Annotated in this window: 47 protein-coding genes and 1 riboswitch (2 of these 48 cut by a window edge); of the genes, 28 read left to right on the top strand and 19 right to left on the bottom strand. The window is 46.9% G+C overall.

Annotated elements, in window-relative coordinates:
• From GKS34_RS18300 to GKS34_RS18270, 7 genes are all read left to right on the top strand, one after another.
• Positions 1–2,711, top strand: partial view of a SusC/RagA family TonB-linked outer membrane protein gene (locus GKS34_RS18300; RefSeq protein ID WP_163386434.1) — the 3' portion only. It extends 508 nt beyond the left edge of the window; 2,711 of the gene's 3,219 nt are visible here — the last part of the coding sequence; the start codon falls outside the window, past its left edge; it ends in the stop codon at positions 2,709–2,711.
• Positions 2,712–2,728: 17 nt separating this feature from the next.
• On the top strand, positions 2,729–4,201 hold the full coding sequence (locus GKS34_RS18295) for a RagB/SusD family nutrient uptake outer membrane protein (RefSeq protein ID WP_163386433.1): 1,473 nt from the start codon (positions 2,729–2,731) through the stop codon (positions 4,199–4,201).
• A 33-nt stretch (positions 4,202–4,234) separates the two neighbouring features.
• Positions 4,235–5,365 (top strand): sialidase family protein, encoded by a 1,131-nt coding sequence (locus GKS34_RS18290; protein WP_163386432.1) that lies wholly within the window; start codon positions 4,235–4,237, stop codon positions 5,363–5,365.
• 144 nt (positions 5,366–5,509) lie between these two features.
• Entirely contained in the window at positions 5,510–6,445 is a 936-nt protein-coding gene (locus tag GKS34_RS18285) for a dihydrodipicolinate synthase family protein (RefSeq protein ID WP_163386431.1), read from the top strand.
• 22 nt (positions 6,446–6,467) lie between these two features.
• Entirely contained in the window at positions 6,468–7,472 is a 1,005-nt protein-coding gene (locus GKS34_RS18280; RefSeq protein ID WP_163386430.1) for a hypothetical protein, read from the top strand.
• 137 nt (positions 7,473–7,609) lie between these two features.
• Complete coding sequence (locus GKS34_RS18275; protein ID WP_163386429.1) at positions 7,610–8,791, top strand: sialidase family protein; 1,182 nt, start codon at positions 7,610–7,612, stop codon at positions 8,789–8,791.
• Between the two features lie 92 nt (positions 8,792–8,883).
• The gene (locus GKS34_RS18270; protein WP_163386428.1) at positions 8,884–10,335 is read left to right on the top strand and encodes a hypothetical protein; all 1,452 of its coding nucleotides are present in this window, start codon (positions 8,884–8,886) and stop codon (positions 10,333–10,335) included.
• Between the two features lie 27 nt (positions 10,336–10,362).
• Here GKS34_RS18270 and GKS34_RS18265 read toward each other — a convergent pair whose 3' ends face one another.
• On the bottom strand, positions 10,363–11,526 hold the full coding sequence (locus GKS34_RS18265) for a hypothetical protein (protein WP_163386427.1): 1,164 nt from the start codon (positions 11,524–11,526) through the stop codon (positions 10,363–10,365).
• Between the two features lie 1,046 nt (positions 11,527–12,572).
• On the opposite strand from GKS34_RS18265, the gene GKS34_RS18260 reads away from it, so the two are divergent.
• Complete coding sequence (locus tag GKS34_RS18260) at positions 12,573–13,715, top strand: DUF4221 family protein (protein ID WP_163386426.1); 1,143 nt, start codon at positions 12,573–12,575, stop codon at positions 13,713–13,715.
• 278 nt (positions 13,716–13,993) lie between these two features.
• On the opposite strand, the gene GKS34_RS18255 is transcribed toward GKS34_RS18260, so the two are convergent.
• Positions 13,994–14,872 (bottom strand): AraC family transcriptional regulator, encoded by an 879-nt coding sequence (locus GKS34_RS18255; RefSeq protein ID WP_163386425.1) that lies wholly within the window; start codon positions 14,870–14,872, stop codon positions 13,994–13,996.
• A 624-nt stretch (positions 14,873–15,496) separates the two neighbouring features.
• On the opposite strand from GKS34_RS18255, the gene GKS34_RS18250 reads away from it, so the two are divergent.
• From GKS34_RS18250 to GKS34_RS18220, 7 genes are read left to right on the top strand one after another with little or no spacing between them, the layout of a single operon-like run.
• Positions 15,497–16,465, top strand: a complete 969-nt coding sequence (locus GKS34_RS18250; protein ID WP_163386424.1) for a 3-hydroxyacyl-CoA dehydrogenase family protein — start codon at positions 15,497–15,499, stop codon at positions 16,463–16,465.
• Between the two features lie 3 nt (positions 16,466–16,468).
• Positions 16,469–17,779: an aspartate aminotransferase family protein gene (locus tag GKS34_RS18245; RefSeq protein WP_163386423.1), complete on the top strand. Its 1,311-nt coding sequence runs from the start codon at positions 16,469–16,471 to the stop codon at positions 17,777–17,779.
• Positions 17,776–18,765 carry a 3-hydroxyacyl-CoA dehydrogenase NAD-binding domain-containing protein gene (locus GKS34_RS18240; RefSeq protein WP_163386422.1) on the top strand — a complete coding sequence of 330 codons (990 nt, stop codon included), beginning with the start codon at positions 17,776–17,778 and terminating at the stop codon, positions 18,763–18,765. Before GKS34_RS18245 ends, GKS34_RS18240 begins: the two co-directional genes overlap by 4 nt.
• 9 nt (positions 18,766–18,774) lie before the next feature.
• On the top strand, positions 18,775–19,515 hold the full coding sequence (locus tag GKS34_RS18235; protein WP_163386421.1) for a phytanoyl-CoA dioxygenase family protein: 741 nt from the start codon (positions 18,775–18,777) through the stop codon (positions 19,513–19,515).
• Positions 19,512–22,040, top strand: a complete 2,529-nt coding sequence (locus tag GKS34_RS18230; RefSeq protein ID WP_163386420.1) for a sodium:solute symporter family transporter — start codon at positions 19,512–19,514, stop codon at positions 22,038–22,040. The genes GKS34_RS18235 and GKS34_RS18230 overlap by 4 nt, the downstream gene beginning before the upstream one ends.
• Positions 22,041–22,044: 4 nt before the next feature.
• Positions 22,045–23,166: a sialidase family protein gene (locus GKS34_RS18225; RefSeq protein ID WP_163386419.1), complete on the top strand. Its 1,122-nt coding sequence runs from the start codon at positions 22,045–22,047 to the stop codon at positions 23,164–23,166.
• 32 nt (positions 23,167–23,198) lie between these two features.
• On the top strand, positions 23,199–25,520 hold the full coding sequence (locus GKS34_RS18220) for an aminotransferase class III-fold pyridoxal phosphate-dependent enzyme (RefSeq protein ID WP_163386418.1): 2,322 nt from the start codon (positions 23,199–23,201) through the stop codon (positions 25,518–25,520).
• Between the two features lie 110 nt (positions 25,521–25,630).
• Here GKS34_RS18220 and GKS34_RS18215 read toward each other — a convergent pair whose 3' ends face one another.
• Genes GKS34_RS18215 through proB form a run of 3 tightly spaced genes read right to left on the bottom strand, consistent with a single transcriptional unit; the run spans position 25,631 to position 28,490 of the window.
• Complete coding sequence (locus GKS34_RS18215; protein WP_163386417.1) at positions 25,631–26,104, bottom strand: DUF1905 domain-containing protein; 474 nt, start codon at positions 26,102–26,104, stop codon at positions 25,631–25,633.
• A gap of 22 nt (positions 26,105–26,126) precedes the next feature.
• Positions 26,127–27,377 carry a glutamate-5-semialdehyde dehydrogenase gene (locus GKS34_RS18210; RefSeq protein WP_163386416.1) on the bottom strand — a complete coding sequence of 417 codons (1,251 nt, stop codon included), beginning with the start codon at positions 27,375–27,377 and terminating at the stop codon, positions 26,127–26,129.
• Between the two features lie 27 nt (positions 27,378–27,404).
• Positions 27,405–28,490: a glutamate 5-kinase gene (gene proB, locus GKS34_RS18205; protein ID WP_163386415.1), complete on the bottom strand. Its 1,086-nt coding sequence runs from the start codon at positions 28,488–28,490 to the stop codon at positions 27,405–27,407.
• Positions 28,491–28,651: 161 nt separating this feature from the next.
• Between proB and GKS34_RS18200 the strand changes: the two genes are divergently transcribed.
• On the top strand, positions 28,652–30,010 hold the full coding sequence (locus GKS34_RS18200; protein WP_163386414.1) for an alanine/glycine:cation symporter family protein: 1,359 nt from the start codon (positions 28,652–28,654) through the stop codon (positions 30,008–30,010).
• Positions 30,007–31,101, top strand: a complete 1,095-nt coding sequence (locus GKS34_RS18195) for a glycerate kinase family protein (RefSeq protein ID WP_163386413.1) — start codon at positions 30,007–30,009, stop codon at positions 31,099–31,101. The genes GKS34_RS18200 and GKS34_RS18195 overlap by 4 nt, the downstream gene beginning before the upstream one ends.
• Positions 31,102–31,414: 313 nt before the next feature.
• Here the strand turns inward: GKS34_RS18195 and GKS34_RS18190 are convergent, their stop codons facing one another.
• Both GKS34_RS18190 and GKS34_RS18185 read right to left on the bottom strand, forming a co-directional pair.
• Positions 31,415–32,146, bottom strand: a complete 732-nt coding sequence (locus tag GKS34_RS18190) for a LytR/AlgR family response regulator transcription factor (RefSeq protein ID WP_163386412.1) — start codon at positions 32,144–32,146, stop codon at positions 31,415–31,417.
• 20 nt (positions 32,147–32,166) lie between these two features.
• Positions 32,167–34,098 (bottom strand): histidine kinase dimerization/phosphoacceptor domain -containing protein, encoded by a 1,932-nt coding sequence (locus GKS34_RS18185; RefSeq protein ID WP_163386411.1) that lies wholly within the window; start codon positions 34,096–34,098, stop codon positions 32,167–32,169.
• 471 nt (positions 34,099–34,569) lie between these two features.
• On the opposite strand from GKS34_RS18185, the gene GKS34_RS18180 reads away from it, so the two are divergent.
• Positions 34,570–37,206, top strand: a complete 2,637-nt coding sequence (locus GKS34_RS18180; protein WP_163386410.1) for a histidine kinase N-terminal 7TM domain-containing protein — start codon at positions 34,570–34,572, stop codon at positions 37,204–37,206.
• Between the two features lie 40 nt (positions 37,207–37,246).
• On the opposite strand, the gene GKS34_RS18175 is transcribed toward GKS34_RS18180, so the two are convergent.
• The 3 genes from GKS34_RS18175 to GKS34_RS18165 form a co-directional block, all read right to left on the bottom strand.
• The gene (locus GKS34_RS18175; RefSeq protein ID WP_163386409.1) at positions 37,247–37,567 is read right to left on the bottom strand and encodes a 2Fe-2S iron-sulfur cluster-binding protein; all 321 of its coding nucleotides are present in this window, start codon (positions 37,565–37,567) and stop codon (positions 37,247–37,249) included.
• 15 nt (positions 37,568–37,582) lie between these two features.
• Complete coding sequence (locus GKS34_RS18170) at positions 37,583–38,587, bottom strand: NAD(P)/FAD-dependent oxidoreductase (protein WP_163386408.1); 1,005 nt, start codon at positions 38,585–38,587, stop codon at positions 37,583–37,585.
• Between the two features lie 98 nt (positions 38,588–38,685).
• Positions 38,686–39,120 (bottom strand): MarR family winged helix-turn-helix transcriptional regulator, encoded by a 435-nt coding sequence (locus GKS34_RS18165; RefSeq protein WP_163386407.1) that lies wholly within the window; start codon positions 39,118–39,120, stop codon positions 38,686–38,688.
• Between the two features lie 184 nt (positions 39,121–39,304).
• On the opposite strand from GKS34_RS18165, the gene GKS34_RS18160 reads away from it, so the two are divergent.
• Entirely contained in the window at positions 39,305–40,090 is a 786-nt protein-coding gene (locus GKS34_RS18160) for an SDR family oxidoreductase (protein ID WP_163386406.1), read from the top strand.
• On the opposite strand, the gene GKS34_RS23695 is transcribed toward GKS34_RS18160, so the two are convergent.
• The 5 genes from GKS34_RS23695 to GKS34_RS18140 form a co-directional block, all read right to left on the bottom strand.
• Positions 40,085–40,657 (bottom strand): c-type cytochrome, encoded by a 573-nt coding sequence (locus GKS34_RS23695; protein ID WP_317167986.1) that lies wholly within the window; start codon positions 40,655–40,657, stop codon positions 40,085–40,087. The two genes, GKS34_RS18160 and GKS34_RS23695, sit on opposite strands and share 6 nt — an antisense overlap.
• Positions 40,576–41,031 (bottom strand): hypothetical protein, encoded by a 456-nt coding sequence (locus tag GKS34_RS23690; protein WP_317167985.1) that lies wholly within the window; start codon positions 41,029–41,031, stop codon positions 40,576–40,578. The genes GKS34_RS23695 and GKS34_RS23690 overlap by 82 nt, the downstream gene beginning before the upstream one ends.
• A gap of 225 nt (positions 41,032–41,256) precedes the next feature.
• The gene (locus GKS34_RS18150; RefSeq protein ID WP_163386405.1) at positions 41,257–42,288 is read right to left on the bottom strand and encodes an ABC transporter ATP-binding protein; all 1,032 of its coding nucleotides are present in this window, start codon (positions 42,286–42,288) and stop codon (positions 41,257–41,259) included.
• Positions 42,289–42,298: 10 nt separating this feature from the next.
• Complete coding sequence (locus tag GKS34_RS18145) at positions 42,299–43,327, bottom strand: iron chelate uptake ABC transporter family permease subunit (protein WP_163386404.1); 1,029 nt, start codon at positions 43,325–43,327, stop codon at positions 42,299–42,301.
• Positions 43,320–44,477 carry an ABC transporter substrate-binding protein gene (locus GKS34_RS18140; protein ID WP_163386403.1) on the bottom strand — a complete coding sequence of 386 codons (1,158 nt, stop codon included), beginning with the start codon at positions 44,475–44,477 and terminating at the stop codon, positions 43,320–43,322. Before GKS34_RS18140 ends, GKS34_RS18145 begins: the two co-directional genes overlap by 8 nt.
• 96 nt (positions 44,478–44,573) lie before the next feature.
• Positions 44,574–44,792, top strand: a riboswitch (cobalamin riboswitch).
• A gap of 166 nt (positions 44,793–44,958) precedes the next feature.
• Between GKS34_RS18140 and GKS34_RS18135 the strand changes: the two genes are divergently transcribed.
• The 5 genes from GKS34_RS18135 to GKS34_RS18115 all read left to right on the top strand — a co-directional run bounded on the left by GKS34_RS18135 (position 44,959) and on the right by GKS34_RS18115 (position 51,261).
• Entirely contained in the window at positions 44,959–46,854 is a 1,896-nt protein-coding gene (locus GKS34_RS18135; RefSeq protein WP_163386402.1) for a TonB-dependent receptor, read from the top strand.
• Positions 46,855–46,858: 4 nt separating this feature from the next.
• Positions 46,859–47,896: a YncE family protein gene (locus tag GKS34_RS18130; protein ID WP_163386401.1), complete on the top strand. Its 1,038-nt coding sequence runs from the start codon at positions 46,859–46,861 to the stop codon at positions 47,894–47,896.
• A gap of 526 nt (positions 47,897–48,422) precedes the next feature.
• Positions 48,423–49,283 (top strand): COG1470 family protein, encoded by an 861-nt coding sequence (locus GKS34_RS18125; protein WP_240459359.1) that lies wholly within the window; start codon positions 48,423–48,425, stop codon positions 49,281–49,283.
• A gap of 8 nt (positions 49,284–49,291) precedes the next feature.
• A complete protein-coding gene (locus GKS34_RS18120) occupies positions 49,292–50,245 on the top strand; it encodes an ABC transporter ATP-binding protein (protein ID WP_163386400.1) in 954 nt (317 codons plus the stop codon).
• Between the two features lie 11 nt (positions 50,246–50,256).
• Entirely contained in the window at positions 50,257–51,261 is a 1,005-nt protein-coding gene (locus GKS34_RS18115; RefSeq protein WP_163386399.1) for an ABC transporter permease, read from the top strand.
• A 404-nt stretch (positions 51,262–51,665) separates the two neighbouring features.
• On the opposite strand, the gene GKS34_RS18110 is transcribed toward GKS34_RS18115, so the two are convergent.
• From GKS34_RS18110 to ruvC, 4 genes are all read right to left on the bottom strand, one after another.
• Positions 51,666–52,262: a hypothetical protein gene (locus tag GKS34_RS18110; RefSeq protein WP_163386398.1), complete on the bottom strand. Its 597-nt coding sequence runs from the start codon at positions 52,260–52,262 to the stop codon at positions 51,666–51,668.
• Complete coding sequence (locus GKS34_RS18105; RefSeq protein ID WP_163386397.1) at positions 52,263–53,543, bottom strand: LVIVD repeat-containing protein; 1,281 nt, start codon at positions 53,541–53,543, stop codon at positions 52,263–52,265.
• 116 nt (positions 53,544–53,659) lie between these two features.
• A complete protein-coding gene (locus tag GKS34_RS18100) occupies positions 53,660–54,076 on the bottom strand; it encodes a nucleotidyltransferase substrate binding protein (RefSeq protein WP_163386396.1) in 417 nt (138 codons plus the stop codon).
• A gap of 66 nt (positions 54,077–54,142) precedes the next feature.
• Positions 54,143–54,718, bottom strand: coding sequence for a crossover junction endodeoxyribonuclease RuvC (gene ruvC, locus GKS34_RS18095; protein WP_163386395.1), 576 nt, complete (start codon positions 54,716–54,718; stop codon positions 54,143–54,145).
• A 35-nt stretch (positions 54,719–54,753) separates the two neighbouring features.
• On the opposite strand from ruvC, the gene GKS34_RS18090 reads away from it, so the two are divergent.
• The 4 genes in view from GKS34_RS18090 to GKS34_RS18075 are tightly spaced (at most 43 nt apart) and all read left to right on the top strand, a layout consistent with a single transcriptional unit that may run on beyond the window.
• The gene (locus GKS34_RS18090) at positions 54,754–55,875 is read left to right on the top strand and encodes a glycosyltransferase (protein ID WP_163386394.1); all 1,122 of its coding nucleotides are present in this window, start codon (positions 54,754–54,756) and stop codon (positions 55,873–55,875) included.
• Between the two features lie 43 nt (positions 55,876–55,918).
• Positions 55,919–56,170 carry a hypothetical protein gene (locus GKS34_RS18085; protein ID WP_163386393.1) on the top strand — a complete coding sequence of 84 codons (252 nt, stop codon included), beginning with the start codon at positions 55,919–55,921 and terminating at the stop codon, positions 56,168–56,170.
• 1 nt (position 56,171) lies between these two features.
• Positions 56,172–57,404, top strand: coding sequence for a PP2C family protein-serine/threonine phosphatase (locus GKS34_RS18080; protein ID WP_163386392.1), 1,233 nt, complete (start codon positions 56,172–56,174; stop codon positions 57,402–57,404).
• Positions 57,391–57,671, top strand: the beginning of a protein-coding gene (locus GKS34_RS18075; protein ID WP_163386391.1) for a polysaccharide deacetylase family protein. 346 nt of this gene lie beyond the right edge of the window; the window shows 281 of its 627 coding nt (coding positions 1–281); the start codon lies at positions 57,391–57,393; its stop codon lies beyond the right edge, outside the window. The genes GKS34_RS18080 and GKS34_RS18075 overlap by 14 nt, the downstream gene beginning before the upstream one ends.

Here is a 57,671-nt window from a genome sequence, read left to right as displayed (position 1 = left end):
CTCCCAGAATCATTGTCCGGGGAGGGACATCTATCAATAATCCCAATGGAGCGGCCCCGCTCTTTATTGTGGATGGGGTAATTCGACCGGACATGGATGACATATCTGCCGATGATATTGCGTCCATGCAGGTACTAAAAGACGCTGCTGCCACATCCATCTATGGAGCCAGAGGGTCCAATGGAGTCGTCATAATTACCACCAAATCTGGGAAATCCGGTCAATCTAGGGTGACCTATCGATATGATCTCACCTTATCTGATCCGGGCAAACTCTATGAAATGGCCGATGCCCGGGACTACCTGACCTTATACCGTCTGGGGCATATACGTCCCGAAAAATTCCCGGACGAAACGGCCCGGTTAGGCCTACCAAACGGATTTGGAACCGGGAATGACCTTTCCAATAATACAGCATTTACAACCCAGTACCTTACTCCTGAAAATGAATACAAGCTCAATGAAGGTTGGGAAAGTATGCCTGATCCGATTGACCCCTCCCGAACTCTGATATTTCAGGACAATGATATCCAATCCTTGATTTACCAAACTGGGGTATCCCAGAATCACCATGTTGGAGTACAGGGAGGAACCGAAAAAGCTACTTTCAATGCAGGGCTCGGATACCTTTCCAACGAAGGCACCGTCATTACCACCAATTACGATCGGTTGACCTTTAACTTGAACGGAGACATTCAGGTGAAGGACAACCTAAGTTTTTTTGGCAGGGTCTTATATACATACAATACTACCAATACTACCGGACAATCCACAGCCGTCACTTTTTATCGCTCGGCAGGTCTGGCGCCTACAGCTAAGATCTACTTTGAAGACGGTACCCTTGCTCCTGGAACAGCAGCAAATATTGGGAACCCTCTTTATTTTCTAAATAATAGGGTGGCAGAAAGTACCGAAGAAAAATCTACGTATACCGTGGGTGCCCATTGGGATATTTTGCCGGGGTTATCCTTTGATCCCCAATTGTCCATGTATAATGTCAATAATGATAGCTATAATTTTCAACCGGGATTTCTGAATGGACCGCTTAATTTCGTGGATACCCGAAATGCAAGCGCCTCTAATTACCAATGGAGGCAGCGCCAGGCTGATTTGGTGTTTTCGTATGGAAAGACCTTCGGTCAGGATCATAACGTAGATGCAAAGCTGGGTTTTGCCTACTATGATCGGAATATCGCCTCCCTAAGCGCCTCGGGCAGGGGGGCTTCGACTGATTTGATTCCTACCTTGAATGCAGCAACTGAGCCCACCGGAGTAAATAGTAGCATCACCGATCAGGTAATATTGGGGTATTTTGCCCGTGTAAATTATGATCTTGGACAAAAATACCTGTTGTCACTTAACATGCGATACGATGGCGCTTCCAACCTGGGAGTGGATAATAAATGGGGCTTTTTCCCGGGGATTTCCGCTGGTTGGAACCTGCATCGAGAGGATTTCTGGCAAAATGCCTTTACCGATAACCTGCTAAGGATGAAGATTCGGGCCAGTTATGGTGAAAATGGAAATATTGGCGGTTTAGGAGACTTTTCGGCCCAGGGCGCTTATGGGGTGGGAACCAGATATGCCGGTATCTCTGCCATCCAAAACACAGTGATCCCCAACCCCAATCTCCAATGGGAACAGTCCCGAACCATTGACATTGGCGCGGATATTAGTTTGTTCAACCAAAGAATAAACCTTATTGTGGATGTATACCGGAGGGTTACTGACAATTTGATTACCAGCCTGCCGCTACCTCAGTCCACCGGATTTTCCAGTGTGCTGACCAATTTGGGAAGCTTGGAAAACAAAGGATTTGAGCTAGAGATGGGGGCCAACTTGCTGCCGGAAAGCAGCCGCGTTACTTGGAATTTGTCCCTGAATGCGTCCAAGGTGAAAAACAAAATTCTGAAGCTGCCACCCAATGGTGTCGAAAATAACCGTGTCGGCGGGGTGCTGGTTTGGGATTCAGCGATGGAGGATTATGTTTGGAAAGGTGGACTTCAGGAAGGTGGAAGGCTTGGAGAAATGTATAGCAGAAACCAGTTGAGTATCTACCCAACCGATGAAGCTGCCAGCACTGCCCCAACAGACAATTACATCGTTTCGGCAGATAAAACCAAATATGGAGGGGATACCAACTGGCAAGACCTGGATGGAAACGGAATCATTGACAGCCGGGATCAGGTTTACATGGGCCAGGAATTCCCGGTTTGGACCGGTGGTATCACTAATTCTATCAGCTATGGCAACCTAAATCTCTACGTCCGCATGGATTATACCACCGGGCATACTATCTTCAATTGGGCCAAGATGTTCGTAGATACAAATCTCTTTGGAGACAACAACATGACACAGGACAAGGTGGATAATTCCTGGATGGAACAGGGAGATATCGCCCAATATTCCCGGTTTTACTGGGGTGGAGAACGTATACAGCGGAACAATTTCAATGGTACCGCGTCCTCTGGAAACTCAGTCTATTTCGAATCGGGAGATTTTCTGGCGATCCGGGAACTGACCCTGAGCTATTCCTTGCCAGCGAACATCCTTCAGAGGCTATCTATATCCAGCCTAAAGTTCAATATTACCGCCAATAACCTGCATTACTTTACTGGATACAAAGGATTGAATCCGGAAGAAGGAGGAAGGGATGACGGAAGGTATGCTATTCCAAAAAATTACATTTTCGGAGCCAATATCACCTTTTAAACTCAATCGAAACAGCCATGAATCGAATAAAAAAATATATTCTAAGTAGCCTTATCCTTTTGATTGGATGGGGATGTACCGAAACCCTGGAAGTAGATCCTACTAGTGTGATTACCACCAATTCCTTTTGGAGATCAGAAAACGATGCTGAGGGAGCCCTGATGGGAATGTATGTGGAATTGAGAAGTCTTTCGCAGGGCTTGCACCAACTGGGAGAGCATCGAAGTGAAATTTTATCTCCAGGTCTATTCGGAGAGGGAGTTTTTATCCTACACCGGAATCAAATGAATGCCGATACTCCCGGGCACCCGGATTGGAGTGGTTTTTACCGGGTGATTAATACTGCAAACTTGATTTTAAAGTATGGACCGGAAATCACCTTCTCCTCCCAGGCTAAAAAAGACGAGATGTTGGCTCAGGCACATGCTATGCGGGCCTACCTCTATTTCGTTATGACTCGAACTTGGGGAGACTTGATTATCCGGGAAGAGCCCACCGAAGGCTTTGGTGCCGATGTTACGCAAAGGGAAAGATCCCCTCAATCTCAGGTGTTTCAATTGATTAAATCCGATTTGGAAGCAGCCCTACAGTTGTTTCCGGATCAGGAGTTTTCCATCGGTCGATCCGTATGGTCTAAACCTGCCACGAATGCGCTGAAAGGAGAAGTCTATCTATGGACAGCGAAACGAATGAATGGAGGAAACGAAGACCTGCAGACCGCCTTGGAAGCATTGAATGAAGTGGACCAGGCCGATGTGGCGCTTTTGGATGATTTTCAAGACGTATTTGCTTTTGATAACAAAGGAAATGAGGAAATTATCATGAGTATCAGGCACCAGGATCTGGAACCCGGAAATTACCTCTGGTTTATGTGGATTATAGGGGCTGGCGTTCCTAGCAACATAGACCAGGAAACCAGGGAAAAGATCTTTCCCATTGGAGGAGGACAAGGATTGATGGTGACCTCCGATTTAGTCCGAAATCAATTTGAAGAAGAAGATTCCAGAAGAGACGCTTCGTTTTTTGAGATTTACACAATCAACGAAGAGGGAGGCAGGGATTACCTCACCAATATTCAGCAAAAATTCCCGGGTACTATTATTGGAGGAAACCGGGTATTTTTGAGTGACCCCATTCTGTACCGCTACGCAGACGTATTATTAATGAAAGCGGAAGCCAAAAACGCCCTTGGAATGGATCCTTCTCCAGAAATCAACCAAATCAGGCAAAGAGCCTATGGGGATCAATTTGCCGGTAGGGAATTTGAAGATATGGGCAGAGAAGCCAATGATGAAGCCATCCTGAAGGAACGCTTGCTCGAATTAGTTCACGAAGGCAAAAGATGGTGGGACCTGGTACGTTTTGGTAAAGCATTTGAATTGGTTCCGGCGCTTCAGGACAGGGTAGGTGAAGATCATTTATTGCTTTTCCCGATTTCCAATTCCGTGTTGAGTCAGGAACCTCTGGTAGAACAAAATCCCGGATATTAATTTTAACATTTTCAAATACGAAACCGATAACAAATGATTCACACTTGGTTAGTAACTATTTCTCTGGCAGCATCCTATTTGCTGGGGCAACCTGCCATTGAAAAGGGAGACCCCTTGCCAAAGGAAAAGAAAACTGTCGAAGTTCTTCAGCGATTGGTGTCTATTGACAACGTTTGTGCCTGGCCCAATTTGACAAAATTGGATGATGGTAGCATCCATGCAAGTATATTTAACCAGCCCAGCCACGCGCGAAAAGAAGGGAGTGTGGAAGTATGGTCTACCACCGATGGAGGGCTTTTCTGGAAAAAGTCAGGGGTGGCGGTAGCACATGATAAAGGAACCAACCGCATGAACGTGGCGGCAGGAAAAAATGCAAAAGGGGAGTTAGTGGTCGTCGCGTCGGGTTGGGAATTAAAACCCGGTAAAACCGAAGATGAACGGATGGACTTGGTGCGCGTATTGCGTGCCTGGATTTCTATCTCGAACGATGGAGGTAAGAAATGGAAAACTTATAAAAATGGCTTTCCGAAAGCCCAAGAAGGTATGACCGAATTCATTCCTTTTGGGGATGTTTTGGAAGCCCTGGACGGCAGCCTGAGGGTACTTGCTTACGCTCAATCACTGGACAAGGAGGTCAACAAGGTATCCCTATTTAAAAGTGATGATCAGGGTAAATCCTGGAACTGGGTATCCCATATCAGCGATGCCAGCGGTCCCACCGCTTTTGCGGGGGGGCATAACGAAACAGCATTTTATCAAACTGGACCCAAAACCTGGATTGCCGCGGCAAGAAGGTGGAAAGCAGGAGCAGCCATGGATTTATTTATCAGCGAGGACGACGGTGCCAATTGGCAATACCTTCGACAATTAACGGAAGAAAACCAGCATCCAGGGCACATTACCGCTTTGGAAAATGGAGACTTGCTACTGACTTATGGCAATCGAATACCTGGTGAATTTGGAGTCGCGGTCAAATTCAGCTCGGATCAAGGTAAAACCTGGTCGGAGGAATACCTGGTAGTGGATGACTTGAAAAGCCGCGATTGTGGCTACCCTTCCAGCGTTCAGCTACCCGATGGCAGCATCATGACGGCTTATTATTCCAACGGAAATACGATACACGACCGGTATCACATGGGTACGGTTATTTGGAAAAAGCCATAATTGGCCGCTGAAATTGAGCACGAAGAAAACGTCCAACTTCGCAATGATTATAAAGCATGCGTGATTCTCCCGAAAGTCGGGACACGCGATCCCGATCTTCGGTACGGGACAAGTTTTGGCCTTTGAAAAGCAAATTAAAAACACATGAAACCACTTGGTGCGGACGAAATTGTGGGTGTTTGGGGTACGGTGCTGCTTCCAGTTCAGGAAAATGAATCCATCGATTGGGGCCTGCTGGACGAGGAAATCGCTCTCTTGATGGAGACGGGGCTTCACGGTATCTATACCAATGGCACTGCAGGGGAATTTTATAACCAGAGCGAATCGGAATTTGATACCCTTAGTGAAAAGGTGGCTGCTGCCGCGGAATTAAAGGGGATTCCCTTTCAATTGGGCTGTGCCCATCCGACACCAATTGCCTCCCTAGAGCGGGTAAAACGAGCAAAATCATTGCACCCGGGAGCATTGCAGATCATTTTACCCGACTGGGTGGCTCCCAATACGGTAGAATTGTTCCGTTATGTAGAAAAAATAGCCCTTGCAGCAGATCCTGTTGGTCTGGTACTTTACAATCCCCCACATGCAAAAAAGCGATTGAGACCGGAGGAATATCGGAATCTTTTGTTAGAGGGATTTCCCATCGTGGGATGCAAAACAGCCGGTGGGGATGAAAGCTGGTACAGAGAAATGAGCTCCCTTCCGCAACCCTTTTCCCATTTTATTCCCGGTCACCTGCTGACAACCGGTATGCAGCTTGGGGCCAAAGGGTCGTATTCCAATATTGCCTGCCTGCATCCAAAGGCTGCTCTAAAATGGTATCGGATGATAAAAGCAAACCTTCCGGAAGCAATAGAGTGGGAAGCTAAAATTAGCCTCTTTTTCCGGGAGGCCATCTTTCCCCTAATCCAAAAAGAAGGGTATTCCGATACCGCGGTGGATAAGTTTCTGGCTGCCATCGGAGGCTGGGGGAGGATAGGTACCCGGCTGCGTTGGCCTTATCAGGGAATACCGTTAGAGCTGGCCATGGAAAAAAGAAAGCAACTTGAGGGAATTCTCCCCGGTTTTTTTAGTATTGAATAAGAATAGTCTACACGAAACAACTATGAAACATCTATTTTTGACCCTGACCCTGATTGGACTAAGCCTCATAGCTGGCTTTGCACAGGACGATGAAACACCCACAGTAACAAAAATATGGGACGAAGCACCCCATAATGCCTTTCCGGACATGATCCGGTTTCGCGGAATGTTTTATGTATCCGTTCGGGAAGGGAATAACCATATGCCGGATAATAGCGGCAGGATCCGAATCATCCGTTCCAAAGATGGGGAGGAATGGGAAAGTGTAGGCTTGCTGGAAAAAGAAGGCATGGACGTTCGTGAAGCCCGGCTGTCTGTAACACCCGAGGGAAAAATCATGGTGTTGACCGCTGTGGGCATTTACGACCAAGGCTACAAGGAACTTTATCCCATGGTGGCTTTTTCGGATGAGGAAGGCGTCAATTATTCCTCCCTGCAACGGCCCGAATTAACCATGGAACCAGGTTTGGACTGGATTTGGAGCCTGACCTGGCATAAGGGAATAGGCTATGGAGTAATGTACACCATTAAAGAAGAAGGCTGGGAAACCCATCTCCTAAGCACACGGGACGGACTTCGGTTTGAAACAGTTTCGCAAATTGAAACGGCAGGGAACCCAAATGAATCCACGCTTCGGTTTGACGAAAACGATCAGCTTTATGTACTGGTAAGAAGGGAAACTGCAGATAAAATGGGAGTACTGGCCAAAAGTGAGTACCCTTACACCAATTGGAACTATACCAAACTTCCGGTACGACTGGGAGGTCCCAATTTTTTATTTTTTGGGAAAAACAATTTGTTGATCGGTACCCGGGATTACCGGGATACCGGTGCCAAAACCGTCCTTCACCGTACTGATCGGGATGGTAATATTGAAAAGACGATTGAATTTCCCAGCGGGGGGGATACCAGTTATCCTGGAATGCTGTACCACAAGAACAACCTGTGGCTGGTGTATTATTCCAGTCACGAGGAAAAGACCAGTCTTTACCTGTCAAAAATCCCACTGAAGTCGCTCCGGAAATAAAGGGGTATAGTCGACTCAAAACGACCCGCATCTGGCTATAGGATGCGGCTGTGTCTTGCTTCTGGTTTCATACCCATAAGGATAAGGAAATGGCCTTTTCCTCCTTTATTAAGTATTATGACTAATTAAATAGCATTATGAGAAAGAAAATTTCCCCAACCCTGATCCTATTATTGGTTGCCTTGTCGGCCTTTGCTCAGCAGCCTTCCTCTAGTGAAAACAACTTACCTGCAACCAAGATCCGGGATCTGGTCATCTACCAGGATTCCAATTACTACGCCACTTTTCCATCTATTGTGAGGAAAGCAGACGGAGAATTTCTCATTGCCTTTCGCCGTGCTCCGGACCGACGGGTAGTCTTTAGTGAAGATGGTAACAGCCATGTGGATCCCAACAGTTATTTGGTGAGCATGAGCTCCAAGGACGGGATTACCTGGGAAGGGGAACCGGAATTGATTTATGCCCACGATTTTGGGGGTTCACAGGATCCCTGTTTGTTGCGGCTTCGGGATGGTACGCTGCTTTGTGCGAGTTACGGCTGGGCCTTTTTGCAAGAGGATGGCCTGGAAAGCATTCCCGAACCCCACTTTCAAAACCGCAATGGGTCCGTTTTTCTGGGGGGATACCTGCTACGCTCCATAGATGGGGGAAGCCAATGGGCCGGACCCATTTATCCGCCACATATCGAGCCGGAGGTCCATGTGGATCCAATGGGAAATCCCATCCCCGCTTACAACAGGGGAGCCATGTACGAAGGGAAAAACGGACGGATCTATTGGATAGTGGCTGCCAATGACCGGATAAGCCCCCGCCGAACCTCCAATTACTTACTGGTTTCCGACGATAAGGGGAAAAATTGGGAGCACCTGTCCACCGTTGCCAGGGACGAGGAGGTGTTATTTAATGAAGCTTCTATCTACGAAACCCCCAAAGGGGATCTGGTGGCATTTATCCGTACCGCTAATTTCGAAGATCAGGCCGTTATTGCGAGGTCTACCGATGGAGGGAAAAGCTTTGGACAATGGCAGTCTATGGGTTTTCAGGGGCATCCCCTGCAGGCAACAAGGTTGCCAGATAACCGTGTACTTTTGGTCTATGGGTACCGGCACGAGCCCTATGGGATCAGGGCAAGGATCTTAAACCCGGAATGTACCGATTTCGCCACAGCCGAAGAAATTATTCTAAGAGAGGATGGCGGCAACGGAGACATCGGTTATCCCTGGGCAGTGGTTCTTGATGATCGCCATGCCCTGGTAACTTATTACTTTAATAAAGAAAACGGAACCCGGCACATAGCTGGTACTCTAATAGAATTTTAGGTAAGTTTATTATGCTTAATGAATTATGGCAATGAGTACAGGGGTATTTGTAAAGGTTAGTAGCCCGAATATGACCCAAAAGACCTTTATTTATGATGAAAAAATACCTATCCCATACCTTGATTATTCTGGCATTTGCCTCCTCGGAAGCATTTGGCCAAAAGGCTGAACCCTTGCAAATAGGTAGCGACAGAGAGCTATTTGTGGACCAATACCTGATCGAAACCCTTGACAAGGCAAGGGTTACCCTGCACCATCCCGAAGATAGGGGAAAGGTACTGGATTTTGACAAGCCATGGGAAGGCGCATTCTCTGCCTATGTGACCATTATTGAGAAGGATGGCTTTTTCAGAGCTTATTACAGGGGTGTTCCCACGGCTGGCAAAGATGGAAATAGCGCCGAAGTGACCTGCTATGCCGAATCAACGGATGGCATACACTGGGAAAAGCCCGTCCTGGGTATTTATGAAATAGAAGGAAGCAAAGACAACAATGTAATATTGGCCAATGCCGCTCCCATCACCCACAATTTCAGCCCCTTTCTGGACAGCAATCCGGCCGCCAAACCAAATGAAAAGTTCAAGGCACTGGGTGGCACTTCCAAAAGTGGCCTGGTTGCCTTCACCTCGGCAGACGGGAAAAACTGGAAGAAAGTCCAGGAGGAAGCCGTGTTTACCCAGGGAGTATTTGATTCTCAGAATGTATCCTTTTGGTCGGAAGAAGAACAGGTATATGTCTGTTATTTCCGCTCCTGGACCGGTAAGGGGTACAAAGGGTTCCGCTCGGTAAGCCGAACCACTTCTGAGGATTTTATCCATTGGACAGATCCAGAGCCGATGGGCTTCGGGAATACCCCTTATGAACACCTGTATACGCAGCAGACCAGTCCCTATTTTCGGGCTCCCCATATTTACCTGGCCATCGGTGCCCGTTTCATGCCCGACCGAAAGGTGGTTTCGGATGCGGAAGCCGAAAAATTAGGAGTGAATCCCAACTATTACAACGACTGCTCCGATGTCATCCTGATGTCGTCAAGGGGAGGTAACCATTATGACCGGCAATTTATGGAGTCCTTTATCCGGCCAGGCATCGGTTTGCAGAACTGGGTGTCGCGGTCCAACTACCCCGCATTGAATGTGGTGCAAACCGGAGAGACCGAAATGTCCATTTATGTGAATCAGGATTATGCCCAACCATCTGCCCACCTGCGCCGTTATGCCCTGCGTCTGGATGGATTTGCTTCTTTGTCGGCCGGATATGAAGGTGGGGAAATGCTTACCAAATCCTTTATATTTAAGGGCGAAAAGCTGGAACTCAATTATTCCACCTCTGCTGCCGGTGAAATCAGAATAGAACTGTTGGATGAAAATGGAAACAAAATTCCGGGCTATTCCATGGAGGAAGCCCAGCCGGTAATCGGTAATGAAATTTCCAGGGAGGTGTATTGGAATGGCAGCAGTGATGTCTCGGAGTTATCTGGAAAACCGATCCGTATGCGGGTGTACCTGAAAGATGCTGATTTGTTTGCTTTCAGGTTTCACTGACCGGATGATAAAATCCAACCGAACACATCACTTTTCAATCTTGCAAATGGCCACAAACCCAGCCTCATCATAATGGTTGAAATACCCGCCGAGATAAATTACTTCTTCGTGGAAATAGATTTTATCCACCCGGTTATTGGGTCCGGGAACGGTTCCATGCCAACTTTCACCATCCCAGATGGCGATATTTTCGGTAGATTCTCCGCCTGCGGAATTAAAGGCACCCCCGGCCCATAGCTGGTCCCCGATCACACACAAGTCCCTGCCAGCCAAATCAAAGGTGGAAGAAGATGGGTCGGTCATGTTAAGTCCCAAACCCAGAGCTATCCATTCAGAGCCGTTCCATTTGGCAATGTGGTTTGCCAGCATACCCCCGGCGGTGTTGAAAATACCGGTGGCGTATAACTCATCTTTATATACCGCCAAATCAAACACCTGACCGTCGATTCCTGCTCCGAAGTTGCTCCATCTGTCACCATTCCAGGTTGCGATACTTCTGGCACTTTCTCCTCCGGCAGTAGTAAAATCTCCGGCTACCACCAATTCTCCCCTGTACAGGATTTGTGTATGTGCGGGGCCATCCAGTCCGCTGCCCAACATGCGCCATCGTTCACCATTCCAACTGCCGATGTGCCTGGTAGGAATGTCCTGACTCCCAATTCCGGCAATGGTAAAATCTCCACCAACAATCAGGCTGCCCTGGTAGACCCCCAATGTGTTAACGGGGAGATTGAGTCCTTCACCCACTTCCTCCCAACCATTGCCATTCCATTTTACCAAATGCAGCGCCTCATCTTGTTTTGCGTGCATAAAATGGCCGCCAGCATAAAGAACTCCCTCGTGAACCAGTAAGGTAGGGGTCAGGTTGGGTAAGCCGCGGCCCATTTTCTTCCATTGGTTACCATCATAGGCACCCACATAATCCGCACCCATGCCATTAATTTGAGAAAATTCCCCGGATACGATTAATTGCTCTTCGAAAAACAGCATATCCCTCACACCATAGTTGATCGCTCCGCCACCGACAGAGGAGAGGGTCATGCCTTCAAAGGGCTTTTCTTCTGGGATTTCAGGTTCAATTTCTTCTTCCGGTTCCTCTTCATCGACCAGTGCTGGGACATCCGAAAAATCACCTCCCTCACATGCCATGACACCTATTGCTATCAAGGCCAACCAAGCTGTTTTTTTCATTTGTATAAAAGTTAATAATGACTAAAAATAATTGTTCACCAATCAAAAAGTCTGTCAAGATTCCCAATCCATAAAAATTCGAGGTTTGGAACCAGGTCGCTTTCCTAGGTTGTAAACTAGGTGCTAAATTAAGGACTTAATGATTAATTTTAAAATAGGAAGCCGTGATTTTTTTCCTTCTATTAAAAGGCAGGTAATTCGAAGGTATCCAAAGCTTCCCGGGGAAAAAATTTGAATGGCCGGATAAATGGTTTGGCTAAAGCCAGGTATGCTGTTACATTCCGGATTGCCTACCGCTAAAGCAGCAGGCGATTGATTCAAGGGGAAAGATTCTGAAATTTCAGAAGGGTTTTGGTTTATGAATATATATTCGGACATCCCGAAATCCACCCCCCCCCTCAATAGGAATGGGGCTTTAGCCCATTCAAAAATATAGCAATCCAATGTCCTGGGCTTTAGCCCAAATTTATGGTAGGACAAGTGTAGGGTATTCCAGATTTGGCTAAAGCCAGGGATGTGGACAATTATCCGATTGCTGGTTCCGAATCATAATGGATCTATCTTTAATCGAACAACCCTCAATAGAATTGGGCTTTAGCCCATTCCTAATTATGGATCTCCAATCCCCTGGCTTTAGCCAAAATTGCTGGGAAGAACACCAGCAAATCATTAGCCCCTTCAATAGGTAATTGCCCAATTCACGAGTTGAACTGTAAATTTGGATTTTAGGGTTTGGGGATAACGTTTTGGCTAAAGCCAATGATGCTGACACATTCCATTTTGCCTACAGCTAAAGCAGTAGGCAATTGATTCAAAGGGAATGATTCCAAAAATAGCAGAGGGATTTTGGCTTATTAATAAATTTCCAGACTCCCGCAATTTGAACCTACCTCAATAGGAATGTGGCTTTAGCCCATTCCACTTTATCTGTCCATGATTTGGGGTTAAAAATGGTTAAACTAAATCATTTTACTTCCATTATGTGCTTAAAATGAATAGGTTTAGGGAATGTTGCTTTACTTTTATTATATACACCTTTAAATCCAATGATCAACAGAACTTTCCTTGCCATTATACTTACTATAAGTTTTTCCTGTGGAAAATCGCAAGACTCCGCTAGCGTAGAATCAATTGTTTACAGTGTTGATTCCGTGGTAGTAGATTCCATGGGGGAGATTTTGTACTTGGAATACCTATTGCAGGTCTCGGATTACTGTCAGGAAGATGAGTTTCTGTATAACTACAGCGAATTTGACCACAGCATTGAAAAGATAGATCTGGACCGGCTGGAACTCGTGGACAAATATCCGCTTCAAAAAGAAGGCCCGGATGGCACCGGTTCATGGATCTCTTCGCTCAAAAGTATGGGAAATGGAAAATTGTTCCTGGCAGGGCAATATGGGGGCCATTTTAATTTAGAAGGTAGGCTGGTGAAAAAATTTGATTGGAATAATATTTCCCTCGCGCAGGGAGGAATGGATGACAAAGAAAATGTATACCAGCAAATGGCAAATCCCAGCTTTGATCACCTCGCCTTTGGATTGGTTACTGACCATTCGACAAATAGGATTTCATTAAAAAAGCTAAACATAGCTGACACCCTTATTTCCACATTTGAAATTGATCCTAATGGGAATTATAAAAAATACACACTTGGAGATCTGACAACTTATAATAAATGGGATCCCCGGGTCTTTATAACCAGTCAACAGGATGAGCTGATCGTATCCCATGAGTTTTCCAATGATTTTTATGTGTATTCTCCGGAATACGATGAACTTCAACAAGTGACCTATTCCTCCCAACACACACCAAGCAAGATAACAATAGCTACCGAAGGTGACGTTATAAATTCAATTGAGGACCGGATCAATGCCCTGGAATCTTATCACGAACAAGTAAGTTTTGGCCCCTTGGTTTTGGATCCGCAAAATGAAAGATATTATAGGCTTTCTTCCTCACGTACTTTTGGTGAGGAAAAAAGAGAGAGAAGGTTGCTCCATGAAACAACTAATATCGATGTATTTCTCAGTGTTTTTGACATGGAATTCAATCTGCTAAGTGAAACACCAATTCCTGAGCTTAATACCAACCCCTCTGCTAAATATTTTGTCAAGGACGGGATGTTGTGGGTGTTTCAGAACAGGGATGATGAAATGGGGTTTGTTAGGGTGGTCATAAGTGAATGAAATCATTTCATTATCCTGTATCCATTCCACGTGAGAGGCGGAGCATTTATGGTGAAATTGGGATTTTTAGTCTTTTGGGATAAACGGTTTGGCTAAAGCCAGGTATGCTGTTACATTCCATATTGCCTACAGCTAAAGCAGTAGGCAATTGAAAAAAAACACCCAATAGGAAATAGCCCATTCCAAAAAATAGAAATTCATACCCCCGGCTTTAACCAAAATTGAGCTTTTATACTCTTTTAACTAAATGCTCACCTCTAATCCTCAATTAAGAACAATCACGCCACCTCTTGCATGTTGACCATTTTCCGAAAATGCGTGGGCGTCATTTTTTTATACTTTTTGAATTGCCGGTTAAAGTTCGCCAGATTGTTAAACCCACATTCAAAAGCTACTTCCACGATATTCATATCCGTTTCCGAAAGCAATTTGCAGGCATGCCCCAGACGGACGGAATGCAGGTATTCCACAAAGGTAATGCGGTATTGTTCCTTGAAAAAATTGCAAAACGTGGTCACAGCCATATTGGCCATGGACGCCACTTCTGGTAGAGAAATATCCCGGTCGAAATTTTTATGGATATAGGCCTTGATTTTATCCAGCCGGTCCGATCCCTGCGGGTCCACCTGGTCCAGGTAGCCGGGACTGGCCAACAGTTCGTATTCCCGGGTTTGCGACAGGATGTCAAAAATGGAGAGCAAACTGGACAAGCGCTGAATACCATTCATATGGATCATTTCTTCCATTAGGGCGTTGATCCGGGCTTTGGTTCTGCCCTGAAGCGCCATGCCCCGATTGGCCAGCTTCAGGAAATTTCGCAGCGTCTCCATTTCCGGGATTTTCAGAAAATCTTCTCCAAGGAAATCTTCCTGAAAATGGATCACAATGGCCTCTGCCTCATAGTCAGCGGTGCCATTAACAAAGGAGGGCTCGTTGACCCAAACATGAGGCAAATAGGGACCCATGCAAACCAGATCCCCTTCCTGAAAATACCCAATATGGTCTCCCACCATCCGTCGTCCCTGACTTTTCAGTATCAGCACCAGTTCGTATTCCGGATGGTAATGCCAGGGGCAAGGAAAATATTGTCCCTTTTCCTTAAAGACGATAAAGGACTTGTCGAAATCCTGTGGCAATCTAACTTCTATCGATTTCATCTGTTTGTATTTTTTTCAGAGGTCAGGTGTAATCTCGCATGCTTTATAATCATCACTACCTGTGACGTTCTCGTCATGCCCGATTTCATGTGATCCTCCAATTTTTCTTATTAATATAATTTAAAGTATGATGAGATAAAAGTGAAAGGGATACCTGATGAAAAATAGTACCATAAATATAAAGAATAATAACAGTTCAGGATATTCCACCCATCACCTTTTTAGTGAAGTTTGCAAAAAATGCCCCAAGCAAATGGTCCTCACTTTTACCCAAACTGCTGATTTTCAATGCGCATTCCAGCAGGGGCTGAGTCGCCTCCTTTCTTCCCAAAGCCATTTCTTCTGAGCAGGAACCCAACCAGGAGAGAAGAATGTCCCAGATTCAGGGCATCTTATTTCATTTAAAAGCCAAAAATGATGCTTTACAGTGAATTTCGGAACATTCGGTACCCTATATCCGCTACCGCTCCCGACCCATGAAAGATAGTACCATGATTATAGATAATATGAATAGTGAGAATACAGGGATCCTGATAATTTTGACTACATGCCAAAGGGGCAGATCAGCAGGTTGGCTGCTGTCCGGGTTTTAATTGTAAATTTTTATTGAACGAACTGGGATTAATGATACATGAACGAGAGTTGGCCGGGCTTGAAGCCGGTGTGGTAGGGTTGGGGCTTATGGGAAGTAGCATCGCTGTGGCGCTGACCATTGCCGGTCATCCGGTTCGGGCGGTGGCCCCGTTAAAAAACGAGCTGACAGCAGCCAGAAAAACTATCCGGCAACTGCTGCAACATGCGGCTGGGTCGGGATTATTGCAGCATTCCCCGGAGTATTATTTAAACCGCATGACACTTTCGGAGGATTTTAAAATATTGAAAAACTGCAGCCTGGTGCAGGAATGTGTAGTGGAGGACAAAGCCATCAAAGCGGCCGTCTACGAAAAAATCAGCGCCCATACCCGAGAGCAGGCGGTCATTTCCAGCAATACCTCCGCCATTCCGGTGAGCTTACTACAGGAGCTGGTTCCGGATCCCGGGAGGTTTCTTGGCATTCATTGGGCGGAGCCGGCCTACCTGACCCGGTTTATGGAAATCACCCGGGGTAGGCAAACCCGGGATTCCGTGGCTTCCTGGGTAGTGGACCTGGCACATTGTTGGGGCAAGGAGCCGACATTTCTGCAAAAGGACATCCGTGGCTTCGTCACCAACCGCCTGATGTATGCCGTTTACCGGGAATTATTTACCTTAGTAGCAGCCGGCGAAACTACCATGGAGGATGCGGATAAGGCGTTTCGCTACGATGCGGGGTCCTGGATGAGCTTTATGGGCCTGTTCGAACGGATGGATCAGTTGGGACTGGAAGATTTTCTGGAAACCTTTAGTCGTTTGTTTCCTGAATTGGGGAATGCATCGGAAGTCCCGGAAATAATGCAGCAAATCGTCCGAAACAAAGCCCGGGGAACCCAGGAGGCCCGGGGACTGTATGCCTATACCCCAGAGGGGGCGGCGGCCTGGGAAAATGCCTTTGCGGAATTCAATAAAGAGATTTATCACCTGGCAGATCGGTACCAGGAGCTAAAAAATGGGTAGCCTATGAAAAAATACGATTATTCCCAATCTGCCCGCTGGCTGGATCGGGCAAAAAAGGTACTTGCTTCCGGAGTTTCTTCCGAATTCCGGAAATACAACCATCCCCATGCATTGTTTTACACCCACGGGAAAGGCAGTAAACTGTATGATGTGGATGGCAACGAATACCTGGATTTTACCCTGAGCCAGGGCCCCCTGATCCTGGGGCATTCCCATCCGGAAATCCTGGAGGCAGTGCAAACCTACTCACTGAAGGGGCAATTATTTGCCGGACAGCATGCCCAGGAAATTGAATTGGCGGAAAAATTACAGCAACTCATACCCTCCGCCGAGCGGATTCGGTTTTGCCTGGACGGCTCGGAAGCGGTTCAGACTGCACTTCGTGTGGCCCGTTCCAAAACCGGCAAACAGAAATTTTTGCGGTTTGAAGGGCATTACCACGGATGGCTGGATAACGTTTGTTATGGTATTTCTACCCCGGCCTCAGGAGAAACCGGGCCCAGAAATGCGCCTGTAATCCATCCCTGGAGCCAGGGCCTGTCCCACGGATCAGCTGAGGAATTTTTTCTGCTCCCCTGGAACAATCTGGAATTGGTTCAGGAGCTGGTTAAGCAGCATCACCAGGACTTGGCGGCAATTATTACCGAACCGGTTATGTGTAACAATGGCTGTATTCCCCCCAAGGAAGGTTTTTTACAAGGATTGCGGAAAATCTGCGACCAATACGGAATAGCACTCATTCTTGACGAGGTCATTACTGGCTTTCGGTTAGGCCTGTCTGGAGCGCAGGGGCTTTACAGTATCCTTCCCGACATGGCTGTTTTCGCCAAAGCGCTGGGCAGTGGCTATCCTATTAGTGCAGTGGTCGGTAAAAAGGAATGGATGGAGGAAATAGCTTCTGCCCGCGTCATCCATGCCGGTACCATGAACGCCGCCAATCCTACGGTGGCCGCCGCCCTGGCTACGGTATCCATTTTGGAAAGAGAGAATCCTTACCCGACTATGTTTGCTCTGGGAGACAAGTTGCGGCAAGGCTTACGGCAGTTGGCAAAAGATACCGGTCAACCTCTGCTTGTATCGGGAATCGGCCCTATTGCTCATACGGGTTTTAGTGACAAAAACGCGGTATTTGACTTTCGGGACGTACTGAGCTTTGATAAAGGCAAACTGAAGCATTTTATTTCTGGAATGCACGATCGTGGCCTTAGGGTCATTGGACGTGGGCTCTGGTACATCAGTGCAGTGCATACCGAAGCCGAAATCGATCGGGCCCTGGAAATTGCCAAAGACGCCCTAACTGAGATGAAATCATGAACTATCAGCATGCTAAAATAGCGGTAGCAGGTGAGGGGATATTGATTCCCTCGATCATTCTCTGCCTGCTACGGGCCGGTCATTCGGTCAAAAGGCTCGGAGGAGCAATTACAACAGATTCCCTGAATGCCTGTTCCGGTAGTGAAGCCATTTCCTTGAAAGGATTCCATTCGGGTACGGAAACCTGGGATAACACCGTCGTTACAGACAGCGAATTGATCATCCTTATTACTCCGGAAAATCCCCCGATAAAGCGGGCTTGGTTAGAAAAAGTAGTCCGCGTGGCTCCTCCGAATGCGCTGCTATTGATCAATACCGAAAGTATTCCTCTGGCCGAACTGCAAGCCGAACTGCCCGACCCCTCACGGCTGCTGGGGCTAAACTGGGTCTATCCGGCTCACCTGACGTATTTTGCCGAACTTATCAGTACCCCACGAAACCGAAGGGAAGAAGTGCAAGCGTTCATGGACTTGATGGCAACAAGCTGGAGAAAAGATCCCTACCACCTTCCAAAAGGTAAAAGTATTCGAAGTAAATTGCTGGCCGCCATGGCACGGGAAGCTTTTTTTCTGATCGAAAACGGCTACGTGCTGGCAGAAGATATCGACCGGGCCTGTCGCAATGACCCCGGTTATTACCTGCCCTTTGCCGGCAATTGCCGGTACATGGACCTGATGGGTACCTATGTCTACGGATTGGTTATGAAAGACCTTAATCCCGAACTTTCGCGGGCCTCAGATGTTCCTGAATTTTTTCGTGAAACCGTGGCAGAGGGGAAGTTGGGATGGACTAGCGGGCAGGGCAGCTATAGCTATCCCCCGGAGAAAGTGAATAAGCTGGAGGATGCTTTTCGGGGCTTCAGCGAGGAAATGGTTGGGTTAATGCAGCGTTTTCCCTTCCCGGACGGAGATACTCCCGAGGAACCGGCAGGGGTCAGCGATCAGAATGAAGAAAAATTGAAACAGGAAACAGGCACGAAAAACTAGTAAAGCACGATGGACTCCCAAAAACTCACCCAACAATTTCTAAGCGACGGCTACCTGTACCTGCCGGGCTTTTTATCCCGTACTCAGGTGGATGAAATCAATGAAACTTTAGCCGCATTCATCCAGCACCAACTCTCCGATATGGCTCCGGAACACGTGAAATACGAAGTGCCGGGAGATCCCGGCAGCTTGAAAATGCTGCAGGACCTGCAAGCTTATTCGCCCTTATTCGAACGCCTATTGCTGGATAGTTCTTTTTCACAGTTGGCGGAAACAGTACTTGGAGAGCAGGTGGTAGGCAAGACCCTGGAGTATTTCAACAAGCCGGCAAAAATCGGCAAAGCAACCCCTCCTCACCAGGACGGCTATTACTTTATGCTGGAACCCATGAGTGCCGTGACCATGTGGTTGGCCCTGGAAGAAGTGGACGAGCAAAATGGCTGGGTGAGTTACGTTAAAGGCTCTCACAAAAAGGGAATGCGTCCACACGGGGCCACGCAAACAGTAGGGTTTTCACAGGGAATTGTGGATTTTGGACAGCCTTCGGATTTGGAAGACGAGGTTTTCTTTCCTGCCAAACCAGGGGACCTGCTGCTACACCATGCGTTGACCATCCACCGGGCGGCTCCCAACACTCACCCCGAACGAAGTCGGAAGGCCATGGGATGGATTTATTTCGGCAAATCCGCCAAGGAAGATGTGGAAGCCAAACAAGCCTATGTAAAATCTCTGAACAAAAAACAGGCATGAGGGTGCCGGGAATCCGGAACCTGACGATGGGGTTAATCGTCCTACTAGCGGTGGCAGCGTGTCAGTCACGACCCTCAGCGGTGGGCCCGGAACTCCGGGAAAGGGCCGTGCAAGAGCTGCAGCAGGTGATGGATCAACAGGAATATTGGGTAAAAGTCCACGCTGCGGAATACAAAATCTGGCTTGACTACACAGAAGGCGTTCGGGAAACGTTTCAGCAAGAAGAAGAAAAATGGGAGCAAAGCTCGCCTTACCGGATTGGAGTCTGGCGGGTACTCGCCCAGTCCGATCTTACCTCCAGGGAAAGCTATGTAAACAAAATCATTCGTGCCTTTGAAGACCGGGACGGTCCCGACAGGGTCCACGCTGCAGAGACCCTGGCTAAATTGGGCGAGTCCCTGGCCAACTCCTCTCCGGAAATTACCCGGGAAGTACTGGAAGGCCAGGTGAACAGCCTGTATGTATATACCCTTTGGAGTACCCTGCAGGGGCGTGAACCGAATGGTGCCGGTGAGAAATTGCCGGAGCTGGCATTGGATTCGGGTCTGGATGAAATACTCCGGCTGCAGGCTGCTTATGCCCTTCGAAATGAAGGGGGTTTTTCGGAAGATACCTGGGAAAGAGTGGCTAAATCCGGTTTGCAGGAACAGCAGGGATCACTTCCGAGGGTCTATCTTTTGTCGGCGGCGCTGATCCATGCTCCGGAGGAGAAAAGAAATGATCCGGTTTTTGAAAAGGTAAAAGAAGCCTTACTGGACCTAAAAAATTCTCCATCCAAAGGCGAACGCATGGAAATGGCCTATGCCCTTGGTAAGGCAGGGAATCCGGAAGACCTTCCGGTACTAATTGACTTGCTGGAAAACAAACATCCTATCTTGCCGGAAGGGGAGCAAGCAACTTCCGGCATGAAGGAAGCAATAAATGCGGATGTAAGGGCTGCTGGAGCATTTGGTATCCTGATGCTGGACAGGCGGCAGGTCTATAGCCTGGCCTGGGCAGATTGGCTGGTAGTAGTGGCCTACCTGGCAGGAATGGTAGGTGTGGGGTATTATTTTTCCAGAAAAAACAAAAGCGAAAAGGATTACTACCTGGGTGGAGGCAAAATGAATCCGGTGGCAGTTGGACTGTCCCTGTTTGCTACCCTGCTTAGTTCGCTGAGTTACCTTTCCTATCCCGGCGAAATGGTAAAGTACGGCCCGGTAATTTTTTCCGGAGTATTGATCTTTCCGCTCGTGTATTACGTGGTGGGTTGGTTTCTGATTCCGCGCTTCATGAAGCTGAGAGTGACCAGCGCCTACGAGATTTTGGAAATCAACCTGGGGGTAAGCATACGGGTGCTGGCGACTTTTTTCTTTTTGTCCCTGCGATTTCTATGGATGGGTACCATTATCTTTATTACCGTGCATACCGCCATCCTGGCCATTTTTGGTTTTGATCCCTCGTATACCCTTATCCTTAGTGTATTGTTGATGGGGATAACCATTTTTTATACCACACTGGGTGGGCTGAAAGCAGTGGTATTTACGGACGTGATTCAATCAGGTGTTCTAATGGGAGGGGCCGTTCTGACCTTACTAGTGGTGACATTTTCCTTTGGATCGGTATCTGCCTGGTTTCCTTCTGAATGGCTGGCGCATTGGGGGGAATTGAAAGTCGGGGTGGATGCCCGGGAGCGCATGACTATTGGCAATGCCCTGCTGACCACCTTTGTTTGGTACCTGGCTTCTTCGGGTTCCGACCAGATGTCTATACAACGTTTTCTGGCCACCGAAAATGCCCAAACCGCCCGGAAGACCTTTGGCGTGTCGCTACTTACCACCTTTGTGGTACAAACTTTACTGGGATTAGTGGGGTTAGCCGTGTTGGCCTATTTTACAGCATTTCCTCATTTTCTTTCCCCCGGCGAAACCGTGGCTACCCATGCTGACCAACTGTTCCCCAAGTTTATCCGGGTAGGATTGCCGGTGGGGATTTCCGGGCTGGTTGCCGCAGGCATTTTAGCGGCAGCCATGTCCAGCCTTTCTTCCGGCTTGAACAGCACCTCTTCGGTGATTTCTGAGGACCTGATCAAACGGTTTACCCGAAATTACCGGGCACCTAAAAACCAACTGGGAGCGGTGCGCAACCTTTCCCTGTTTGTGGGGATTTTTGCACTGCTGCTCAGTTTGCTTATCAGCAAGGTAGAAGGCAACCTGTACGATGTGATCGTCAAGGTGGTCAATCTCTTCGTCTCCCCCTTGTTTGTCTTGTTTTTCCTGGCCCTATTTGTGCCTTTTGCAACTGCCAGAGGGACCTTTCTGGGAGGAATTGGGAGTGTAGCCATTGCCGTGGCCATTGCCTTTTTCAAGTTCCTGGGGATTGAAGTATTGTTTATCCTACCGGTATCGCTGGGTGTGGGTGTGTTGTTGGGTATGGTATTTAGTTTTATGGATGTCAAAATGCTGGGCAACAAGGAAACAATGTTAAAGCGCAGCCGGGAGGCGGCCATATTCAAGGCTTCCACGGAAATAGATAGAAAAACCTAGACCTATGCAAGTACTTGAAAGTGGACAAGTTCGTGGATTACCGAAGGCTTCCGGTCTGGGAAGTCTCAGCTTTCCGGCAATGGAAGTACTGCCCTCTGGTCGCTGGCTCGCAGGCTTCCGTGCTGCAGACAAAAAGAAAGACGGAAGCTCTATGAAGGCCATGATGACCTGGTCGGATGACCAAGGCAAGACCTGGGTTCCACCCTTCGAACCGCTTCCTTTGCCCTCCCTGGAGGGTAGGCCCGGAAATTCACATAGCCTTTATTTCCTCGCACTAGGTGAAAGCAGGGTGTTGGCGCTCATCAATTGGGTGGATGGCAGTGATCCGCAGGCACCTTTTTTTGATCCAAACACCGAAAGCCTGAAAGATACCCGGATTTTTTACAGTTTCAGTGAAAATGATGGTCAGGACTGGTCCGATCCCGTCATGATAGATACGCAGGCTACCGGTGGGCCGGTGCCGCTTACGGGGCCTCCCATGAAATTAGCGGACGGAAGCCTCATTTGTCAATTCGAAATCAATAAATTTAAAGAGGATCCCAAACCCTGGATCCACCGCTCGGCCTTGCTTTTTTCCAGGGGCAGCGGGTTTTCCTGGTCTGAAATGAGCCTGGTCACACATCATCCAGGCATGTTTTATTGGGATCAGCGTCCCCTTGTGTTGAATGATGGCAAGAGGCTGGTTAATTTTTTCTGGACTTTTGATGGTGTAAACAATCAATATAAAAACATCCACCGCTCAGAAAGCACCGATGGGGGAAAAAGTTGGAGTCAACCGCAAGATACCGGCGTATACGGGCAACCTGGTCATCCAGTACAACTTCCGGATGGCCGGCTGATGCTAGTTACCATCGACCGAAGAAGCTTGCCCGAACTATACCTTCATCTGAGCAGGGACGAAGGGAAGCGGTTTGATACATCCATTCTCCTTACTTCGTTCGAACGGCCAAGGCAAGACAGTCAATTCATGAAAATGGATGAGGCATGGGAGGAAATGGCACGTTATTCAGTGGGCCATCCCCAATTGCTGTTGCTGGAAAACGGGGAGATCCTGGCTTATTTCTATCAGGGATCCCATCCCGACACCACCGCGATTCATTTTCTACGGATTGGTATGGAACCCTAAGTTTAGCAGCAACCCAACAATAATAACCAGTGATGAAAAAAAATAAACAATCGGAATATACCTGGGATTTTTCTGAAAAAGACCGGGAAGTACTTGCTGGTATTAGTGATTTTTTACCAGAGCGGGTTTGGGACAGCCATGCCCATATTTACCAAACTGCTGACCTGAGCCTGCAGGAACCGGGATTGTGGTCGGGGGGTCCGGCATCGGTGAGCATACCGGTATGGGAATCTCAGGTCAAACCAATGTTCCCAAAATCCCGACTAGAGGGAGGTTTGTTTTTTCCGGCACCTTTACCCCAGGCAGATGTGCAGGCCGCCAACGCCTTTCTCCGGCAGCAGTTGGATCAGCACCCTCATTGCCGGGGGCTGGCCCTGATTCGTCCGGAAATGCGACCGGAGGAGATGGCCGAAACCCTGGATCACCATAGAATACTGGGACTCAAGCCGTACCACGTTTACAGCCCGGAAAAGCCTACTCCGAGAAGTTCGATCCATGGCTTTCTTCCAAACCACTGGTGCAAATGGGCCCATGAGAAGGGAGCGGTAGTTATGCTTCACCTGGTAAAAGACCGGGCCATTTCCGACCCTTCCAACCAGGAAACGATCCGAAAGATGTGTTTGGATTATCCAGGTATGAAGTTGGTACTGGCCCACACGGCTCGTTCTTTTCATGCACCCCATGCAGCGGGGATAGCCGCGTTAAAAGACCTTCCCAATATCTGGTTTGACATGTCCGGAATTTGTGAACCCCAGGCCATGATGACGGTACTGCATCATTTTGGACCACAAAAACTGCTGTGGGGCAGTGATTTTCCTGTTTCTTCCATTCGGGGAAAAGCAGTCACGCTAGGGGATGGGTTTTTCTGGCTGGACGGACATGCTTGCAACTGGAATAAGGCACTTGGACATCCGGTACTGGTAGGCATCGAATCCCTGCGGGCATTAAAGGAAGCCTGTGAATGGATGTCGCTGAATGCAAATGATCGGCAGGACATCTTCTGCACCAACGGCATTCGCTTGCTGGGTTGCGACGAAAAATCTGTCCTGGTCGACCAGGACCTTTACCGACACGCCAAAAGCAGGATTCCCGGAGGGGTACAGTTGCTCAGCAAGCGACCCGAAAACATGGCGCCGGAGCACTGGCCACCCTATTTCCGGGAAGCCAGGGGTTGTGAGGTTTGGGATCTGGATGGCAGGCATTATTACGATTTTTCTACCAACGCTGTGGGCTCTTGCTTACTGGGGTATGCCCATCCTGCAGTAAACGATGCGGTTATGCGACGCATTCGATTGGGAAGCATGAGTTCGCTTAATGCTCCCGAAGAAGTGGCGTTGGCGGATGAACTCTGTGCTTTGCATTCCTGGGCAGAACAGGCCCGGTTTGTTAGGGGAGGAGGGGAAGCATGTGGCCTTGCCATTCGTATCGCAAGGGCAACTACAGGAAGATCCCTCGTCGGTATTTGCGGATACCATGGCTGGCAGGATTGGTACCTGGCGGCAAACCTAGGCTCCGAAGATGCTTTGAAAGGACATTTGCTCCCAGGTCTGGAACCCGCCGGGGTGCCGGAAGCCCTGCGAGGCAGTGCTTTTACCTTTCGGTTTAACGATACCGAAGGTTTTTTGGAACTGATAAAAACCCATGGCAACCGTCTGGCCGCTGTAATCATGGAGCCCGGCAGGCAGGAGGAGCCGCTGCCTGGTTTTTTGGAACGGGTACGGGAAGAGACACAGAAATATGGAATTCTTCTGATTGTCGATGAAATTACCGCAGGATGGCGGATGCACATGGGAGGGCTGCACCTGCGCTACGGGCTGCATCCCGACATGGCGGTATTTGCCAAAGCCCTGGGCAATGGGTTTCCTATAGGAGCCGTGATCGGTAGTCGGGAAGCGATGGAAGGGGCCCATCGTTCCTTTATGAGCAGCACTTCCTGGAGTGAGAGTACCGGCCCGGTAGCCGCTTTGGCCACCTTGAAGGAAATGAAACGTTTCGACTTACCTCTCTGGGTGGAGGCAAGGGGAAAAGAGGTGCAGAAGCAATGGAAAGAGTTGGCGGAGAAATGGAAATTGCCTGTCGAGGTGTATGGGTTTCCCGCCCTGTCCGGCTTTCGTTTTTCCCACCCTGCTTCCGAACGATTGCGAACCATCTTCACCAGGGAGATGCTAAAGCAGGGTTTTCTGGCCGGAACGGCTTTTTATCCCAGCCTTGGCCATACCGAACAGAACGTGAAGAAATACGGAGAGGCCCTGGATCAGGTATTTGCCGTCCTTTCGAAAAGCCTGGAAAAAGGCACATACATATCTCTGCCGGATGAAGAGGTGGCTAAAAGCGGATTTTCCCGATTGGTGTAATTGGTCCGTTCGATGCAATGGTCCGGGCAGGGTGCTTTTTCTAGCAGCGGCCGCCAAAAATTCGCAATATTGGCTGCGGGTGCTTTGTGAAGTGTAGTTTTTTTACCCTGCTATGGAATTTTTTCCAAAACCTCCAGCAGCTTTAAAATTTTTGCTGTTTCTTCCGCCGGGGTTTTGGAATCGACGATTGCTTCCAAATACAAGGTTTGTTTCCAACCAGGAAGTGAATAGAATTTTTCCAGGCTACCCGGACTATCCTTCAGGCAAATAAGTACTTCTTCCGGAATGGATGTTGGAGAGGCCACTTTATATAATTTTACCAGCACGTCATCTCCGGCCTCTTTGCCCAGGGCCTTACGGATCCTGGCATTTACCGGCAAAAATAGCTCCTTATTTCCTTTGGGCATTAACTTGACGGTACCCAGCAGGTACGCATCCAGGCTGCCCTGAACCCGTACCATTCCGAAAGGAAAACTTTTCTCGTAAGCTACCTCTGGAAGCGAAATGTAGGTCCATCCCCCTTTTCCGGGAAATTTCTCCAGGAGCTTTCGTTGATGAACCAGTGGGGTTTTATCTGAGATCATGAACTAAGAATACTGAAAGTACTTAGGGTCGGATTTGACCGTTTCCGCGAATCACCCATTTGTAGGAAGTCATTTCTTCCAGCGCCATCGGGCCTCTGGCATGCAGTTTTTGCGTACTGATACCAATTTCAGCACCCAATCCAAACTGCGCCCCATCCGTAAAGGCCGTGGAAGCATTGGCATATACGGCCGCGGCATCCACTGCCTGCAGAAAATGCGATATGGTCTTTTCATCTTCGGCAATGATGGCTTCGCTATGTTTGCTGCTGTACCTGGCAATGTGTTCCAGTGCGGCATCCAGCCCGTCTACGGTTTTGATGGCCATGTTGAGGGAAAGGAATTCCGTTCCAAAATGTGCTTCTTTTGCCGGCTGCAACAAGGCTTCCGGATAGTTTCCAGACAGGGCTTCAAAGGCCAGCTTATCGGCAAAAATGGTTACCCCTTTTTCGGCAAGCGGCTTAGCGAGCGCAGGCAGGTCACTAAGCCGGCTTTGGTCCAGCAGCAGGCAGTCCAGGGCATTACAGACACTTACGCGTCTGGTTTTGGCATTGCAGATAATGGCCGCACCTTTTTCCATGTTAGCGGAACGGTCAAAATAGGTGTGTACGATTCCTGCTCCGGTTTCGATCACGGGGACTTTGGAATTGTTACGGACAAAGTCTATCAGACCCTGGCTTCCCCTTGGGATGATGACATCCACATAGCCCACCGCCTGCAGCAATTCTTTGGTGGCCTCCCTGTCTGCAGGAAGCAGGGCAACACAATCCGTGGTAATTTTATTCTTTTTCAGTACGGAATGAATCACCTCGACGATGAGGGTATTGGAGGCATGGGCATCCGAACCTCCTTTCAGCACCAGGGCATTTCCTGTTTTCAGGCAAAGGCTAAAAACGTCAAATGTAACGTTGGGACGGGATTCGTAGATGATGCCGATGACACCGATGGGAACCCTGATTTTTTGAAGGTCCAGGCCGTTGGGTAGCTTTTTTTCAGCCAATATCGTACCAAGAGGCGTGTCCAGCTTGGCCACATTAATGAGGTCCTCGGCGATGTTTTCAATTCGTTCTTCATTGAGTTTGAGCCGGTCGTATTTGGGATCAGCCGGATCCATTCGGTCCAGATCCTCTTGGTTGGCATCCAGAATTTCCGGTGTGTATTTGATGGCGGCCATGGCCAGGTCATCCAGTATTTTGTTGATTTTCGATTCAGACAGCAAGGACAATTGTCTGCTGGCAGCTTGTACGTTTTGAAAAGTTTTTTCCAGGTTTTTCATAGAAAGGATGTCTAATCTGGGCAACAGTTAATGCGATTCAGAAATGTAAAGGTAATCATAATGTACCAAGGGCCTTTGCCCGCTGAGACCAATTTTGTCCCGGGCCGTTTCTGCCCCGTATTCGGCCTTCCCCAACCCGATTCGTTGGCCTGAGGAATCCATTATCCGTATAATGTCACCTTTTAGAAAGGCTCCATTGATGGACAGGATGCCTATGGGCAGCAGGCTGGTGATTTTTTCGGAGAGCAGGGCTTTTTTCGCTCCCTCGTTGATAATTATTTCCCCTTTAGAATAGGTATCGCTATGTGCAATCCATTTTTTTTGGTTGTGTTTTGATTTTCCCGGTTCAAAATAGGTGCATCGTAGTTGTTGGTTGTAAAAGTCAGTTAAAACCCCTTCCTTTTTTCCATTGGCGATCAAAACTTCAATCCCGAGGTCAGCGGATTTTTTGGCCATGGTCATTTTGGTCAACATCCCGCCGCGGCCGAAGGCGGAGGTTTGTGTGGCGATGTACTGACTGAGGTCAGGCATTTTCTGGCCTACGTGGGTTATTAATTCGGAATCCGGATCAGAGGGATGCCCCTTATAAATGCCGTCCACATTGGTGAGCAGGATCAGGCTGTCGGCATCGATCATGGCGGCCACCAATCCTGCCAGCTCGTCGTTGTCGGTAAACATCAGTTCGGTGACTGCTACGGCATCGTTTTCGTTAATCACGGGAACTATCTGATTTTTGAGGAGTCCGTCGAGACAGTTTTTCATGTTCAGGTAATGGGTGCGGTCACGGAAATCTTCTTTCGTCACCATCAATTGGGCTATGGGATAGCCCTTTTGGGAAAACAATTCCTGATAAGAGCGGATAAGGGCAATCTGTCCGATCGCTGCCCATACTTGTTTTTTGGAAACGGCCTCGGTTTTAGCAGAGAGTTGTTGGGATTTTCGTCCAAAGGCTACCGCCCCGGAAGTAACCAATACTACCCTAATTCCCTTTTCCAGGAGAAAGGCCATCTGATCCACTAAATTACGCATGCGTTGAACGTCCGGACTACCGTCGTCCATGGTTAATACATTGGAGCCTATTTTGATAACAACGGTTTGCGGATTTCGGATCATTGGGGAAAGATTAGTGGGTATTCCCGCAAAAATAGAAAGCTTTCGGGAAAATGGCTACCATAAGTAACCTATTTGTCAGATCGGCTCAAGGGTATTTTCGGAATTTATCCTTACTTTGGAGGGATATTAATTGAATTTTTGACCACAAAAATTAGAAAAACTTGGGAGATTTAATCATTGCCTTCAGTAATTGGATTTGGGGAACGCCATTGTTGGTCTTGTTGATGGGTGGTGGTTTTTTCATGCTGTTTTATTCCCGTTTTATTCCATTCAGGGGCTTACGGCATGCCATGAAAGTGGTAGGAGGTAAGTACGATGATCCCAATGCATCGGGAGATATCACTTCTCTGCAGGCGCTGTCGTCGGCAATCGCTGCGACCGTAGGTTTGGGAAATATCAGTGGCGTTGCCCTGGCCATAGGTACAGGAGGCCCAGGAGCCATTTTTTGGATGTGGGTATCTGCATTTGTTGGAATGGCTACCAAATTCTTTACCTGTACCCTTGCCATCATGTACCGGGGAAAGGATTCCTCCGGACATATTCAGGGAGGTCCCATGTACGTGATAGAAGAGGGGATGGGGAAAAAATGGCGTTTCCTTTCGGTTATTTTCTGCGTGGCAGGAATCATGGGTTTGCTGGCCATCTTTCAAGCCAATCAACTTACCGAAGTTCTGCGGGTAGTGTTGTTGCGGCCTTTTGGTCTGGACTGGGGCCAGACCTCCCGCTGGATCATTGGAATCACGATGATGTTATTGGTGGCGGTAGTCATCCTGGGTGGTATACAACGGATCGCAAAAGTTGCCTCCCGGCTGGTGCCTTTTATGGTGAGCATGTATTTTGTTTGTGTATTCATTATTCTTTTCAAAAACCTGGGAGAAGTGCCTGAGATGCTCCTTTTCATTATTGAGGATGCCTTTACTGGCAAAGCGGTTTTGGGAGGCGCTGTTGGTCAGGTGATCATCATTGGGGCCAGAAGAGCCGCTTTTTCCAATGAAGCTGGAATCGGAACAGCACCCATGGTCCACGGTGCTTCTAAAACCAGCGAGCCGGTGAGAGAAGGCCTGATTGCCATGTTGGGGCCTTTTATTGATACTATCGTGGTTTGTACATTGACTGCCTTGGTTATTTTGGTTACCGGCGTTTGGAAAACCGGTGAGCGAGACGGAGTTTTACTGACCCTTTCGGCATTTGAACAGGGCTTGCCGGGCATTGGAAAATACCTGCTGATGGCTGCCGTACTCATTTTCGCACTTTCCACCATGTTTACCTATTCTTATTACGGTCACAAATGCTTTAACTACCTTTTTGGTGCAGAAAAGGCCGATTATTACAATTATTTTTACCTGATAACGATCGTTGGTGGTGCGGTCACCTCTTTGAGTGTGGTGATGAGTTTTGTCGACGGTATGTATGCCGTAATGGCTTTCCCCACCATGATTTCCGCCTTGTACCTTTCTCCAAAGGTGATTGCGGCTACCAAAGACTATTTTGAACGCATGAAAATCCTCGATGAAGAATGAAATGGTTGATCGCACCCAATGCCTTTAAAGGAACACTGGAAGCAGAAGAGGCTGCAGCCATTATTGAAAAAACGATTCAGGAATGCCAGCCAAAAGACCAAACCGATTGCTGTCCCATTGCGGATGGGGGAGATGGCACCTGCCTTTTGCTTAGCAAACAGCTGGGGCTGGAAAAAGTGGAAGCTTGGGTATGCGGGCCCCTGGGCAGATCACACCAAGCTTTTTTTGGCTACGACCCTACTTCCCGTACTGCCTTTCTGGACGTGTCCACCGCTTCGGGGATTAAAGACCTAAAGGATTACGAAAAAAACCCGTGGATTTGCAGCACGTATGGGACGGGACAACTTATTGCCCGGGCCGTGGAAAAGGGTGCGGATCAGGTTGTGCTGGGGCTTGGGGGAAGTGCTACCATTGATATGGGTACCGGTATCCTTCAGGCACTGGGCCTGCGTTTTTTGGACAAAAATGGCAGGGAACTTATTCCTTTCGTTCCGGAATTTTTGGAGAAAATAGCCCATATCCAGTTGCCCGTGAAACTGCCTTCTCTTCGTTTTACCTGCTTGTGTGATGTGGGCAATACTTTTTTTGGGAAAGAAGGAGCCATTCCGGTATTTGGTCCGCAGAAAGGTTTGCCGGAAAGCCAGCAGCCGCGATTTCTGGAAGTTTCCCAAAAGCTTTTCGAAAGAATAAAGAAAAAGTCTAAATGGGACCTGACAGATCGAGCCTGTTATGGAGCAGCGGGTGGAATAGCCATGGGGCTGTATGCCTTTTTTCCGGTTCAGTTGGAACAGGGTGCTCGTTATTTTTTTGAAAAAACCGGCATGGAACAGCGTATACAGGAGTCGGATATCGTAGTTACCGGTGAAGGTCGTTTCGACGCCCAGTCCGCGCATGGGAAGGGGAGCTATGAGCTGTTGCAGTTGGCTAAAAAATACGGGAAAAAGAGTTGGCTGATTACCTCCGGTGAGGAGGGCCTGGAAGCTGGCTTTGACGAGGTTATCCCTATGCCTGACCTGGATTTTGCTGCCCCGGACCTGATTGAGCGGGCGAAATCAAATTTACGGAAAGCTTTGCTGAAGAAATTCAGCTGATTTCGTTTTAATATTAAGTCACAATCGGTTAAAGGGAAAAGTGGTAGTATTGGCTAATTTGTTTTTTTAAAGGATGCTTGCTCCCACCGGGGGAGAAATAGGGTTTCACGCCACGGCCGCGGCGGAGACGCAGGGAACGTAGCGAGATTTTTATTTACTTGATACACCTAATGGTTAATTTTGGGGCGAGAGCTATTGATATTCAATGCCAACTCTCACTGCGCATGCTACCAATTCTATGGGCTCCAAGGGACTAAAAGGGTTTATCACTTCGACGCCAGCAAATAGGTACGGTGTCTTCTACACCCATTTTTTAGGAAAGGGTATTGAGGTTATTAAGTAATTCCTGTTTGTGTTGTTTGCTTATGGGTAGCTTTTTTTTATTAATTTCCAGAAAGGTATCTGCCACGGCATCCAGCTTGGTAATGTTAACCAAAAAAGACCGATGGATCCGGATGAAATCTCGTTTTGGGAGTTTTTGCTCTAGTACTTTTAAGGGGTAGACAACCAGGATGGATTCGTTTTTGGTATGGATTTTTGCATAATTCCTGTCCGCTTCCACATAATAAATATCGTCGAATAAAATTTTGACCAGTTTGTTTTGAGTCCTGACAAATATCCTGTCTTTCAAAAAGGTAGCAGACTGGTCCGATTCCGTGGTTGGTTTTTCCCGTTCGTACTGGATTTGTTCCGCTGCTAAGTCCAGTGTGCGTTGAAGTTCGACAGCATGGAAGGGTTTGGTAATAAAGGCAAAAGGGTGGGTGGATTTGGCCTCTTCGAAATAATGCGGTCCGCTATTTCCGGTTAGAAAAATGGCTTTGACATCTTGTATTTCCTGCATGCGGGTGACTGCTTCGATACCGTTTAGTTTACCGTTTAATCCAATGTCTACCAGAACCAGCTCAGGCCGGTGTTGCTGGAAATGTTGAACTGCTTTCTCGCCATTATTTTCAATTCCTGTCACCGAATAGCCTAATTTCCGGATGCTTTGTGCCAGATGAGTGGCTTGCACCAGATCGTCTTCCAGGATCAAAATTTTTATCATATTGCTCTTAATATATGATGTTACGGATGAAATACAAATTGGAAGCGGGTCCCCTGATCAGGTATTTTGTTCATTTCACCATTCAGTTGGGTGGATAATAACTGAATCAATTGCCTTCCGAATCCAGGGGAGAATGCCGCTTCTTCTTCTTTAAAACCTATCCCGTCGTCCCTATAATCAAGGATTAATTCGCTTCCTTTCCAGTAAAGTGATATGAAAAGGGATCCTAGTTCCTTTTCTGGAAAAGCATATTTAAGTGAATTGGTCATCAATTCATTGATAATTAGACCAATAGGAATAGCGGTAATGATGTCCAGAGTAATTTTTCCCATTTCACAGTACAGGTTAGCCTTACCCTTGGCTCCAAAACTATTAATAACATCTTCGGAAAGTTTGGTGAAATAATCCTTCATTTCTATGTACGCCAAATCCTTTCCCTGGTAGAGCGTCTGATGAACCAGTCCCATGCTTTGTACCCTGCTTTGGCTATCCAACATAATTTGTTGCAATTGGGGGTCCTGAATATGCTCTGATTGCAAGGAAAGTAGGCTGCTGACTACCTGGAGGTTATTTTTAATGCGGTGGTGGGTCTCTCGAACCAGGTGACTTTTCTCCCGGTTTTGCTCTTCCAGTAATCTATTTTTCTTTTTGATAATGCGATAGCCTCGAAAGGTGATAAGCGAAACCACCAGCAACATCGTGGTACCCAAGATCCAAAAAGTCACCTGTTTTTCCTGTTTGCTAAGGATTAGCGCTTGTTCTTTTATAGTATTGTTCTTCTGTGCCAGGTCAAGAGCCGCCTTAAGGGTGGCCATCTTTTTCTCTGCTTCTTCATTAAAAATAGTCCGATTAAGCTCGTGATACCTTTTGAAGGCAAACAAGGCCTCCTTGGGTTTTCCAATAGCCTCATAAGTTTCACTTAAATGAAGGTAAGCTTGTCTTGAAAAAAAATGATCACCAGAATCGGTTCCTGCCTCCGAGATGCTTTCCAGAAAATATTTTTCTGCCGTAACGTATTCCTCTTTTAATAGGTTTACTTCGCCTATTGCCAACAGAGATCTCATTTGCATGAAGGAATTTTCCAGTAAGCTGGCATATTCCAGGGCCAGATAGGCCGATTTCTCTGCATTTTGTAGTTCTCCTTTTCTGATCTGGAGACTGGTAAGGGAAATGTATACATCGCTTAGATTGTTGAAAAACGCAAACCTCTCGCCCATGGCGATGCTTTTATCAAAATGCTTTTCTGCCTCGTCGAAGCGGGAGAGTGCCATTAAATGATTGGCTACCACATAGAGGGTAAAGTCAAAATCCATATCCGGAATGCCTCTTTTTTCAAATAAATCGAGGGAATGTAGGCCCAGCTCCAGCCCCTCATTATATTTACCTTGTTTCCAAAGTAAATAGCTCAGGTCACTGTAGGCCATAGCCCGAGCTTTAACTTGTCCGGTTTTTCTTCCCAATTCTAGGGTGTTTCTTGCCCATTCAAATGCAGTACTCAGATCACCCCTTCTTTCGTAAACATATCCCATATTGGTATAAGCCAACCAAAGATCTGTTTCCCGTACTTTTTCCATAGCCGATTGCAGCAGAATTTCAGCTTGTTCGGTTTGATCCATCCGCATGAGAATGGCACCTTTGATTAGTTGAAATCTACCTTCCCAAAGACTATTCTTTGCGCGTGTGGCCTCATCTAGTCCGAGTTGAATAATATGGAGCGATTGTTTCAGATTACGGGAATGAGTGTAATAACCCCAATCCCATAATACTTGCCAGCGAAGGCTGTCATTTTCCTGGTACGATTGGGCTAGACTAGCTAATGATTCCAGGTATTCAGAACCAAAATCGGGAGGGTAGGTAAATATGGGTTGGTAGTTTACTGGATTTTTAAAGAATGGAGTACCGAAAGAAAAATAAGTGGAGCAAATCCCGACCAGTAGAAAGCAAAATTTCATAGTTTAAATATAATAAAAATCCTCAAAAAACATGCTTTTTTATAGGAGTTGGATGAAAGTAAACAAGAGAATTCCTCTTTTTCGGAAACAATTCATTGCCATTGGGACAAAAATCCCCGGCTTTCGGAAAAATCCGCTTGCAAATAGCAGATAATAGCTTTTTATTAGAAATGCTTAGTTACTAAAAGCATTTAAGATTAAGGTTTTTTAACAATGTAAAAACAGCTCCTGTTGGGAGCTGTTTTTTTTTGTGCCACTCCAACTTGTTTTTCACCGAATTCAAAAAAGTAATTTTAATCCGTACTGTAAAATAGAAGCCTGCAAATTAGTAGATGCATACCCATTTTTTGATAGTGTAAAAACACTATTAGTTGATTTAACTCCTGTTTTTTGAATAAAATAATATTTCCAAAGTACCAAAAGTGGTTTTATTCATCTATATTACCTGCTTAATTCGAACTGTTTTTTGTCATGTTTTCGTTTTTCAATTATCATGCCTTGTTCTTTTTATTTATGGCGGTGGCGGCAGTCCCGTTATTATTTCCTCTCTTTATTCGGAAAGAAACTGCAGAAAAAGCTTCCGTTTACTTTTTCTGGGTAATGTTGGCTTGTTTTATTTATTCCTTTGCTTACGTTTTGGAATTAATGGTCATTCCCAAGGCCGGAAAAATCGTTCTGATTAAAATACAGTACCTGGGTGCCGTAGCATTTGCCCCGCTGGTATACCTCTTTACACTGGTTTATACCGGAATGGAAAAATGGATTACCCGCAAAAGGCAGATTGCCTTGATGGTTTTGCCGTTACTTAATTTAATTTTAGTGTGGACTACGGACTGGCATCACCTTTTTTACCAGAACTTTTCGCTAAGCAGTGAGAACCTTTTTCCTGTTTTGGTAACCCAAAAAGGCTTATTTTACTGGATACACCAAGGCTATACCCTCTTATTGCTTTTTATTAGTCTTTGGTTATTGATCAAGCGAATTTCGGAAATACCTTCTGCAAGTTCCAGGCAGGTTTTTATGGTGATTTTAGGGCTTTGCAGTCCGCTTATTGTTTACATGTGGTATCTGACAGGTAATGTTCCACTTTTATTGGACCCCATACCGATTGGTTTTTTAGGTACCGGTCTTTTCTTCTTTTTGGGACTTAAAAAATTTAATCTGTTTCGGATCGCTCCCGTGGCTTACCGGACGCTTTTTGATAATCTCCAGGAGGGCGTGATGGTCCTGGATAATCAGGGAGAACTCGTGACGTTGAATCTATCTGCAGCGAAGTACATCGGAATTGGAAAGGTTCATCAAAAATCGGCCTTAGTTGAAATTAAAGAAAACTGGCCAGAAATAGCTGATTTGCTAAGTCCACCGGAGGCATATCAGATTAGGGAATTTACACGGACCAGGGAAACGCACACCTGCTGGTATCTGCTCAGCAAATCTACCGTAGCAGTCGAGGGAAAAGATAGGGTCGGTAGTTTGCTGGTGCTGAGGGATATTACACAGGAGAGGAGTTCACAGTTGGAAATTGAAAAAGCCAGAATAGTTGCAGAGGAAGCCAATAAGGCCAAAAGCGAATTTTTGGCTAATATGAGCCATGAGATCCGAACCCCCCTGAATGGGGTGATCGGGTTCACCGAGTTGCTGACCCATACGCAGTTAAACGCGCAGCAAAAAAGATATGCCCAAACAGCGTTATCTTCTGCTTCGGCACTTCTAGAGCTCATCAATGATATTTTGGATCTGGCAAAAATAGAAGCAGGAAAGGCAGACTTAAACCTGGGTACGGTGGATCTCCACGCCCTACTCGAAACAATCATCGATGTTTTAAGTTTTCAGGCCCACCAAAAGGGACTGGAATTAATTCTGGATTTGGAAGCGAATGTTCCTTTTAAAATTGAAACAGATGAACTTAAACTCAAGCAGGTATTGATTAATCTGTTGAATAATGGTTTAAAATTTACCGATAAGGGGGAGGTAATTTTGCGGGTTTCCTGGCAGGGAAAGGGCTCCGGTAACAACAAGGGCAGGCTTCGCTTTGCGGTAAAGGATAGTGGTGTGGGGATTGCTGAAGATAAGCAGCAGTTGATATTTGAGGCCTTTTCACAGGCCGATTCTTCTACCACTAAAGAATTCGGTGGTACAGGACTAGGGCTAACCATTTCCAATAAATTGCTCTCACTGATGGAAAGTCGGATTTACCTGGAGAGCGAACTGGGAAAGGGAAGTACGTTTTTCTTTGACCTGGAGGTTAAAATTCAGGAAAATAGAAGTCAGGAAGTGGTTATTAAAGATATTTCCAAGGTGTTGGTATTGGATGGGAATTTTTTTTCAGGTAATGTCATCGCGCGGTATTGCGAAGATTTTGGATTAAAAACCGTTCGATTCGAGGCTGTAAACGAGGCTTTTTTTGCCCTCGAAAATGATCCCGACATTGATGTTGTACTGATGAATAACCGATTGATGGGAAATAACAGTCCAGCGGCCATGCAACAAATGATTCGCCTGTCGGAAAAGTACGGACGAAAAGTGACTTTTGTGGCCATGATTGGAGGTAGTGATAAAGATAGCCTTATTCAATCCTATAAGGAAATCGGGTGCTCGCTAATTCTGGATAAGCCGGTAACTCCCTCTAAATTAAAACAACTGATTAGTAAGGTGCCCAACCCTGAGAACGATACGCTAGATAGTGTGCTACAAAGCCGGGAGAACAGCCCGGCGTACGGAAAACGTTTTAAGCTTTTGGTGGCAGAAGACAATCCAATTAATCGCATGTTGGTGAAGATTTTTTTAGAAAAAATGTCTCCGGGAGCCCTGGTCTTGGAAGCAGAGAATGGGAGGGAGGCCCTTTCCATTTTTCTAGAACAGAATCCTGACCTTGTAATTACAGACCTCAACATGCCGGAAATGAATGGGTATGAATTATTGCAGGCTATAAGGGAATTACCCTTTGCAAAAGAAGTGCCGGTGATCGGATTTACAGCAAATGCCTTTTCAAAAAGGGCCACTTCCGGGAAGCCTTATGAATTTGATGATTACCTGATCAAACCAGTGGTTCAAAAAAAATTCCAGCAGGTAGTGGGTAAATGGATGAGTAACCCATCCAGCACATAAAAAAAAGGTGAATGACAAAAGCGTCATTCACCTGTAATCGTTAGTTATCTTCTCCTCTGAGTTTAATGATGGCTCCATCCAGTTCATCAGAGATCCTGATCTGGCAGGCCAGTCGACTAGTTGGGAAATATTCCGGCAGGGATTCCAGCTGATCCAACTCGATATCGGTGGCATCACCCAGTCCATTTTTACCCTCCAACACTTCGATATGACAGGTAGCACATAAGGCCATGCCTCCACAGGTGGCCAAAACAGGGTATTCGGAAGCCTTTAGTACTTCCATCAGACTCAACCCCATGTCATCCGGGGCTTCTATACTTTGGCGGTTGCCGTCGTGATCTTCTACGGTGAATGTTACCATTTGGCAAAAATACGATTAAAATGAATTGACTCCATTAACAGTCGTGTATTTAAAACTTAATTTTTGATCCGGATACACGTATTTGAAAGCAGACTGCATCATAATAGCAGCTTCATGGAATCCACAGAGAATCAATTTTAATTTTCCAGGATAGGTATTGATGTCTCCAATGGCATAAATACGCTCTACTCCCGTAGAATAATCCCGGGTGTCTACTTCGATTGCGTTTCGGTCAACGGTTAGACCCCAATCGGCAATGGGTCCCAATTTGGGGCTGAGACCAAAGAGAGGTATCAGGTAGTCTGTATCGATTTTAATTTTTGTTTTGGCCTTATCCTCTAGAAAGACAGAGGCAAGATGCCCGTTTCCGCCCAATTCTTTCAGGTTAGCGGAAAGGATCAGGTCTATTTTACCCTGGTTTGCCAGGTCAAAAACTTTTGCTGCTGAATCGGGCGCTCCTCTGAATGTTTCATTTCGATGAACAAGCGTAACCCTTTTGGCAACGTCTGACAAGTAAATGGCCCAATCCAGGGCAGAATCTCCACCTCCTGCAAGAATTACCTTTTTATCCCGAAATTGCTCCGGATTTTTCACCATATAGGCCACCCCTTTGCCTTCAAAAGTTTCCAGGTTCTCTAATACCGGCTTTCTGGGTTCGAAACAACCCAATCCTCCGGCAATTACCACCACCTGAGCATGTATCTGAGTTTTATCATTTGTGGTCAAGGTGTACGAACCATCTTCCTGCTTGCTGAGGTGGTCTATACGTTCGCCCAAGGAAAAGGTGGGTTTGAAAGGCTTGATTTGATCCATCAGATTATCTACCAACTCCTGGGCTTTTATCTCAGGATAGCCAGGAATATCGTAAATGGGCTTTTGTGGATAAATTTCCGACAACTGACCGCCAACCTGTGGCAATGCATCTACCAAATGGCAGCGCATCTTCAATAAACCTGCTTCAAAAACGGCAAATAAGCCTACCGGGCCTGCTCCAATAATGCAAATGTCAGTAGTAATCATGGTGTAGCTTGATTGTTTTTAATGGTGGAACCCTACCTGGGTTCGATTGTTTGTACAAATATAATTAGTATAACAACTATTTTAAATTTTCCGATACTTTATTCCTCCAGATTGCCGTAAATGGTATTTAGGATGCGCTTAAATTCCTCAAAATCGCTTTCATTTAAGTTTTCCCAGGCCTTCTGCCGGATCAGCGCAATTTGAGGTTTAAGTTCCGCCACTTTGTCCTTTCCGCCTTTGGTCAGATGAAGCTGGTAGCTCCGTCTGTCTTGCGGGTGAGGGACCCGTTCCACGTAGCCTTTTTTACAAAGTATATCTACAATTCGGGTTAACGTGGGGTGGTCCTTAAATACCAGGTGAGCCAATTCAGTTTGGCTAAGTATATCGTTTTCATCCAGATTTTTTATGACCAGCCATTGGTCAACCGTAATGTCAAAATCCTTCAACTTAAACTTTTGCTGGGCATATTGCTTGACCTTCCTAGCGGTCCTGTCCAACAAAAAAGAATACCTGCTAAATTGCTCGTATGTCATGCCAATAATTAGTACGGCAAATATAATTAATATTTCAATACCTATCCCAACAAACCCTATAAAAATTATAGGTTTTGTTGAATGGTTGTCCGTCTCGTTTTTGCATTTGTCTGATTGGACAGGAAGCGCTATTTTCAGGGATTGCATTTATTATTCAGCACTAATTAATTGTAAACGATACCCTATGAAAATTGACCTTAAAGGATACCACGCGGTCGTTGGAGGAGCTACCCGAGGGTTAGGCCTGGCAACTGCCCGCCAATTGGCTGCTTCAGGAGCTACTGTCACACTGATGGCGCGAAATGAAACCAAATTGAAAGCAGCTCGGGATCTGCTACCGGCGACAGAGGGACAAAAACACGATTACCTGGAAGTGGATTATAGCGATTTTCCTGGATTCCAAAAGCGAAGTACGCAATTTTTTGAAGGCAAAAAAGTGGATATTCTGGTTAACAACACCAACGGACCAAAGGCCGGGACCGTGGATCAAAAGTCTACAGAGGACTACCAGGAGGCCTTTGACCTGTTGTTTAAAACCTACCATCACCTAAGTCACTTACTAGTAACGGGTATGAAATCCCGCGGATACGGGCGAATTCTCAATGTTTCATCCGTTTCCGTAAAAGAACCCCTCCCCAATCTGGTCTTATCAAACAGTATCCGGACGGCTGTTGTCAGTTGGGCCAAAACTTTGGCTGATGCTGTGGCGCCCTTTGGCGTGACGGTGAATTCCATTCTTACCGGCGCTTTTGAAACAGAGCGAATCCGGGAACTGACAGAAAATCAGGCTCAAAAAAGCGACAAGTCGCTCGAGGAACTTATGGAAGCCCGCAAAGCGGTAATTCCAGCTCAGCGGTTTGGCAAGCCGGAAGAATATGGCTATTTGATGGCTTTCCTGGCATCACCACAAGCTGCGTATATCACCGGGGCCAGTATACCTATAGATGGAGGAGCTATCAAAGGGTTATGAATCTTCCTTGGCCAGGAATTTTGTCACTGCATTTTCCACCGGTTCAAGACTTTGCAGGTAGTCAAAGATTGCTGCGAGATCAGTTGTGGTCATTCCGGCATACATGGCCCAGGGCATGATGGTTTGCATTTCTCCCGGGTTTAGTTTGCGGATATGTTCCGGATCTTCATACATTTTAATTCGCTCGATAAACTGTAATTTGCACCAGTTTTTTAGCCTGGTTTCATGCGGAGTGAGGTTGGCTGAGGTCAATACACTTCCATCTGGGAACAAAAAAGACCTCCCTCCGGCCAGGGGTTTACCTGTATAAGATCCGTTTTCGAATTGGGTATGGCAGTCAGCGCATGCCGAGGCCGTAACCAGGTATTTTCCGTAGGCGATCGCATCGCTGGCAGGTGGGCATTTGGTTAATCCGGCTTTCAGGGGCAGGATCCCCATGATCAGGTTGACGAGAAAATCCGGTTTAGAGGCTTCAATTTCCGTGGCTATTGGCTCCAATGAACGAACGTAGGCAATGACCGCCTCGATATCTTCTGCATCAATTTTACCATAATTTGGGTAAGGCATGACAGGAAAAATGGGATTTCCATTTTTTTTACCCCGGTAGTAATCAACCGAAATATTTCTCCATCGCTGTAATCTCCGATGCCCGCCGGAGTAATGTTTGGAGAGACAAAAACTCCCGGAAAACCCATGGTCTGATCAAATCGATCGCCTCCAGTGGCCTCTGTACCAGGTACCGGGGGAGCGCTGAACAAGCTGAAATCCCGTAGGGAATGGCAGTCAATACAAAGCATAACGTGGTTGGCAAGGTATTTTCCTCGGGCTATTTTTTCAGGACTACTCACCACTTTGCAATTTGCCGCTGCGGGTCCCACATTTGGCAAGGCAAAGGAAATGTACAACAAGCCTCCGATGATCAGCAGCGTTAGAAAGGACACCAGGAAGGTCAGGATTTTTTAGAAATTTGGACATGGCTGATTGGGTTTATTGATACTAGCAAAATCCAATAATGGATTATTGTGATTTATTTTGTACCAGGTTTTATTCATCTCATGCTAAAATTATTTTAAAGGGATATTGGTATAATTTAAAATAATAATAATGTATAGTCGACTTAAAATTCTATAAAAAGCTGGTAATCAATTTAAATCAGAAATTTTATTTCAAAAAGAAATTTTCTGTTTTAACCGCTCCTGAAGGAATCGGATCATTTCGGAAATGCTGTCAAATCGGTGCTGGTTTTGAGAAAAAGTGGCCTTTATCGAAAATGGGTTTTCGGAGAGAAAAATCGTGTCAGGCAAGTTAAGTTCGGGATTTTTGCGAAGGGCATTTTTTACCCAGCTGACCAAAGGTTCCGGGCCTTCAATCTTGCAGGGCAGTGGGGCTGTATTGCGGATAATCTTTCCAGTAACAGCATCTACCCTCCATTTTTTCCCTGGTAATAGTCGTTGAATGCCCCCACTAATCATCAGGTCCTCCGGGCTGCCGGTCAGCAGGGGCTGCCTGGCGTCCATTAGCCAGAGTTTATCGGCTGTTTCCAGGGCTACTTCGAGATCATGGGTGACTACTAAAATGGCCTTGGAAGCTTTTCTGGCCAGGTCACGTAGCAGGTACATGATCTCAAACCGATTGCTGAGATCCAGGTGTGCGGTCGGCTCGTCCAAAACCATAATGGGACTGTCTTGGGCCAGGGCTCTGGCAATGAGTGCCGTTTGTCGCTGACCATCGCTAAGTGCAGAAACGTTTTTATGCGCCAGTTGGCTGATGGAGGTAAGCTCCATTACTTCGTTTATTTTGGCCTGATCTACAGGGTTTAGTTGCCCCCACCAACCGGTATGCGGAATCCTTCCCAGGGCTACCAAATCCCTGACGGTTAGCAGACCGGTAGCGATTTTTTCGGTAAGGACTACGGCTACTCTTTTTGCCCGCTCCTTTTCCGAAAGGTGGGAAGCGGGGGAATTACCCAGCCAGACTTCTCCCTTAAGGGGAGGATGCTGGTGCATAATGGCTTTGAGCAAGGTGGATTTGCCCACCCCATTGGGTCCCATCAGGCAGGTAAGTTCCTTTCTGAAAAGAGAAAAGCTGACACCTGAGGCTACCCGATGGGTTTTCGCTCCCGAGCGATAGCCCAGTTCCAAATCGTTTGCACGAACAAATCCCTCTTTATCGCTTTGCCTATTTTCTGGATTTTCCATCGATGCCAGGTTAAAATTCCTCACTAAAACTTCGTTTCATGATCATCCATATGATCAGGGGAGCCCCAAAAGCGGTGGTGACCGCATTGATGGGCAGGCTGGTAGCCATACCGGGCAACTGGCTGATGGTATCGCAGGCCAAGAGGATCAATACGCCTACACCTGCAGTGGCAGGGAACAATATAGAATGGCTTTGGGTACGGAACAGCAGTCTGGCCAAATGGGGAACCGCTATGCCGATAAATGCTATGGGTCCGCAGAAAGCCGTGATGCTTCCGGTAAGTATGCCCGTGCTGAGGATCATGGTCCACCTTAATTTTTGAAAATTAATGCCCATGCTCATAGCGTAAGTCTCTCCTAATAGCATGGCATTGTAGGATTTGATGGCGAATAGAGCAGGTATGAGTCCAAGAACAACCGCTCCTGCCAAATACCCCAAATCTTCCCATCCCGTATTTCCCAAATTGCCCATGGACCAGATGGTAAAAAGTTTCAATTCCTCTGCGGCGCTAAAATAAGCCAGCAAGGTAATTACCGAAGAAGTGGCACTGCCAAACATCAACCCCACGATCAATAAGGTCATGCTATCCTTTACCTTCCAGGCTGCCAGCCCCATCAGTATCAGCACGCCCATGGCGCCTGCACTTGCGGCGCCTACCAACGACCAGCTATTGCCCGGATTACCCAGAACCTGTATGCCAAAAGCCGTTCCTGCCATGGTAAGCAACGCCACCCCTAAACCGGCACCCGAACTAATGCCCAGCACGTAGGGTCCGGCAAGGGGATTTCTAAAAAAGGTTTGCATTTGGAGGCCACTTAGGGAAAGCCCTATACCTGCTAAAAGGACTGTCAGGGATTTGGGTAACCGGTATTCCATCAGGATTATTTCCCAACTGCTATGTGGAAAAGGATTGCCGGCAATACGCTCAAGTAAGGATTTCAGAGGTATTTGAACACTTCCCAGGCTCAGGTTTACCAGCCAAAGGATGCCGCATAAGAGAAGCACAATTACCAGCCGTTGGGATCTAAACTTATTCATCCAGCCTTTGAAAATAGTGAAAATCATGATCCCCGGCTTCTTCCGGATACATAATTTTGATCATATCCAATAAAACCCAATCCGGTCGCAAATATCCTTCTTCAAAGTACATCAAGCCACCGGTTTCCCCCTTTTTAAGGGTGTAGGTATAAACTTCATTTGTCTGGAAGGCCTGGAAATTTTTGTATTTTGGATTCTGTTCGCCCATTTGGCTCAGGGAAGCATGATCTGCTGCCCCTATCCACAAGTTAGCCGCCCGGGCTTTTTCCAGCACATATTCGTAATTCAAAGACAAACTTCCCATACCCGCCAGATCCTGAAATACATAATTACCCCCTGCATCTCCAATTAACCTGGCTACCCAACTGTCTTTTCCGGGTGCATACCAGACGTCTTTGTACAACGTTCCGGAGAGTACGGTCGGCCGATTTTCGACTGGAATGGAACCTGTAATTTTACTCGCCGACAGGTAGTTAGATTCAATGTGCGAAAATATACTGTCTGCTTCCTCCATTTTTCCCAAAAGTGCACCCGTGGCCTTGATCCACTCGGCCTTACCTAAAGGATGGGCTTCTAAAAACTCGCCATTAACAACCACGGGAATTTTTGCTGCATGTAGCCGGTCGGCTAAATTTAGTACCTCACCGAAACCGGAAACCATGACCCAATCCGGGTCTGATGCAATGATTCTCTCCAAATCCGGAGAGGGACCGGTACCCAGTTCAATCACCTTGCGACTTGCTATCCGTTTTGTAATGGCAGGAGAGGATATCAGGTCCAGGTTGGGAAAGGCCATCAGCCGATCCGCCGCGTCCAGGTAGGTTAGGTGGGGGATTTGGGTGGTAGCGGTGAGTATGATTTTTTTGCTCCCCATGGGAATGGTTCCGGTTAGTTCCGGCTCCTCACTGCCAGGAGCTTTTGAGGGATCTTGGATTAGAAACAAGGCTTCTTTCCCATTTTCAGGATGAATTTCCAACAGGTAACCGGAAACTACCTTGTAAATAGAAAATCCTTGTGCGTAGGACAACGGAATTTCCTCTCTATTTTCCATCAGGGAGGTTTCAGAAGAATCCTCTTTATTGTCACAGGAAAAGCAAGCCGCCAGAAGCAAGGCACATAAAAAGCAAATTCCTGAGGGTCGTAATTGCATTTTTGAATGTAATTTGGAATCCAAAGTAAACCATTGTGACATCCAATTCCAACAGCTAATTTTTGGAGAAAATTTTTTGAATGCAGATTTTCCCGTATGTTTGCCCCGATTAATGGTTCCCGAACCTGCACCAGGCTCTCGGGATTAATAGGGAATCCGGTGGAAATCCGGAGCTGTCCCCGCAACTGTAACCCATGCCTCTGGTCGGATACCGGCTAGAGGGGTTGTTCATCCTCTGCCATTGTCCTTTTTAAGGGACGAGAAGGCGGAACAACGAAGGGAAGTCAGGAGACCTGCCATTTTTTATTGTATTCAACGCTTTCGGGAGAAAGGCGGAGAAGTAGGGTTTTAAAAATTACCATTTCTGTTACTCCAGGCTGGGCGGATTGTTTTCCGACAAAAGCAAGCCTTTGGTGTATCCAAGGTATAACCTGTTTTCTCTTGCCATTTCTATCCGGATTAGAAAGAAACCGATTCTACCATGGCAGCAGAAAAAATAGGTGTTCCAATTCTGGCGATTTTATGGCTACTGTTACCGGTATGGGGTTTTTCGCAGGAGCTGCTGCGGGATACAGTGGATTTGGACCCCGTGGAGGTAGCTGCGGTACCGATGAGTACTTTCGCTTACGGGCAACGGGTCCGTACCCTTGGATTCTCTGAGGCGGAAGGACCTGCCGCGGTTTCCTTGGGCGACCTTCTCCAGGATCGCACCGGACTTTTTATCCGCTCCTACGGGCCGGGAATGACGGCTTCGCTAAGCATGAGAGGCACCTCTGCCGGGCACAATGCCTTGTTTTGGAACGGGCTGCCGGTCAATAGCCCCTCCCTGGGGCAGGCGGATTATTCCATTTTCCCCATGGCAGGTATGGATCAGGTGGACATTCACTACGGAAGTGCCGGCGCTCTGTACGGAACCGATGCCATAGGAGGAGCCGTCCATCTCTCCACTTCCCTTCCTGTAAACAAAAAAAGGAACACCAGCGTCACCACCCAATTGGGGAGTTTTGGTAACTGGCGACAGGAAATAAGTCATCAACAGCGTATTAAATCCATTTCCTTTCGGACCAGCCTGTATCGAAACGCATTGGCTAACAGGTTCTCGTATACGGATTGGGCCAGTCAGGACACGCCGGTCCGGTACCAGGACCATGCGGCTGTTAACCAACTGGGATGGGTGCAGGATTTGCGTGCCGACATCGGAGAAGGTCAGGTTTTGAAGGCTTCTCTCTGGCTGGGGGAAATACAGCGGGAGATTCAACCCGTCCTGGGTTCATCGGGCAGAGATACCCAAGAGGATGTTAACCTCAGAGCGGTGGTGGATTATATCAAAAACGGTCAGAAAACCACCTGGAATATCAAGGCAGGACTCGTACGAGATCGCATGGCATTTAACAGGGAGGTAAACCTGACGCTACAGGCCTTGCTGGCAGCAGATGTGGACTGGGAACTTTCCGACAAATGGCAAAGCCGTTCAGGAGTTCGTTATACACGTATTCAAGGTGATTTATCGACCTATTCTCGTACAGAACAGCGCATCGAAATGTATCAGGCGACCAATTACAAACCCCTGGATAACCTGGGTTTTTCCCTACAGTTGAGGCAGTTGCTGCACGAAGGAAAGCCGGTTCCCTTTACGCCGGGGTTGGGAGTTTCCTGGACATTTTTTAAAAATCCAGTACAGCAGTGGGAGCTGTCGGGAAATGGATCCAAAGGGTTCAAAGTTCCCACCTTGAATGATCGGTACTGGGTGCCCGGGGGAAACCCGGATCTTGCTTCCGAGCAAAGCTGGAGCAAAGAACTGGGCCTGAACCAAAAATTCAACAACAACAACTTGCAGTTTAGCAACCGGCTTTCCCTCTTTCATATGAGCGTGGATAATTGGATCATCTGGCTTCCGGAGGAATCCTATTGGACACCAAAAAATGTGCGTAAGGTGGTCAGTAAGGGACTGGAGTATTTTATGGAATGGGAGCTGAGACAGGGAAAATGGGATCTGGGATGGGAAGCCGATTATGCCTGGACCCATACCAGCAATCGCAGCGTTGCCGCAGGAAATGAGCTGGAGTTGGGTAAACAACTACCCTATGTTCCGCGCCATAAGGTGCAACTGCGCTGGAACGTTAAAAAGGACCGGTTTTCTGGCTTTGTTTCAGGACAATACACCGGTGAACGCTTTGTCACCTCCGATAACCGTACCGCGCTGCCGGCCTTTTCGCTTTGGGGCGCGGGTATTTCCCATGATTTTGCCTGGAAGGAATGGGTGACCGGAACGGTTGGGCTACAGGTCCATAATGTATGGGATACAGATTATCAGATACTTCGCCTAAGGCCTATGCCCGGAAGAAATTTTCAATTTAGTATACATTTAGACCTATAAAAAAATGAAGTTAGCTAGTAAAATCCTATTTTTTTCCCTTTTGGTATCCTGTGGAACGGATCCGGTAGAAATTCCACGTGGTGCCTACGAAAAAGGGGTCCTGGTAATCAATGAAGGGGCCTTTGGAGCCAATGATGGAGAGATTTACCACTACGATACCGAAACCGGAGAAGTAGAATCTTCCATTTTTGAAAAAACGAATGCGCGTCCCTTTGCCGGTTTGATTCAAAATATGCGGTCATTCGGAGCCTATCATTACCTGGTCGCCAATACGGGCAAGGTGGAAATCGTCAGATCATCGGATTTTATGAGCGTGGGAGCGGTAGAAGGAGAGCTGCTCAACTCCCGTTCCCTGGTGGCTTCGGGAGAGAAATTGTTTATCAGCGATTGGGGCGCCTACGATGAAGCCTGGAATAACCCGGATTCGTTTATCGCCGTGGTCAATGACCTGGAGGGCGGTTCGATTGCCAATAAAATCGATATCGCCTCCAGACCCGAAGGTCTGATAATCAGTGGAAACCGGATTTTGGTGGCCTGTCAGCAGGATCAGGTGATTTCTGTCCTAAATCCTGAAAATGAAACCGTGGAAAAGACCGTACCGGTAAGCGGCACCCCTTTTTATTTCTTTGAATACGCCAACCATACCTACCTGTACGCCAACGATGCCGAAAACGTGTATGTGCACCAAATAGATCCGGTAACATTTGAGGTAGATGAAACGCATACCTTTGGAGTTGCCAACAGCATTTATAATGGCAATTTTGCCCATTCAGGAGGTGGAGAACTATTTGTCATTAGCAACCAGGCCAACGAAGATGTGGTAATCAAGCTGTCCCTGAGTACCGGAACGGTTGTGGAGGAGCGTTTTTATTCGGGAAATAATTTTTACGGATTGGGATACGATGAAGCAACGCAAACCTTATTTATAGGAGAGCATGCCGGCTGGCAGGGAAACGGATCGGTACTGCGTGTCAATTCAGCCGGGGAACTGATAGACCAATTACCGGTAGGTAGAGGTCCCAGTGGCTTTTATTTTCCTTGAATTTCATAGGATGATGTGGTGATTTCCAGAGCCTGAGCGGAGTCGAAGGCGTGGTTTAATGATGTGCTGATAAAGTCGTCACTGCGATAATTAATTTTTTTTAAACGCAGAAATCGGGATGACGATGTTTATTTTTAACGATTTGAAAATCAACATGTTAAATATGTAAAAAGTGACTTCAAATCACCTCTCCCCATCCCCCTTCTGTTTTCAGGAGGGGGATGGGGGAGAATTGCGTAATCGCTCCGGCAGCCGCGGCAGTCTGTCGGTGTACGATTTGCGTTACTCGTTTTCTAAGGATGACTTCCGTTCCCGCTCCGGATCAGATTGCTTCGCTTGGCTCGCCGTGACGGGTATTGATGAGAGCTCGTTTGAGGGTATGTTAAAAAATGTTAATTTCTTAATTGAGGTCTTGTGTAAATTCTGCTTCTCACATAAAATTGTCATCACAATTCTTGAAGTTATCTCAAGGTAAATAGGGTCGGATTTTACGATAGTAGTTTTATTCATAATTTCTCTTATTTATATGAACACAGTAGGTAATTTTAACAAAATGAGCTCCAAGCGGGGCATGGATTGTTTGCTCGCATCATTGATTATTGTTTTTGTATCCCTGCTTCCCTTAAAAGCCCCGGCGCAGGATACCGGCGACGGGGCTTCGTTTACCGCAAGTCTTCTCAATATTGAAGCCCCTGTCAATGAAACCTTCCGCTACCAGGCCACACTGAAAAACAGTTCTGCACAAGCCCAGGTGTATGAACTAAGTGCAGAGGGTCCCGAAGGCTGGAGGGTCGTCTTCAAAGCCAAGGGCAGTCAGGTCACTTCGCTAAACGTGGATCCTGGGAAAACGGAAAATCTCACCATTGAAATGCGACCGGCCTACGGGGCAGGGCCGTCCAAATATGTCGTCCCCGTTCATGCCCATGCGGATAATGAGACACTATCACTTGAGCTTGAAGCAGTGGTAGAAGGATCCTATGCATTGGAGCTTACTACTCCTTCGGGGCGCCTGAGTGGTGAAGTAACCGAGGGAGAAAAGGCCGAAATACTTCTTCAGGTCAAAAACACGGGCTCGCTGGCCTTGAATGATATTACCTTTTCTTCACAGAACCCACCCAATTGGAAGGCCACGTTTTCTCCTTCCGAAATTCAGCAGCTGGATCCCGGAGAGAGCGTGGATGTGCTGGCAACCCTGTCCGTTCCGGATAAAACCCTGGCTGGGGATTATGTCAGTAATTTTACTGCCAAAAATGCATCAAGTACCAGTACCGCCACCTATAGAATGACCGTCAAAACCTCCATGTTGTCTGGCTGGGTGGGTATGCTGGTGATCTTGTTGGCAATAGGTTTTGTTTTTTACCTCATCCGAAAATTTGGCAGGAGATAATCAACGTTATGAATAACCCAATCATAGAGTTGAAGCGCCTGACAAAGACGTATGGCGACTTCAAAGCAGTGAATGAATTGGATCTTACGGTAAACAAGGGGGAAATATTTGGATTACTGGGCCCCAATGGAGCCGGAAAGACGACGACCATCCTCATGATGATGGGGCTGACGGAACCCAGTTCGGGCACGGCCCGTGTTTGCGGATTTAATGCCACCAAGGATCCCCTTTCGGTCAAGCGGCTTGTAGGTTATATGCCGGATAGTGTCGGTTTTTACGATACGATGACGGGCCTCGAAAACCTGATGTACGTGGGGGAACTGAATGGAATTCCACGATCCGAAGTGGAGGAACGGGCCCTTGCCACCCTGGACCTGGTAGGGATGTCCGGTGACGCCATCCATAAGAAGACCGCCGCCTATTCCCGGGGAATGAAGCAGCGCCTGGGACTGGCAGAAGTGCTTATCAAAGATCCGAAGGTCATTATTTTGGATGAACCCACCTTGGGAATCGACCCAAGCGGGGTGAAGGAGTTCCTGGCGCTCATTTTGCGCCTGAGCCGTGAGAAGGGGCTTACGGTATTGCTTTCGTCCCACCACCTCCATCAGGTGCAGCAGGTTTGTGACCGGGTAGGCATCTTTGTCAAGGGAGAACTGCTGGCAGAAGGTACCATCGATACGCTTTCAAACCTGATTTTTGCTGAAAAATCGTACGAGGTCCATGTCAGTCTGGAAAATGTCATCGACCTTCCCTGGAAGGATGAGGCGGAAATGCTTCAACTGGACGCTGTCCAACAGGTCAGGGTACAGGACCAAATTATCGGAATAACAAGCAGCAGGGACCTGACCCCCGCTATCGTTCGGTTTTTTGTGCAAAAAGGCTATGACGTTTCCGGCGTACAAAAGAAAGAATATGGATTGGAGGAAATTTACGAAAGGTATTTTGAGAAAAATCTAACTTAAAATAGCAGTCAATGAAAGCAATCAAGGATCTATTTGACAGTCATTCTTCGACAACTACAGAAACGCGACCCCATCCCTTTTGGGTGATGGTACGAAAAGAAATTTCCGGTCATATTCGTAGCTGGCGATTTTTGGTACTGCTGCTTCTCATTCTCCTAACATTTTGGGGCAGTATATCGGTGGCACTGAGCAATATACGTGAGGTGGTGGCCGATGCAAAGGACCCGGATCGGTTGTTCCTGTACCTGAAGTTGCTCACCACCACCGAAGGCACGCTGCCACCGTTCCATGTGTTTCTGAATTTTCTGGGCCCCATCGTGGGTATCAGCCTTGGATTTGATGCGATTAACTCCGAGCAGCAAAATGGAACCTTGACCCGTATCATGGCGCAGCCGGTCTATCGGGATAATTTACTCTTGTCGAAATTTGTCAGTGCGCTGACACTGGTCGGGAGCTTATTGTTGACACTCTCCTTATTGATGATCGGTGGGGGCATCCTGATCACCGGAGTGCTCATCGAGGCAGAGGAAGTGTTTAGAATATTCAGTTTTACGGTCCTTTGCACGGTCTATGTGGGGTTTTGGCTGGGGCTTTCCATCTTATTGTCGATCATTTTCAAACAGGCTTCCACATCCGCACTAACGGCAATTGGTATTTGGTTGTTCTTTACCGTATTCTACCAAATCATCATCGACTTTCTTGCTGGTACGGTGATTCCAGCTGCCAACGAGTTTTCTCAAACGGATGTGATCCGTTACAATAAATTGATTTTAAACTTGTTGCGGCTATCACCCAGTCAGCTTTTTACCGATGCGACGACCACCTTATTGATACCTTCGGTGAGGAGCCTGGGACCGATCACGATGGAACAGATGGCCGGTGCGATCCCTTCACCACTTCCCTTGCGGGACAGTCTGATGATCGTATGGCCTCAGGTCAGTGGCCTGATCGCTGCTACGATGATGTGTTTTGCAGCTTCGTATTACCTGTTTATGCGTCGGGAAATAAGGGGGTAATTCGGAACGTAGGGATGTACAGGACCGTACTTATAACGAGCTGTTTCGGGGATTCGCGTCAGGTTGAAAAAAGGGTGCACCACAGATAGCACAGATTAACACAGATAAAAAGATGAGTACTGGGTGAAGTATGTCGCTTCACCCAGTTATTTTAGGAGCGATATGCAGATTAGAGCTGGCCAAAAAGCCATTTTTAATGGCATTCCGGATGTGTTTTAAGAACGATTTTCTTTACGGCTGGTCCATGGTATCCAGGTGTCGGACCGTTTTGGGGATTACAAATCCCCCTTATCTGGACGACGGAATTACAAATTCCGAGGAGCTCCGCTGTTCGACAATTGTAATGTCAAACTCCAGATATCCAGGATTTGCAATCCTGTTTTTGTGACCAATATTTCAATTTTTCAAAACCAATATCCCAACCGATACACCACATTATTAAAGGTGATTTTGTCTTTGGCGTAATAACTCCAGTCCTCTGGTCGATTCCGATCAGGGGAAAGTTCCCGGGGATTAGCGGTGGTGAGATGGTAAATTTGACGTTTATATGCCAGGCTGAACGACCAGAAATTCGCCTTCTTGTTTTTAATCCTCAGCCCTATGCTGGACTGCCCCATAAATCCTCCGTCCTGCCAGCGGTGTTCGTTCCATGTGGTAACAACAGTAGGTTCTAGCAGGGTGGAGCCGAATCCCAGATCCACGCCTCCATACAATTGCCACTTATTCAAAGGATTTAAAATGCCGCGCCACCCCATGGCGATGGGCACCACAGAGAGGCTGCCATATTGGTCCAGCCCTGTTACAAATCCAAAAGCATGCCGCTCGGAAAGTTGAAGCCCGTTGAAGGTTTGGAAGGTGAAGTTGATTCGCTCACCAAAATTATCCCTGCCGGTGAGTATCCCTATTTCCGAATGATGGGTGTAAGAAAAGGCCTGTCCCCAGCTGTTAGAAGGACAGGCCAAATATAGGGTCGCTGCAAAAATGGTGTATATGACCTTCATTTAGCGAAACGATACGTTTATACAGCTTAATTTCTTCAGTTTTTCTGGATTGGAGTAGTCAAACTGACAAACGCCATCCGGGCCAATCACAATCAGGGATTTGGGCCCGGGTATAATGTCTATGGCAGTAAAATCTTTCAGGTGCTCCAAACGGTTATTACTGATCTCCAAGACATCTGCTACGTTAAAACTCTTCAATCCGTACTCGCCTTCTGCAAGGTACAAATAATCTCCCGAAAGACCTAGTCCATGTGGGTTATCCATGGGGTAGGATTTGATTAACTGAGGATTGTATAGGTCTTTAATATCCAGCACGTGCAATTCATCGGCACCCATGCGACAAAGTGCAGCACTTCTTAGAGTCACAAAAGCGTAATCATCGTTTACGACCACGGGGTCACAGGAAGTCACGTGTTCGTACACTGCCATTTTTTGGGGATCGGACGGGTTGCTGGCATCGTAAATATGCATGCCGGTCATGGAACCGATAAATAATTTTCCTTTGAAGGGGAAAATGGTTTCGATACCCCAGCCCAGGTTAATGTTTTTCAGGTATTGCGGATCGGTAGGTTCTTCCACACTGAATACCCGCAGGTCGTAATCATCCACGGTATAAAGGTGACCGCCCAGTAGGGTAAATCGTGCCATGGAACCACCCTGACCGTAACTTTGTCCACCAGCCTTACCGCTGTAGGAAGCCAGGGATTCCATGGCCATAAAATCCGATCTAAAAGCCGGCCTTCCCCAGCTGGACCACATCATATTGGGATCAGTGGAACTTATCAGGGTATCTTTGTAGGTGACGATGGTTCCGGTTTCTTCATTGGAATACAGGTTGGGGAAAACATCTTCCTCCCTTTTGACCATTTCAATGTCCTGTGGATCGGAAATGTCAAAAGCCAAAAGATCTACGTAATTGTCGGCATAGAGAATATTATCATTGATCGCCATGTCTCCCGTTCCCGGGATGTTGATAAAATTCAGGTTCCGTGGACTGGCTGGGTCGGTATTGTCCAGAATATGGATTCCTTTTCCGGGTTCGGATATAAAAAGGTAATCGCCAAAAATGTAAATTTTACCAGGATTGTCCAGCGGTTTGGCCGGTTCGATGATAATATCTGCTTCCCTAAAGGTATTCACCTGTAGGAAGACCGGCACCTGGGTTTGGTAGGTGTAGGTGGATTCCAGTTGATCTTCACAGGAAGGAAAAACCAATACCAGCATGAGCGAGAGCATCAGCTGCATGGTCAAGCGGAATTTTTTTTGTAAATGTGTCTTCATGGCCTATTGGAACGTATTTGAAAAGGTTTTCAGGGACATCTCATTTAGATGCTTATTCCTGAGACGCAATGGATTGCAAAAGTGCTACACCGGAACTCGTTTTTTTTGATTTTAATTTAGGTGTCCAGGTTTTTTTCCATGACCCGTTCAAATCCTTCTAAAAAATGGATGTATTTTTTTACAATATTTTCTGTCAAAGAACCCAGATAATCACCCGGATAGAGGGGATTGTATTTAATCCGGCAAATGATCATGTCCAGCCATCCCTGACCATCGTCGATCAAGTCCGCGTGAAAAGCCTCTACGGTGGCATCCCTGGATCCGGAAAAAGCAGGCTTTCCCTGATTCCTGAAATAGGCAGCGATGGTTTCCAGGGCGGCGTCATGGGCTTTTTCAAAGGACTTGACTATTTCAGCCCGAATCCTGTCATCCATACCATGACTTTTGCCTTCCTGAATCACATCTCTCAAGTCATTGAGTCGGTTGACGAACTCCGCATAGCAATTTTCGCAATCCAATACCATTTTTTTCATACCCTTCCTATTTTTAGGCCTTCTCTAATGTACCAATTAACCGTTGAAATCGGAATTTTTAGGTTGTTATTTTTTAATTCGGTCCGGGTTTTCAGACAGAAAGGACTTCCAGCCCCCGCTTCTTCCGCGGGTTTGTACACGCCCTTCGTGGAAATGATGGCACAGCGCTACCGCAAGGGCATCCGTTGCATCTAGCAGTTGGGGCAGTTCCTGCAGGTTCAACAGGGTTTTCAGCATTTCTGCTACTTGTACCTTGGAGGCATTTCCGTTGCCGGTAACCGATTGTTTTACCTTCTTGGGGGCGTATTCCGTAATAGCTATTTCTTTGGCAAGTGCTGCTGCCATGGCCACGCCCTGAGCCCTTCCCAATTTGAGCATGGATTGCACATTTTGACCGTAAAAGGGGGCTTCGAGTGCCACTGCATCGGGGGAAAACTCATCCAGAATGCCACTGATTTTGTCAAATATTTTTTTCAGTTTCAATGCATGGTCACTGTATTTTTTTAAATGGATAACACCAAACTGCAGCAACGAATAGCTATTGCCCCGAACTAAAATAAGCCCATATCCCATGACCGTGGTACCTGGGTCAATACCCAAAATTATTTTTTCCTTCTGCTGAATTTTTGCTTCTTTACCCATCGTTGCAATTTACCACAAATCCATTAAAGCAGCACATGGTTTCATTGATAGGTACGCTATGTTTTTCCATTTTGGCGGTTTACCTGCTGGGCATGCTTTTTCTAGGTCGTTGTTGGAATGAGTTAGCCAAGTTCCGCATAAAACCAGCCAATGGACTTCCGGATTGTACGGTGCTGGTTCCCTTTCGAAATGAAGAAGGAAACCTGCGGAACTTGCTACCGAACCTTTTAATGCACCTGCCCGATCAGCTTCCCGTTGTTTTCATTGACGATCATAGCGAGGATAAGGGGCAGGAACTAATAAGAAAATTTATTGCCAGCCAGGGATTGCCGCATTGGCAGTGTGTGAAAAGTAATGGGTCTGGAAAAAAAGCGGCCTTGCAATCCGGCATTGGTCGCAGCAGCACCGGTTTGATCCTTACTACGGATGCCGACGTGCAAATTATAAGTGGGTGGGTTGAGGAAATGGCTGCTGCATTTGCCGTGCCGGAGGTTCAGATGGTGGCTGGTCCGGTCCTTTCATCATCCGCTAAGGGGATTTTTGCGCGGTTTCAACGAATCGAATGGGCAAGCATTGGATTGCTCACAGGGGTAAGCTATTATCTGAAACATCCCCTGATGTGCAGCGGTGCCAACCTGGCTTTCCGAAAAGCCGCTTTTCATGCCGTTTCCGGGTATCAAGGCAACGAACATTTGTTGACTGGAGACGATGAATTTTTGATGAAAAAATTTGTCCGTAATTTCGGATCGGAAGCAGTAAGGTACAATCCCAGTTCTGATTCATTGGTCCTGACCCATCCCCTGCCTCACACAAGGGCCTGGATTGCCCAACGCAGTCGATGGGCAAGCAAGTGGAATGCCCATAAAGAGATTGGCCATGCCATGGCCGCGGCAATTTTGGTGCTGCTGAGCCTTTGCCAGGTTTTTTCACTGGTGATCCCTTTTATTTCCTTTTCCTTTATCGGCTGGACGGTTTTATATGGTATCCTTAAATTTCTTACGGAAAGAGCAGTATTGGGAAAGGTGTTGCAGCAATTTGGGAAACCCGGAGGCAACGGGGATTATTTTGTGGCAGGTTGGATTTTTCCTTTAATGGTCCTGATTACCTTTCCTCGGGCGATTACAGGAAAATATACCTGGAAAGGAAGGAAAAACTAATCAATCCCTTATTTTTGTCATTCCACCTTACTGACGGGCTGAAATGACCGATGATGAATTTGATTTATTAGATGAGTTGTATTTTCTTCAATCCTACGAATACCTAAAAAATAAATTGGATTGGGAAGACGAGCGGCTGCTTTTTACTCTGGAGTCACTATTGAAAAAGGAATGGATAAAGTGTTATTCAGGACCCGAGGAGGAAATTTTCGCCCCCCCTTCGCTGACTATCAACGGTAAAGAACTGTATTACCTGGCCAGTAAACAAGGGCTTTTGAACCACAATACCCTCTGACATGACCATCGAAACGTTAAAATACCAACGAAAAGAATTGGAATTAAAGGCCTTATTGGAAATTACCCAGGCCATCAACGAGAACAAAACAGAAAAGGTATTGCTGAATATTTTTAAATTCACCTGCCTGGTGCACCTCAATATCAAAGCCCTGCTTTTGTACGTATTCAATGAAAAGGAACAATTTTTTGAACGTCGCATTTCACATCAGGTCAAGGGAAAATTGCCAGACCATATTCAAAAAGCCGATGTTCAGGAAAACAAAGACCTGGGAAAGCTCAGCCTGAGTCTCTCCGAGGAATATTCCTTTTCTGAAGTCAATATTTACGTTCCCGTTTATCATAAGGAAAAGATGTTGGCCATTTTATTTCTGAATACCAAAGACAAAGAAAAGGACCTGGACCTGGATTTTACGCAAGCCCTTACCAATATTTTGGTAGTGGCGCTGGAAAACAAGCGCTTTGCCAGGAAACAACTTGAACAGGAGCGTTTGCGGAAAGAAATGGAAATCGCCAGCAATGTGCAGCGCATGCTCCTCCCGTCCAGCCTTCCAAGCCATGCCAAATTAAAAGCAAAAGTCACCTACTTTCCTCACAGTACGGTGGGAGGTGATTATTATGATTTGATCCAGCCCAACGAAAATGACGTCTATTTCTGTGTGGCAGATGTTTCCGGAAAAGGAATGCCCGCCTCTCTGCTGATGTCCAATTTTCAAGCTGCATTAAGAACCTTATTAAGAAGTGGTTCCGGATTACGAACCATCGTTGAGCAATTGAATTCTACGACGTTTGAAAACACCAAAGGAGAACGTTTCATCACCTTTTTCCTGGGGCATTACCGGTACTCCGAACGAAGACTCCGTTATATCAATGCCGGGCACAACCCACCGGTATTGTGTATGAAGCAGGGTGGGAAGGTGGAAGAGTTGGAGGCCGGAACCACCATTTTAGGAGCTTTTGAGTTCCTGCCTTTTTTGGAAGAAGGTCAGCGGGACAATCTGGAGGCTTTTGTGTTGCATCTCTACACGGACGGGCTTACTGAAACTTTGAACCCTTCAGAAGAGGAATTTGGGGAAGAACGTTTTTTGAGCTTTATTGAGTCACACGATGGTATCAGTCCGGATGAATTCCACGCTGGATTTTTTTCCGAGTTGGATGCTTTTTCTGCCGGTGTTCCTAGAAGAGATGACCTTACGTTATTGAGCCTGCAATTTGATGGAAATGAGGCCCTTTAAAATACCCGACATAGTGCAGACGGTTTTCAATGATTTCACCTGGCATAAAAGCAGAAGTCAGAAATGCGTATTTTTGACGTTTGATGATGGTCCGGTGGCAGGCGTTACCGATTTTGTCCTGGAGGAATTGGAAAAACATGGGATGAAAGCCACGTTTTTTATGGTGGGGGAGAATGTTCGCAAGGCGGGTTCCCTGGCCCGGAGGGTGGGAAGGGGAGGCCATGGCATAGGCAACCACACCTTTCATCACTTAAACGGGGCAGCCAC

Source organism: Cyclobacterium jeungdonense (assembly GCF_010994275.1).
Classification (GTDB): Bacteria; Bacteroidota; Bacteroidia; order Cytophagales; family Cyclobacteriaceae; genus Cyclobacterium; species Cyclobacterium jeungdonense.
The sequence above is the reverse complement of the archived record's forward strand: the minus strand, read 5'-3'. Positions and strand labels throughout refer to the sequence as shown.

Bases quoted from the DNA above. Each gene is read 5' to 3' on its own strand.
- GKS34_RS18295 (WP_163386433.1), top strand. From the start codon at position 2,729: ATGAATCGAATAAAAAAATATATTCTAAGTAGCCTTATCCTTTTGATT.
- GKS34_RS18290 (WP_163386432.1), top strand. From the start codon at position 4,235: ATGATTCACACTTGGTTAGTAACTATTTCTCTGGCAGCATCCTATTTG.
- GKS34_RS18285 (WP_163386431.1), top strand. From the start codon at position 5,510: ATGAAACCACTTGGTGCGGACGAAATTGTGGGTGTTTGGGGTACGGTG.
- GKS34_RS18280 (WP_163386430.1), top strand. From the start codon at position 6,468: ATGAAACATCTATTTTTGACCCTGACCCTGATTGGACTAAGCCTCATA.
- GKS34_RS18275 (WP_163386429.1), top strand. From the start codon at position 7,610: ATGAGAAAGAAAATTTCCCCAACCCTGATCCTATTATTGGTTGCCTTG.
- GKS34_RS18270 (WP_163386428.1), top strand. From the start codon at position 8,884: ATGATGAAAAAATACCTATCCCATACCTTGATTATTCTGGCATTTGCC.
- GKS34_RS18265 (WP_163386427.1), bottom strand. From the start codon at position 11,526: ATGAAAAAAACAGCTTGGTTGGCCTTGATAGCAATAGGTGTCATGGCA.
- GKS34_RS18260 (WP_163386426.1), top strand. From the start codon at position 12,573: ATGATCAACAGAACTTTCCTTGCCATTATACTTACTATAAGTTTTTCC.
- GKS34_RS18255 (WP_163386425.1), bottom strand. From the start codon at position 14,872: ATGAAATCGATAGAAGTTAGATTGCCACAGGATTTCGACAAGTCCTTT.
- GKS34_RS18250 (WP_163386424.1), top strand. From the start codon at position 15,497: ATGATACATGAACGAGAGTTGGCCGGGCTTGAAGCCGGTGTGGTAGGG.
- GKS34_RS18245 (WP_163386423.1), top strand. From the start codon at position 16,469: ATGAAAAAATACGATTATTCCCAATCTGCCCGCTGGCTGGATCGGGCA.
- GKS34_RS18240 (WP_163386422.1), top strand. From the start codon at position 17,776: ATGAACTATCAGCATGCTAAAATAGCGGTAGCAGGTGAGGGGATATTG.
- GKS34_RS18235 (WP_163386421.1), top strand. From the start codon at position 18,775: ATGGACTCCCAAAAACTCACCCAACAATTTCTAAGCGACGGCTACCTG.
- GKS34_RS18230 (WP_163386420.1), top strand. From the start codon at position 19,512: ATGAGGGTGCCGGGAATCCGGAACCTGACGATGGGGTTAATCGTCCTA.
- GKS34_RS18225 (WP_163386419.1), top strand. From the start codon at position 22,045: ATGCAAGTACTTGAAAGTGGACAAGTTCGTGGATTACCGAAGGCTTCC.
- GKS34_RS18220 (WP_163386418.1), top strand. From the start codon at position 23,199: ATGAAAAAAAATAAACAATCGGAATATACCTGGGATTTTTCTGAAAAA.
- GKS34_RS18215 (WP_163386417.1), bottom strand. From the start codon at position 26,104: ATGATCTCAGATAAAACCCCACTGGTTCATCAACGAAAGCTCCTGGAG.
- GKS34_RS18210 (WP_163386416.1), bottom strand. From the start codon at position 27,377: ATGAAAAACCTGGAAAAAACTTTTCAAAACGTACAAGCTGCCAGCAGA.
- proB (WP_163386415.1), bottom strand. From the start codon at position 28,490: ATGATCCGAAATCCGCAAACCGTTGTTATCAAAATAGGCTCCAATGTA.
- GKS34_RS18195 (WP_163386413.1), top strand. From the start codon at position 30,007: ATGAAATGGTTGATCGCACCCAATGCCTTTAAAGGAACACTGGAAGCA.
- GKS34_RS18190 (WP_163386412.1), bottom strand. From the start codon at position 32,146: ATGATAAAAATTTTGATCCTGGAAGACGATCTGGTGCAAGCCACTCAT.
- GKS34_RS18185 (WP_163386411.1), bottom strand. From the start codon at position 34,098: ATGAAATTTTGCTTTCTACTGGTCGGGATTTGCTCCACTTATTTTTCT.
- GKS34_RS18180 (WP_163386410.1), top strand. From the start codon at position 34,570: ATGTTTTCGTTTTTCAATTATCATGCCTTGTTCTTTTTATTTATGGCG.
- GKS34_RS18175 (WP_163386409.1), bottom strand. From the start codon at position 37,567: ATGGTAACATTCACCGTAGAAGATCACGACGGCAACCGCCAAAGTATA.
- GKS34_RS18170 (WP_163386408.1), bottom strand. From the start codon at position 38,587: ATGATTACTACTGACATTTGCATTATTGGAGCAGGCCCGGTAGGCTTA.
- GKS34_RS18165 (WP_163386407.1), bottom strand. From the start codon at position 39,120: ATGACATACGAGCAATTTAGCAGGTATTCTTTTTTGTTGGACAGGACC.
- GKS34_RS18160 (WP_163386406.1), top strand. From the start codon at position 39,305: ATGAAAATTGACCTTAAAGGATACCACGCGGTCGTTGGAGGAGCTACC.
- GKS34_RS23695 (WP_317167986.1), bottom strand. From the start codon at position 40,657: ATGCCTTACCCAAATTATGGTAAAATTGATGCAGAAGATATCGAGGCG.
- GKS34_RS18150 (WP_163386405.1), bottom strand. From the start codon at position 42,288: ATGGAAAATCCAGAAAATAGGCAAAGCGATAAAGAGGGATTTGTTCGT.
- GKS34_RS18145 (WP_163386404.1), bottom strand. From the start codon at position 43,327: ATGAATAAGTTTAGATCCCAACGGCTGGTAATTGTGCTTCTCTTATGC.
- GKS34_RS18140 (WP_163386403.1), bottom strand. From the start codon at position 44,477: ATGCAATTACGACCCTCAGGAATTTGCTTTTTATGTGCCTTGCTTCTG.
- GKS34_RS18135 (WP_163386402.1), top strand. From the start codon at position 44,959: ATGGCAGCAGAAAAAATAGGTGTTCCAATTCTGGCGATTTTATGGCTA.
- GKS34_RS18130 (WP_163386401.1), top strand. From the start codon at position 46,859: ATGAAGTTAGCTAGTAAAATCCTATTTTTTTCCCTTTTGGTATCCTGT.
- GKS34_RS18125 (WP_240459359.1), top strand. From the start codon at position 48,423: ATGAACACAGTAGGTAATTTTAACAAAATGAGCTCCAAGCGGGGCATG.
- GKS34_RS18120 (WP_163386400.1), top strand. From the start codon at position 49,292: ATGAATAACCCAATCATAGAGTTGAAGCGCCTGACAAAGACGTATGGC.
- GKS34_RS18115 (WP_163386399.1), top strand. From the start codon at position 50,257: ATGAAAGCAATCAAGGATCTATTTGACAGTCATTCTTCGACAACTACA.
- GKS34_RS18110 (WP_163386398.1), bottom strand. From the start codon at position 52,262: ATGAAGGTCATATACACCATTTTTGCAGCGACCCTATATTTGGCCTGT.
- GKS34_RS18105 (WP_163386397.1), bottom strand. From the start codon at position 53,543: ATGAAGACACATTTACAAAAAAAATTCCGCTTGACCATGCAGCTGATG.
- GKS34_RS18100 (WP_163386396.1), bottom strand. From the start codon at position 54,076: ATGAAAAAAATGGTATTGGATTGCGAAAATTGCTATGCGGAGTTCGTC.
- ruvC (WP_163386395.1), bottom strand. From the start codon at position 54,718: ATGGGTAAAGAAGCAAAAATTCAGCAGAAGGAAAAAATAATTTTGGGT.
- GKS34_RS18090 (WP_163386394.1), top strand. From the start codon at position 54,754: ATGGTTTCATTGATAGGTACGCTATGTTTTTCCATTTTGGCGGTTTAC.
- GKS34_RS18085 (WP_163386393.1), top strand. From the start codon at position 55,919: ATGACCGATGATGAATTTGATTTATTAGATGAGTTGTATTTTCTTCAA.
- GKS34_RS18080 (WP_163386392.1), top strand. From the start codon at position 56,172: ATGACCATCGAAACGTTAAAATACCAACGAAAAGAATTGGAATTAAAG.